This window comes from Priestia aryabhattai B8W22 (assembly GCF_000956595.1).
GTDB classification, from domain to species: domain Bacteria; phylum Bacillota; class Bacilli; order Bacillales; family Bacillaceae_H; genus Priestia; species Priestia aryabhattai.
This window is the reverse complement of record NZ_JYOO01000012.1, coordinates 1-57,671: the sequence shown is the minus strand read 5'-3', so window position 1 is coordinate 57,671 and position 57,671 is coordinate 1. Positions and strand designations below refer to the sequence as shown.

The window sequence follows — 57,671 nt, the reverse complement described above, 5'->3', positions numbered from 1 at the left end:
TTTGGTACAACGGCCAAAGCAGCATAAATAGAACTCCCCCTTATATAAGGGGGAGTTTTTTAGTGCATAGGTTCTACTATAGTTCCATCATAAGCAGATTGGTAAATAGCTCGTATGTCTTTTTCATGAAGAGGCAAAGGACTGCGAGCGAGAATTCGTTTTTGCTGGACACCATCTTCTGTCAACTTTTGAAGGGCATTTTCTGGAATTTCAAATCCGCGAAGAGTCTGAGGAATTCCGACGTCTTTGACAAGTGACTGCAGTTGTTTTACACACTGATAAGAAGCTTTCTCTTCTGATAAAGAAGTAGCGTTTCCGCCTAGTGCTTCAAAAATATCCCGCATCTTTGTCACGCAGCTGCTGCGGATATAGCCCATAACGTATGGAAGCAGTATGGCATTTGATTCACCGTGAGAAATGTGAAACTGTCCGCCTAACGGATATGCAAGTGCATGAACCCCAGCAACACCGGCGTTAAAAAAAGCAAGACCTGCTAAATAGCTTCCGTAGCTCATCTGAGTTCGCGCTTCTTTATCTTTGCCATCTTCTACAGCTGCTCTTAAAGAAGAGCTGATCATGCGTATAGCCTTTAGGGCTAAGGCGTCCGTTGCTGGATTTGCATTCACCGATACATAAGCCTCAACGGCATGAGTTAATGCATCAATCCCTGTAGCCGCCGTTACTTTAGAAGGAACGCTCAGCGTAAGCTCGGGATCTACAATCGCGGCGTCCGCAAGCAAATGATCATGGGTCACAACGTCTTTGCTGCTTTCAAGAGATAATACAGAAATATTCGTTACTTCTGAGCCTGTGCCGGAAGTAGTGGGAATTAAAATTTTTGGAAGTCCTTTTTCCGTAATTTGTTTCGTGCCAGTTAAGTTTAAGTATTCTTCTACAGCTCCGTCATGAACGGCTAAAACGGCCGTAAGTTTTGCTAAATCTAATGCGCTCCCCCCGCCAACTCCAATGACTAAATCAAATTTTCGGCTTTTTGCGTAAGATACGAGTTTTTCACCAAGCGCTAAAGGCGGCTCTGGTGCCGTATCTGCATATACATCTACTTCGTATCCATTTTGGATAAGAGGAGCACTCACTTTATCTACAAGTCCAATGTCTTTTAACACGGGATCTGTGACGATTAAAATATGAGCAGGGTGATATTTTTTTACTTCCGGAAGCAGTTGTTGAAGTGATCCCCATCCTGTGTAACTGAGAGGGGTGAAAACTAGTTTTGACACAGTCATTCTTTCGTCCTCCTGTAGGTACTGTTTTGGTGGCGATTTCAAAGATGTGGTTTTGCTTCTACGTATATTATAATGAAGTATCGTAAATTTTTCATTGAATGCAAATTAGCTGTCACGAAAAAAATGAGCTTTACTTGATAGAGGCAAAGGATGGGGAATGTTGAGATACGTAACAAAAGAATTAGCTCAGAAAATTGTGTGTAGAACAATGGAGATTATTGATTGCAACATTAACGTAATGAACGAAAAAGGAGTCATTATTGGTTCGGGTGACAAAAATCGAATGGATCAAATCCACGAAGGAGCGTTGATGGTATTAAAAAACGGCAGTTCCTACGAAATTAATCAGCAGCAGGCTGACTCGCTGCGCGGAGCCAAACCAGGCGTGAATTTGCCTATTTTCTTTAACGGAGAAATTGTTGGGGTTGTGGGATTAACAGGACTGCCAGAGCAGATTCGTAATTACGGAAAGCTCGTGCGTATGGCTGCTGAAATGATTTTTCAAGAAATGATTTTAATAGAGGAAATTCAGTGGGATGAACGATTAAAAGAAGAGGTGGTTCATCAGCTTCTTCAACAAGAAGAGCCGCTTGATTCCTTATTTTTTGAACGAGCGAATCGGTTTAATATTAACCTATACCTTCCAAGAATGGCACTAATTATTAAAGCTGAAAATCGCCATGAAGTTATGAAGGTTGTAAAGAAATACAAAGCTAATAATGATCTATACGCTATGCTTCCAGACGGAGTGGTTCTATTAAAATCTATAGAAGCCGGCAGCGCTAGCAGCTATGCTGAACAGCTGGAAAAGCAGCTTCGTGCGTCTGATTGCCTTTATAAGTTATCTGCAGGATCTGTTCAAGCTGATTTTAAAGGCCTTCATATATCGTATCAGCAGGCGAAAGATACGCTTTCGGTTGGTTCAAAGCTTCATCCAGAAGCTGATTTCTACTGCTATTCGGATTATCAAATTCCCGTACTGTTACGTCAACGCGCCGGTTTTCAAGAAAATCATGATCTGTTGCAATACTATGAAAAGCTTAAGGAATATGATAAGAAAAAAGAGCTTATCGAAACGTTAACGATCTACATAGAAGAAAATGGCGAAGGAAGCACGGCAGCTAAAAAGCTTTTTATTCATCGAAATACGCTAAGCTACCGTTTAGATAAAATTCAAGATATCACGGGAAAAGATCCAAGGAAAGTAAAAGACCTTCTTGAACTATATGTAGCAATGCTGCTATCTAAAATTTCATAATTGTGCACGTGCATAAAAGATCTTGCGATAGTAAGGTCTTTTTTTGTTGAAATGACTAATGAAAGAATTAAAGGTAGCGCTTACAATTAGCATTGGGGATAGAAGAAACAAGAAAGGGGATGCTTTATGGACGTTCAAGTAAGCGCATTAGGCGCGATTTGTGCATTAGTAATTGCCATTATATTAATTCTAAAGAAAGTGGCTCCTGCATACGGAATGATAGCCGGAGCTTTAATAGGAGGACTGATTGGCGGAGTTAATATTGCTGATACCGTTACTTTAATGATTGAAGGAGCGCAAGGCATCATTCCCGCAGTGCTGCGGATTCTTGCAGCTGGGGTATTAGCCGGCGTATTAATAGAATCAGGTGCTGCAGCGGTTATAGCAGAAACCATTGTGAAAAAACTCGGGGAAACAAAAGCACTTTTAGCTCTAGCGCTAGCCACACTTATTCTAACCACAGTAGGCGTGTTTGTTGATGTGGCTGTGATCACAGCAGCCCCTATTGCTTTAGCGATTGCTAAACGTACGGGTATGTCAAAGCCAGCTATTTTATTAGCGATGATTGGAGGAGGAAAGGCAGGAAATTTAATGTCTCCTAATCCTAACGCCATTGCTGCTTCAGATGCATTTAATATTCCGCTTACATCCGTGATGGCTGCAGGAATTATTCCTGCTATATTTGGCGTAACGGCTACTTATATAGTAGCCAAACGATTAGTGAAAAAAGGAACAATGGTTCAAATTGAAGAAATAGATACAGTGGATGCAAGCAGCTTGCCGCTGTTTTTAACGGCCATCATAGCACCAATTGTTACCATCGTGCTACTGGCGCTGCGCCCGCTTTTTGATCTTAATATTGATCCGATGGTTGCTCTTCCTGCAGGAGGGATTGTTGGTGCCATTGTGATGAAAAAAGGAAAACAGCTTAATACATATGCTATTTCTGGATTAGGGAAAATGTCAGGTGTAGCCATTATGCTTCTCGGAACTGGGACACTAGCAGGAATTATTGCTAACTCTCAGCTAAAAGACGTGATTATTCAAGGCTTGTCTGCCATTGGATTGCCAGCTTATGTTTTAGCTCCGGTTTCAGGTATTTTTATGTCAGCGGCAACCGCTTCGACAACGGCAGGAACAGCAGTCGCAAGCCAAGTTTTTGGCTCGACGATTTTAGAGCTGGGCGTTTCTGCTTTAGCCGGTGCTGCTATGGTTCATGCCGGAGCGACCGTACTTGATCACCTCCCGCACGGAAGCTTTTTCCACGCAACGGGCGGAAGTGTAAACATGAAAATAAAAGAACGCTTAAAATTAATCCCTTACGAATCGCTTATTGGACTCATTATGGCAATTGTATCCACGCTTATATTTGGTGTATTAAAGCTATACGGGTAAAAACAAAAAGGAGTGTTTCTATGAAAATTGTGATTGCACCTGATTCATTTAAAGAAAGCTTAACGGCTTTGCGCGTTTGTGAAGCGGTTGAAAAAGGAATAAAAACTCATTTTCCTAACGCGGAGATTAGTAAAGTACCTATGGCAGACGGTGGAGAAGGAACTGTTCAGTCGCTTGTAGACGCAACGGATGGAGAGGTTATACAAGCGCGAGTAACTGGACCGTTAGGGAAAGAGGTGAAAGCTTTTTATGGAATTCTTGGAGACGGCAAAACGGCTGTTATTGAAATGGCAGCCGCTTCAGGCCTTCATCATGTCCCTGTCGATAAACGCAATCCGCTTGTCACAACAACGCGAGGAACCGGCGAGCTCATTCTTAAAGCGTTAGATCACAAAGTGAAGCATATCATTATTGGCATCGGAGGAAGTGCTACAAACGATGGAGGAGCCGGTATGGCAAAAGCTTTAGGCGCAAAGCTTCTTGATGCTAAAGGAGCAGAAATAAAAGAAGGAGGGGGCAGCTTAGGTCAGTTAACTTCTATTGATCTTACAAACTTGGATTCTCGGCTTGCTGAAATCAAAGTAGAAGTTGCGTGCGACGTAGACAATCCGTTAACGGGTGAAACCGGAGCATCCGCTGTGTTTGGTCCTCAAAAAGGTGCGACTCCTGATATGGTTAAACAGCTTGACCGTAATTTAGCTCATTACGCAGCGATTGTTGGAAAAGAAATGGGTATTCATATTCAAAGTGTTCCTGGTGCCGGAGCGGCAGGAGGACTAGGAGGCGGCCTGCTGGCATTTTTATCTGCGGAGTTAAAGCCAGGTGTAGACATTGTCATTAAAGCAACTCAGCTAGAAAGCTATATTAAAAATGCCGATCTTGTCATTACCGGTGAAGGAAGAATAGATGGTCAAACCATTTACGGAAAAACACCCATTGGCGTAGCCAAAACAGCAAAAAAGCATAGCGTTCCGGTGATAGCGATAGCAGGGAGCATTGGAGTGGGAAGCGAAGCTGTGTATGAACACGGTATTTCGGCTTTATTCAGCGTCGTGCCGGGGGCAGTGACTCTGTCAGAAGCGCTAGAAAAAGCTGATGAAAATATTGAACGAACGGCTAAAAACGTAGCGTCAGTTGTACGTTTAGCCATAAAATAAAAGTACAGTTTTTATTATTTTCTTTTTAGTGAATGTTAAAAGGTCTCTTCTGATGAAAGAGGCCTTTTGTGCGTTTAATGCTGAAGTAAGCTGCTATCATTCTTTTAAATTTTATATAGGAAATAGAACTAAACGTTTTCTGAAGCGTCATAGTAAGTAAGCAGTTACAAAGATTCGCTAGCATTCTCGTCGGCTTACTAACTGCTACTTACGGAAAGGAGAGGTAAACGTGCAAAAAAAGTTTAGGTTCTTGAGAATTCTACGAAATGTGATAGTAGCTATATTGGGGATATGCATTATTTGGGTTGTAACGAATCAAGTTATAACGGCAGTAGAAAAGAAAAAGTACCCTCCTATTGGTCAATTAGTAGAGGTTAATGGCAGAGATATTCATGTATATACAAAAGGTAGAGGGGAAAATACAATTGTACTACTAACAGGTCTGGGAACGACTGCACCTGCACTGGATTTTGAACCCTTAGTAAATGAACTGTCGAAGGATAATAAAGTTGTGGTAGTAGAACCATTTGGATACGGATGGAGTGACATTACGAATAAAAAGCGCACAGTAGAAAATAATGTAAGTGAAATGAGAGAAGCTTTGCAAAAATCAAATATAAAGGGTCCGTATATATTAATGCCGCACTCGGTTTCTGGCGTTTACAGCATGTATTACGTTAACAAATATCCAAGTGAAGTAAAAGCAATTATTGGAATAGACCCTACGTTGCCAAAAGCGCTGGATTATTTTAAAGAAGAAGCGCCCAATATACCAAGTTTAATGAGTGTTTTAGCGCCAAGTGGGATTGCTCGCTTAGCCCTGCTTACTAGTCCTAATCAGTATCTACCGCTAGCCGAAGAAGGAACGTATACAACAAAAAATTTAAAAATGACAAAAGCAATCTCCAGCTGGAAAGGCTACAACAAAAACGTCATTGATGAAGCAAAAGAGCTGAACAACAATATAAATAAAACTCTCGATATGTCGTTTCCTTCAAAGATTCCCGTAATGATTTTTACTAGAAAAATAGATAAAGAAGCAAAAGAAGGAAAATCGAATATTACGTTTTATCAAAACCAATTAAGTCACGTATCGTCGCAAAAACTAGTTGTTTTACAAGGACATCACTATTTACATTGGACGAAGTACAGAGAAATGAGCGAATATGTAAATGATTTTATAGATACATCTATTAATTCAAGTATAAAAAAATAAAGTGTATCCAAGAAAAGGAGTCCGAACATGGGATCTCCTTTTTCTAGTACAGCGAAGAACGATAACTAATTTATTCGTTCTATGTCTATAAATGTTATAATCAACCAATAACTGGAATGTTTTGTGTGTAAATGAATTTCAAGAAAGTTGATAGGAAAAGGAGTAACATGATGAAAAGTCAAGTTCGTTTACTAAGGGATAAAGAATTAGAAGAAGCAGCAATTATCTATACAAATGTTTTTAGTGGGTCACCGTGGAATGAGCCTTGGAGTATAAACACTGCTTACGCTCGTTTATACGATATCAGTAAAACTCCAGGTTACATAGGGATAGGTTACTTTCACAGTGAAAATAATAAACTCATAGGATTTATAGTAGGAAATGAAGAACAGTGGGCGAACTATAAGACGTTTTATGTAAATGAAATTTGTGTGTTAAGCAACACTCAGCAAACTGGCATAGGAACGAGTCTTTTATCTTTCCTTAACGAGTTACTTATACAAAAAGAAGTGAAAGAAGTCTACGTTTCTACTGAAAGAGGCCAAGGCAAACCAGAACGTTTTTTTGAAAAAAACGGTTTTGTCACTCATGAATCTCGTATACTGATGGCGGTAAATGTAGATTGAATATAAGTGAATGGGTGTAGGGTATCCGTTTTGTTGTTCCAGGAGGAACGGTTTATAAAGCAGGAGGAAATAATTTATGATTTTTTCGCTACTAGTTTTAGTCGCTATTTTAACGGTGAGTATTCCGCTGATGATTATTATTGTTAAAACAGTTTGGCACCGAAAGCTTCCTCGTAATTACTATACGCCGTTTGACTATCTTGCTGCACAAACAGAAGAAGAGTTTCATGAAGAGCAAAACGAACGAGAACTAGAAGAAAAAGAAGGAGATGTTGCAAACAGAAAGAGCTAAAGGTCGTTTTCAACTCCTTCTGTTTACAGCCCACCCCTCCACAATTTCCGTAAATTCACCTAGGTGTTCTTCAAATATCCGTTTTCGATGTCCGTTTGCTCCAGATGGATGAGGAAAGCCAAATAAATACGTATGCCGAGAAAACGAAGGTTCACCCGAAAGTTTTCTTAAAACATTTTCAACTGCTTTTCCTAGCGGAACGATTAAGCACGGATTCTTTATTTTGTTCAATTCCTGTGGGAACACTTCAAAAGCATAGTGCGAAAGAAGCGCTGAGCGTTCAATTGGGGGCTGATGACCCGTATAGTTTTTTCCTTTGTAAAATACGGGATATTTCAGTACGGACGTTGTATGCAGCATATCTCGCTGTGAAGCAAATAAATCAGCGGCACTGTCCATACCGATCGCTTTTTGAACGCCGCATCGATTTAACATGTCTATTAAATTTACTCTCATCGTTCCGCTAAAGCTAGCGGCTTTTTTTGTTTCGTACAGTACTTGTTCAAGCGGATGATGATGGGACAGGCTGGAAACGCATTGTTTAAAAGCGGTTTTCATTTGAAACCAGCCTGGTGTGATGCCGGCAATAATAATATGAGCGTCCGGATTTATGTAATCGTTATGGGGCGAGTAGTACATGCTTAGTTCATGTTCTTGTCCGATTAAAAAGTCTTTTTGCAACAGCTGTTCTTTCGTGAAATTCATATTATGCAATTGTTGAAGGGCAGGCAGACATTGTTGAAAATAAGAATGTTGGCTAATCATAGGCTCTCTCTTTCCTTATCAGTATTTCTCCTTTTATTTTCCCCAACAAACCGTTTTATATCAAATATGAACAAATTATTACGAAAATTAATGTTTACTAAAAGTTTACTTAAGTTTTAGTGCGGTGTGATAAAGACAAAGTAGTAATAGCGGCTTTTTTGTCATTTTAACGGTGGGACTAACAAAAGAAATGAAGAATTTTGGGGAATATTTTAGTAAATTTACTGAAATTTTAAAATTATTTATTGAAAGCGTTTTATTAATGTGCTATTCTTCCAATATAAGAGATAAATATTTAGTAAAAATAGAAGATTATAATAGAGAGGTAAAAAGATGGCAACTTTAAAAGATATAGCGGCGTACGCTAATGTTTCCAGTTCAACCGTATCCAGAGTACTAAATAATGATCATACGCTTTCTGTATCTGAGGTTACTCGTGAGCGCATTCTTCATGCAGCCAAGGAGCTGCAATATACGCCTGTGAAGATACGAAAAGGAACGGCAAACGGAAAAGACATAGAAGCTCCAAGGATAGGTATTATTTTTGCTCAATCCCTTGAAGAAGAGCTAGTAGACCCTTTTTTCTCTTCTATTCGCCATGGAATAGAGAGTGAATGCGCAGAAAAAGAAATTTTTACAGTAAAGTCATTTAGACTAAAAGGTATGAAGCAAGAAGAGCTGCTGCAGGATCTTGATGGAGTAATTGTAGTGGGAAGAGTTAGTCCAGAAACGGTTCAAGAAGTGAGCAATCATTTAGATACTATTGTTTTTATCAATCACAAAGCGGATGAGGATTTGTACGATTCGGTCAGGATTGATTTTGAGAAAGCTACTAAACATGCATTAAATCATTTATTTGACCTCGGTTATAAAAGAATTGGCTATATCGGAGGGACAGAAAGAGAACATTATATCAATGGAAGTTCTATTATTGAAGATCAGCGTCAAACGGTTTTTGAACGCGTTATGCATGAAAAAGGCCTGCTCGATTCTGAGAAAGTTTATGTCGGCGAATATTCAATGAATGAAGGATATGAGCTGATGGGACAAGCGATTAAGCAAGGAAATCTTCCTGAGGCATTTTTTATCGCAAGTGATGCAATGGCGATAGGAGCAATGCGTGCCTTGCAGCAATCAAATATAAAGGTTCCTGAAGACGTAGCGATTGTAAGCTTTGATGATGTGGATGTCGCAGCATTTGCGAGCACGCCGCTCACCACGGTTAAAGTATATACCGAAGAAATGGGAAGGCAGGCTGTTAAAATGCTAGTAGATCGGCTAAGCGGCAGGTCTATTCCTTTAAAAGTCATGATGCCGACTAAATTAATTTACCGTGAAAGCTGTGGAGCTTTACTCAAGAAGCAGTAACCTAAAAGCTATAACTCGAAAGGGGGTGATAAAAAAGCAGAATTCATACATAAAGAGTGGTAAGGGGGAAGAAAAATAGAAAAAATCATAAAAAAAGCAGGCTAAAAAGCCCTAGAAACTACATACTTATTGGCAGATAAGTATGTAAATGAAAAAGCTTTTTCATCTCTAGGACTCTTTGAACCTTTGTAAAAGTATAGGATTAAATTATAAGTGACTTTATTTCGTTGTGCAATGAATTTGTCTATGATTAAAATACTGAATATTCAGTTATTTATAACTTAATAGAGTATGAGGAGGAAAGAAGATAAATGAAAAAGCTTACGTATCTTTTCGTTCTATTACTAGTCTTTTCTGTTGTGGCAGCGGGCTGCGGAAATAAAGAAGCGGCAACAGGCGGAAATGGGAAAACAACGTTAACGCTTTTTTCTACGATGAGTAATAAAGGCGAGAGAAAAGCGCTTCAAAACGCAATTGCAGAGTTTGAAAAACAAAATCCAGATATTAAAATTGATGCGAATTTTCCGGGTAACGGCTATGAAGATATGCTTCGTGTGAAAATGGGTGCAAATGATATGCCGGATTTATTTGATACGCACGGCTGGTCTCAGCTTCGCTACGGGGAGTATGTAGCAGATTTAAAAGATATGGATTGGGTTCAGCATTTGGATCCGGCGCTAAATCAAATTTTAAAAGATAAAAGCGGCAAAGTGTATGCGTATCCTTTAAATCAAGCAAAAGACGGAATTAGCTATAATGCGACGCTGTTAGAAAAATACGGAATAAAGCCTCCTAATACAATGGATGAATTTATAACAGCATTAGAAACAGTAAAAAAGAAGAGCAAAGGAGAAGTAGCGCCTCTATGGATCCCAGGAGGGGAAAATGGCAATATTGCTCAAGTGTTTGATCAGCTGGCTACACCTCAGCTTATTACAGCAAAAAATAAGAACTACGCTAAGCAGTTGGAAAAAGGGACATTCAATTGGTCAAACTACACGCCGCTAGCAGAAACAATGGCAGAAATGAAGAAAAAAGGGCTGCTGAATGAAGATGTATTAACCGCAAAAGTATCTCAAGCAACGGAATTAATGGCTCAAAATAAAATTGCTTTCACATTTGTGGGCGGATCTCTTGGACCGGATGCAACAGAATTAAATCCTGAAGTAAAAGTAGGAACGGTACCGGTGCCTGCTATTCATAAAGGGGGCACGCAAAGCTGGATTGGCGGAGAGCGCTTTACCCTTGCTGCGTGGAAGGATTCTAAGCACCTTAAAGAAGCGAAAAAATTTATTGAATTTGTGTCACAGCCGGAAGTTGCCAAAAAGATTGCCGAAGGAACGTCTTCAGCATCGGCTCTGACAAACAATAAAACCCAAAACTACTACTCTGAATACTACGATAAGTATAGCGATATTAAAGTTGAGCCATACTTCGACCGGAAGTATTTACCGAGCGGCATGTGGGCAGTGATGTCTTCTACAGGTCAAGAATTGCTAGCGGGAAGTTTAACGCCAAAGCAATTATCAAAAGAGATGGAAAAAGAGTACAAGCGTCTCAGTAAACAATAAAATAGTGTGCAAAAGTTCCTTGTTCGCTAAGAAGCAGGGAGATAGGTTTCTGCTTCTTTTCAACACAAGCTGAAATAGGAGTGAACACGATGAATGAATTAGTCAGGAAAGAGCCGGTTTCTGTAGTAAGAGATACGGAAAAACGAAAGAAAAAATTAAAAACAGAGTCCTCTTTATGGTGGATGTACCTTCCCGGCTTAGTAATTATCACCGTTTTTATTATCTATCCTTTTATTAACGGAATTAGACTTTCCTTTACTAATTGGAATGGATTTTCACAAACGTACGATTGGATTGGGCTCCAGCAGTATAAACGTTTGCTTGCAGATCCAACGACCTGGCTTGTGATAAAAAATACGCTGCTCTACGGAATAGGCAGTACAATTTTCCAAAACATTATTGGCTTGTTATACGCTTTGCTTCTGAATCAAAGCATTAAAATGAAAGCTGTAACAAGAACAATTGTCTATCTTCCAGTTATTATCAGCCCAATTATTATGGGGTATATCTGGTACTTCTTTTTTGCCTACCAAGGAGGCGCTTTAAATGACCTTCTTGTATTTTTAGGCTTTGAGAAAATTAATGCTTTGGGAACTCCAGAGCTTAACTCTTGGATTATCGTGTTCGTCAATACGTATCAATTCGTTGGAATTGCGATGATTATTTATTTAGCGGGGCTGCAAAGTATTTCAAAAGATTATTACGAGGCAGCGCAGCTTGACGGAGCATCGGCTCTTCAGCAGTTTAAAAACATCACGCTTCCACTGCTTATGCCTTCGATTACAATTAACGTCGTTTTAAATATTATCGGAGGTTTAAAATTGTTTGACGTCATTGTTGCGCTGACAGGAGGAGGGCCTGGAGATGCATCGCAGTCGATGTCTACTTTTATGTATGACTTATATTTTAGAAGACAAGACGCCGGCTATGCAGCAACTCAAGGTGTGTGCATGGCGCTCATTATTTTAGTCATTAGCTTATCAGCACTTGTGTACTTTAAACGAAAGGAGACAGAAGCGTGATGGACTATACAAATAAACGGAAAAAACGATTTTTTACCTTTCTAGCTCTTTGTATAACTCTCGTTCATATTGTCCCTTTTTATATTCTAGTTACGACTTCTTTAAAAGCAACCGGGGATTTTAGTTCCAAATGGGTATTTCCAAAAAGCATACACCTTGAAAATTTCACAGCGGCTTGGGAGCAAGCGAATTTAGGCAGTTCTTTTATGAATACGTTTATCATTACGTTCGTTTCGGCGGTTCTGCTTATTGTTTTAGGATCAATGGCTGCGTATCCTCTAGCGCGCCGCCAGACGAAACTAAATAAGTACGTCTATTTTATCTTTATCGCCGTGATGGTAATACCGCCTCTAACAGCGTTAGTTCCGCTGTACAAAATGGTTGTGAATATGGGGATGATGAACACGTACCAAATTGCTATTTTAAACAATGTTGCAGCATTTTTGCCGCTAACGATCTTTTTGTATGCGAGCTTCATTCGCTCCACTATTTCTAAAGAGCTCGAGGAAGCAGCAAGAATTGACGGGGCCGGCACGTTAACGATTTTCTTTAAAATCGTATTTCCGCTGCTAAAGCCTGTTACTGCATCCATTTTAATTATTGCCAGCGTCTATATTTGGAACGACTATCAGTTTGCAATTTTCTTCCTTCAAGATAAGGAAATGCATACATTAACCGTTACGTTAGCAAGCTTTTTTGCCGAAAATCAAAATAATCTTAGCTTAGTAGGAGCGGCTGCGATTATTGCGATGCTTCCAATGACCATTTTATTTTTAGTGCTACAAAAATACTTTATTGCAGGGCTTTCATCAGGATCTGTAAAAGGATAAAACCAATACGAGGAAGGAAGATGACGATGTCTAAAATCACATTTATCGGAGCGGGAAGTACAGTTTTTGCAAAAAATATTTTAGGAGACTGCATGTTTGTGCCTGCTTTAGCTGGCTTTGAATTTGCGCTATACGATATAGATGCTGAGCGTTTAAGAGATTCGGAAAATATGCTAAACAATCTAAAAGAAAACTATAAATTGAATATTACGGTTAAAGCCTATTTGAACCGCAGAGAAGCTTTAACAGGAGCAAAGTACGTGATTAACGCCATTCAAGTAGGGGGTTATAAACCGAGCACCGTCATTGATTTTGAAATTCCTAAAAAATACGGCTTGCGTCAGACGATTGGAGATACAGTAGGAATTGGAGGAATCTTCAGATCACTGCGCACGATTCCTGTGCTGTTTGATTTTGCAAAAGATATTGAAGAAGTATGTCCAGATGCGCTGTTTTTAAATTACACCAATCCAATGGCAACACTAACGGGTGCAATGCTGCGCTATACCAATGTAAAGACGGTAGGCCTTTGTCACAGTGTTCAAGTATGTACAAAAGATTTATTTGATTCTCTTGGAATGGATCATGAAGGAATACAAGAGAAAATCGCAGGCATTAACCATATGGCATGGCTGCTAGAAGTAAAAAGAGATGGACAAGACTTATACCCAGAAATAAAGCGTCTGGCAAAAGAAAAACAAAGAACAAAGCATCACGATATGGTGCGTTTTGAGCTAATGGATAAGTTCGGTTATTATATTACCGAATCGTCTGAGCATAACGCAGAGTATCATCCATACTTTATTAAACATAAATATCCAAATCTTGTTGATCAGTTTAACATCCCTCTTGATGAATACCCGCGCCGATGCGAAGAGCAAATTAGCAATTGGGAATCAATGAGAGAAGAAATGGTTAACAACAGCCAGTTAACTCATACACGTTCACATGAGTACGGCTCTAGAATTATTGAAGCAATGGAGACAAACGTGCCGTTTAAATTTGCGGGTAACGTATTAAATACCGGAGGCTTAATTAGTAACCTGCCGACAAAAGCGTGCGTAGAAGTTCCATGTGTTGTAGACCGAAGCGGCATTATGCCGACTTATGTAGGAGACTTACCAGAGCAGCTTGCGGCGTTAAATCGCACGAATATTAATACGCAATTATTAACTATTGAAGCAGCTGTCACTAGAAAAAAAGAGCACATCTACCAAGCTGCGATGCTAGATCCTCATACAAATGCGGAATTATCTATGGATGACATCATTCGTATGTGCGATGATTTAATTGAAGCACACGGCGAGTGGCTGCCTGATTTTACAGGGAAAGTGAACCAATACGTGTAATAAAAGAATCCTCGGCTGAGATCAGCTGAGGATCTTTTGTACGTAGGAAAAGAAGGGAATATCATCCAAATGGATATTGACATTTAAAAATGTTCGTCATACACTGTAAGAAGCAAGTCATTTTATACTAAGAAAGGAAAGGTACCGTAGACAATGGATAAGTAATCCTATTTTTTTAGACATTCTTTTAAAACTTTATTTTAAATGAACATTTGTCTAGATAGGATTAGTCTGTACATTTTTAGGTGCCATTTCTATATGTCTTATATGAAGTGATTTCTCCCTTTTTTTACTCTATAAAAGGGTGCATATTTGCGTATGCCTAATTATGACCTCTAATCCTCTCTAGAAATCCTAGGGAGGTTTTTTTATGTTATTGTTAGAAGCTATAAATATTGAAAAAAGCTATGGAGATCGCCTGCTGTTTCAAGCAGAGAAACTTCAAGTACATCGCGGAGAGCGAATTGGAATTGTGGGAAAAAACGGAGAAGGCAAATCGACGTTGCTTCATATTTTAATGAAAAAAATGAGTCCAGATCAAGGGATTGTGCAAACATATGGCCGTGCCGCACTGATTCCGCAGATTGATGTTCAACCTACATCTGCCGTTTCTCCTGAGATGAAAAGTCAGTGGAGTGTGCCAACTGAAGCGGACTTTCTTAGCGGAGGAGAAGAAACAAGAAAGAAAATTGCAGCTGCTCTTTCATCCGGCGCAGAACTGCTTGCAGCCGATGAGCCAACCAGCCACTTAGATGTAAAAGGCGTAGAGAAATTTGAAGAAGAAATGAAGTCTTTTACAGGCAGTCTGCTGCTGATTTCACATGACCGAGAATTATTAAACCGCCTTTGTACATCTATTTGGGAAGTAGAAGGCGGCAAAATTCACTGTTATGAAGGCAATTATCAAGAATATGTGACGCAAAAAAAACACGCAGTTGAAAGACAGCAGTTTGAATATGAACAGTATGTAAAAGAAAAGCAGCGGCTTGAACTGGCGTCTGAAGAAAAAAGCCAAAAATCAAAGTCGCTTAAAAAAGCGCCGAGCCGCATGGGCAACTCTGAAGCGAGACTTCATAAGCGAGCGGTCGGAAAACAAAAAGCGAAGCTAGACAGAAGCGCAAAAGCGATTGAAACAAGAATTGAAAAGCTGGAGAAAAAAGAAAAGCCAAAAGAAATGGAAGAAATTCATTTTGATTTATCGCAGTTTCACCAAGTGCACAGCAAGCAGGTACTAAGCTTTGACAAAGTCTCAGCATCAGCTGGTAATCATATCTTGTTTCAAAACCTAAAAGGCGGTGTGAAGCCAGGAGCGAAAGTAGCGATTGTCGGCAAAAACGGCGCCGGAAAATCTACGCTGCTGAATATGATTGAGCAGCGAACAGAAGGAATCATGGTTGCGAAGCCTGTAAAACTCGGCTTTTTCCATCAGCGCCTTGAAAATCTAAATCCCGCTAAAAGCATTTTAGAAAACGTTAAAGAAGACAGTCCGTACACCGAGCAGTTTATTCGTACGGTGCTATCGCGCTTACTTTTTAAACGTGAAGACGTGTATAAAAAAGTAGAGATGCTAAGCGGAGGAGAACGAGTCAAAACGGCATTAGCAAAAGTCTTTTTAGGAAATTATAATGTTCTTCTTTTAGATGAACCGACCAACTATCTTGATCTTCATACAAAAGAAGCGCTTCAAGAAGTGTTAAAAGCTTATCCAGGGACGATTTTATTTGTGACGCACGACCGCTATTTTGTTAAAAAGCTTGCGACGCATGTTTTGACGTTAAAACAGTCTAAAGCGGAGCTCGCGGCGATTGAAGATACGGGTAAAAGCAAAAAAGCGTCACAGCAGCAAAATGAAGCGGAGAAACTTGCGCTTCAATTACAATTAACAAAAGTGATTAGCGAGCTTTCTATCACGCCAGAAGGAAAAGAAAAGCAGCTGCTTGAAAAAAGATATGAAGAGCTGTTAGAAGAAAGAAAACGATTAAATAGAAAGGAAGGGTAATATCACTTCGCCTAACAATGAATACAATGATGTTACTGAACATCAAAAGCGTATTGAAGGAAAAATAACGGATATGAATGTAAAAGGAACGCCCAAAAGAATAAAATAGATTGGCTATGGAATCATTATTTTCTTTGTGCTTCTTATTTTAACGATGATCACCGGCGTATTTATCAATTAAAACAAAAAAACAGCCGCTTCAATGTTGAAGCGGCTGTTTTTTTATTTTGTCCTACTTTTGTAACAATGGCATCTCCGTTTTTTCCAACGCGTACAGTAGCAAAACGAGCTTCGCTTTCCACTTTGCTGCCGGTTCCTTCTGGAATAAAGTAATGTTCAATGCCGTACTGAATTCCCCAGTCGTGATAGCTGCCCGTAATGACAACGTCTTTCTTTTTAGAAGTATACGGCTTATTCCAGTCATCATCCGCTTGGTAGATTTTTGTGTATTCATACACACCTTGTTTGTTAGGGCGAAGAACGAGCTTCACTTTTTCACCGTCTTTTACATGAGGTAAGGTAACGTGCGCAATGTCGTAATTCAGCTCAACGTAATCGCCTTGCAGCAGCGAGCGTGGATCGATCGGCTGTAAAGCGAGCTTAATTTCTTTTCCGTTTTGAAGAAGCACTTCGTTTTTAGTGAAAATGCCGCCCAGCATAATAAGCTGAACAAGAATGATGATCCATACAGCGGTTCGGCTGCGGTCAAGAAACGACGGCTGGGGCTGATCAGGCGTTGACAGGTCCCATTTCCTGCTTAAGAAAAGAAAGATCAGACCTAAAATAACGAGCACAAGTGATTTATTAAATAAATCCCACACAAAGTCGTAATATTTCATCGCTAAAAAAACAAACCAGAAAATCATGCCAACAATAAAATCATATTTTGGCTCTTTTCGTACCGTCACAAATAAAAAGACGGTCGAAATTACAAAAAACACCGTGCAGTAAATAATATTTAAAAAAGAAGGTTCGCTTAATTCAGTCAGCGACAGTAAAAAGATAAAAGCAAGAAGCAGTGCTGCTTTTTTAAACGCGTGGTGTACGTTTATCGCGTACACAGCGGCATTTAATAGAAACAAAGCGAGCAGCACATAATCTATTTTGATAGTGTCATAGTAAGCAGTCGGAACCTTTATTAACAGGAGCCCTTGCACTAGCACAAAAAGCAACAGGCGAACGGGCGTATGCTTCGTGAATACTAAAAGCGCTACAAGTGCGATGACGTAGATAAAAAACGGAATGTCGTTCACAAAAAAAGAAGCGCCGCCGCTAATTAATACGCCCATCATTAAAAGCGTATATTTTACCGTTGGAATATCTGCTTTAATTAAATAACATGCCACAATCAGCAAAACGCCAATCACAAGCATTCCGTTTGTTGGGTACGTTCCTGTAATAAGTGTGACAAGTCCTCCTAAAGAGCTGCTGCCGATTACCGATGCAATGGCCGTAATCCCAATCACCGCTATACGTTTGATCACGCGGAGCGAGGTTTTTTGTGCTGAAGTGTTGGCAGTGAGCCATTTGACAAACCACACGCTTGCACCAATAAACAAAATCACGAACCCTAAAGCTAAAAACAGCGACCATTCAGCGTAGTGTTTAAAAATAAAAGAGAAAAACTGTTCAATAACAAATAAAGCAAATGCCACAATGGAAATCCCTAAAAATGACCTTTGCGGCTCCACTTTTGAAAAATAAAAAAAGGAGCTTAGTAAAAACAGCAAATAAAAAATAATAAGACCAATCCGTAAGCTAGAGCTGCCTGTGAAATCCGGCAGGGAAACAGTTAAAAAAATGTAGTGAAACAAACAAAACGCCGCATACATGATCACAGGAGACGAGCGTTGTTTCTTTTTTATGATCCAAAAGATGAGTAAGTTCACAAACGCCATTCCTGCGTAAAGTAAAAGCGTCTCGTGTTCGCCTCGCTGTGAGACTGCGCCTGTTGGTGAAATAAAAAAAGCCATGGTGAATTGAAATAAAACAAACGATAACACATAAAACGGCTGATACTTTGTAAAAAAGCTAAACAAAATAACTGGCACAAGCCAAATTAAAAACAGCCAGTACGATTCAGCGTGCGTGTTGTAAATTTGAGAAAGAAGCGCGATGCTTAATCCAAATGAAAGAGCGCCGGCCAAAAGCGTCCAGTGACTTAAAAACGCCTGCTGAGGAAGCAGCTTTCGCACCGAAAATGCACTTCCGTAAAACAGCAGCATCAGCCCCACACTCAGCGCAATTTTAGTGTAGCGGTCAAAGCCTTGCCAGTTCGATGCGAAAAAATATAAAATGCCGGACAAAACAAGAGCCAATCCCAGTAAATAACCGAGTCTTACGAGCTTTTCTCTCATACTCAACCTCCTCTTTATATTATGTATATACTAGCGCATGTTTAAATATTTGGAAATAGAAAGAATGAATGCGTTTTAACAAAAAAATTGTGTAAAAAGGCCTTTTAGTGGCATGGAAATAACAAGTGAAGTAGTCCAAAAATCTTGATAAATTGTCAATGGTAAGATAGTTTTGGTTATTTTATCCTGAAGATTGGGTATTGAACTAAAAACCTACATTATTCCCAAAAAATATAAGAAAACATGCCGATGTGCTCTCTTTCTTTATTTGATATGCTATAAAAGGGAATTACTGTTAGAAGAATCAAGAGATAGATATAAAGGAAGTGTCATCATATGAATGAGATGTTTGTTGCTCATCTGTATACCCAAGTGAAGCAGACACATGAAGATATCCAGCAGCTTACCGCTAGTAAAAACACGTTAACGGAAGTCAAAGGAGAGCTTGAACGTGCAAAGGAAAAGGTAAAAGAACCAGAGCTCACTTCCGCCACTTGGTCAGGCAGCCTTGCTGTTGGGTTTGAAGACATTCGTACGGCTATGTTAGATGAATACGATGATTTGCTGACCCGTCAGCTGACGGATGCCCTTACGACAATTGATGCAAAAATTACGGCGCTTCAATCGGATATACAAGGGATGGAACGCGCCATTAAAATGCAAGAAGACGAAGCAAAAGATAAGGTGTGATGCAATATGGCAGACGAAATTAAAGTAATAGATGGTGAAATTAATAGAACGCTTAGTGATCTAAGCGCTGCTGCGCAGCAGTTTCAGCCGCTTTTTCCGTTTCACGTAGGAAGCGGACAAGATCTAGCGGTGCTCGATGAATTAAACCAGCTGAACCAGCAGCTGCAAACGTTAATTGTGGACTACAAGCAAACGCTCCTCGATGATTTGAACGCCACCAAAAAATCCGTGCAGTCCATAAAAGAAGCAGATGAAAAAGCTGCAAACGCCGCTAAATAATGTTCATATTTTATATAAAGCTATCAAAAACAACCTTTCAAACACCATGAATTTAGCATTCAAATAAAATAAAAAGGTTTTATTTAGAGGATGATGCAAGCCTTGTAAAGAGGAGCATCCGCTTAGGTTTAGAAAAATGACGGGCGGTTGTTCGTTAACCGTTTGTTGTTTTTCTACATCGATACAGCTAGGAGGTTACAGATTATTGAAAACACTTGATGTCGATGCTTTTCACGAAAATATTCAAGCTATCTTAGACTCTATTAAAAGTCAAAAAGAACAAATTCAGAGCCTGATTTCACAGGTTCAGGCATTTTCAAGCTTAGATGATGCGTTTAAAGGAAAAGGAGGAGAAGCGATTCGGTCTTTTTACGAAACGGGACATGCTTCTTTTTTAACGCTGTATCATTCATTACTCACTTCCTATGAAGCTCGACTAACTCAAATCATACATGCCCTGCGCTCATTCGAACCGAGCGAAGAAGGCTACATCACGCAGCCCTTTCTGCAAGACACTATTCCTGCGCATTTAAATCAAACAAGAAATACAACCGTTTCGCTTGTCGATCAAGCGAATGCAGCGATTCAAAAAATCAGTCACCTTGCTTCTGTTTCAGCGCTTAACGATCAAGGTTTTTTAACAGAAGTAGAACAAGCAAAACACAAAGCGGACAAAACGATGAACGATTTAGTCCGTTTTGACGAACAGCAAACGCAAAGCCTTTCAGCCATTCAAGATCAGCTGACGTCTTTAAACTCGCTGCTTTCTAAAGTGAAAGCTGGGTTTCAAAATGGTTCCATTCAGCCGGGCAATGTAAGTGAGCTGAGTGCGTTGGCGAAAAAAGCGATGACCCATTCAGGAGGCGTCTCGGTTCTTGAAAAAGGCATTCAAACAACCTTGACAAGAAAAGAAAAACAAGAGAAAGTGATAAAGGAAGTAGGCCTTGAAAAACTGATTCAGCTTCAGGCGATGACGCCTGCTGAACAGTTAAAAGAAATTCACAAGCTTGAAAAAAACTCGCCTTACATAAGAGAAGTGCTAACGCAAATTCAGCAGGATACAGCACCTGCTAACATGAAAAAACTAGCGGAACTGTCACCTGCAGAGAAAGCAGTGGAACTTGAAAAAAGTCCATACCTGCAGGCGCTCAACGATTCTTCAACTGTGGGCATGCTAGCGTCTCAACAGATTCTTCAAAACGCTACGGGCGTTGAGGGAATGCTTATGCAGTCGGTGATGAGTCAGGGTCAGGTTAGAGATGTGACACCTGAAAAAACTGCTGAATCCTTTGACTTTACAGAAATCTGCGAGAACCCTGCGGCTAAAAAAGAAGAAACCGGTATAAAAGCTGTAGTCAAGGACGTAGGAGAAGGTGCTGTCACCTTAGCAAAAGGCACAGTTACGGGTACTAAAGGCGTAGCACAAGACGTTTGGGCCGGTATGGGGGAGAGAGCAGATAAACGGTACAACTCCTTGTATGACTTTGGAAACTATATAACGATGGGCGGATTTGATGGAGCTGTTTCCTTCAAAGAGGAGTTGAATGAACGAGGGGAAAAATCGTTTGATTCACCGTATGACTTTGTCAATCACGCAACGATGGGACTCTTAGATGTAGGGCAGCAGGCACTTAATCCGGACAAACCTCTTTCAAAAGAGCACTGGGAAAACAGCATGTTTCTGTTTGCGAGCGTCATTGGAGGAGCGAAACCCGCAGGAGCGGTAAAATCCGTTCCAAAAATAACAAACGTTCCGCGTGTACCTGCCCATAAAGCGACCAAAACATTAAGCGATATGCGAAATGTCGTCAGCCCAAAAGCAGCAAGCAATTGGTCGAAGAAGGTGTATGAACCGTTTCAAAAGCAGATCAAACCTTTACTAGATGCGGAGATGCCGACTTTACGTCCTCAACCTCAACTGGTAGGGATAGGAGAGACGTTACCTCGACAGACCTTGGGTGAAGAGTTACATGGGTTAACGACGTATAAGATGGAGAATGTTTCAAAAGGTCAGTCGAAAGCGTTGGAGAAAGTGGAAAATCCTGATAGTAAAGCGAATGTTGAAGGGGTTTATGATCAGGAAGCTGTTGCTAAGGGTACGGGAAAAGTGTATCCAACCAGACAAATAGATTCAGTTGCGGAAGCACATATAATTGATAGAGTGAAAGAGCTAAGAGGGAATTTATCAAGTAAATATAAAAAAGCTGGTAATTTTGCCCTTGCAGAGGTGGATGTTAATAGTTTAAACAAAAAGGAGTTTTATGCTTCAAGTAAAATAGATGAATTTAAAGGGAATTTAGAAGAAAAAGTTCCTGAAATTTCATTAAAACCAAATGAGCCAATTTTTGAGGCATCTCTAGCACCTGGTAAGGATGGAAAACCTTATATGCGAGATTCTGACACAGAGTATAAGATTTTGAATGAAATTGCTTTAAAACTGGGTAATGATGTAAATGCTACTGGTGAAATTAAGTTATTCACAGAACTAGATACGTGTGATAGTTGTAGCAAAGTAATAGCTGAATTTGCTGATAAATATAAGAATATTAAATTGGAAGTTATTCACAATAACGGTGAAAGACTTAAACCATAAAAGAGGAGTGACATCATGGAAGACTGGGAATATAATGAAATATTTGAGGCGATTAACGAAGACTATGATGATTATTTAAAATTAAATAGGGGACATGAATATGCAATAGCAAGAACTATTAATGAATATATAAATCTTGGAAAGGTAGAAGACTTTATTGTAGATACTGCTGTAGGTGAAATATTGTTATCCAAAAATAAGGTCTTTATTGGATATGCTGAAGGGATAACAAAGAGATTAAGTGTGTTTAAAGATTTAGATGTTACAAATGAACTAACACATGAAGAAATAGTAGACTTGACTAATAGGATAGAGAAAGTACTAGATGGTCTTAGTAAGGTTGAGATAGATTATAACCCTTATTCCGAGTAGTTATTTGCGAAATTGAACAAGAATATTTTTAAATTATAAATTAATGATGTAATTAACTAAAAAGCACTTGATTTCCTTTTAGGGAACCAGGTGCTTTCTATGTGATATTTTATGCTTTGGACAACACGAATGATGATATGCTGAAATTCAGAGCCCATGAAAGTAGTACCATCATGAAGTACAATGTGCAATGATAGAATAGAAAACAAAATACGAGCTTAGGCGAGATGACATTATACTGGGCGGTGAATATAAACACACGGAATGGATACTAAATTAACGAACTCGTACAACCCCGTAAGCTTTAAGGTAATGATTGTCACGACACATAAAGAGTGTCATATTGTTACTACAAAACTTACAAGTTTATGCTACTTAAAAACATATGAACTTAAAGCACTTGATTGTCGATTAAAGGCAACAAGTGCTTTTTATTGTAAAATAAAACTATATATTGGACTTAAAATGTTAATTTAACCGATTAAGCTGAAAAAGTAGTTCAGACAGTAGAAGTGGTGAAGACGTGTTTCAAAAGGCCAGTCGAAAACGTTGGAGAAAGTGGAAAAGCTTGATGGTAAGGGTACGGGAAATGTCAAGCAAGGAGATAAAAGCTCTCTAGCGCCAGGTGGTGGATTAGCTGTACATGAGTTAAAAGGTGAGCATTTAATAGAGAGGCATGTTAGGAAAACTGATGAACAACTTTTAGAAAGATTGAAAACTAATCCTAAAATTACTGGTTCTTCAACTTTTAAGAATAGAATGACAGCAGAAAAAGTTGCTAAAGGTTCAGCGAGACCTTGCTGCACTTTCTCATTCTAAAGCAAAATTAGAAAAAGAGTTGAAAAAGTATCCGTATCTATATGCGAATTATAAAAAGTCTGAAATTGCAAGAAGTGTATATGAAACGGAAGCCAAAAAGCAACAACAAGATGGTCTAGCAGCTGTTTCTTTTGTAGCGGATATGGTGCCTGTGGTTTCCAATGTAAAAGGTGGATAGGAAGCAAGTGTAGGATCCGATCCTAGTACTGGGAATGAACTATCTAGTTTTGACCGTTCTGTTTCTGGAGCAGGAATTGTCTTTGGCGGCTTTGCGAGAGTGCCAGGGAAAGTGGTGAAATACGGAAGCGAAGGAGCAGAATACGTACTTCGCGTAAACAAAGCAGAAAAGACCGTAACAAAGCATAAGGTTAAAGATGTTTCCAAGGGCGAGTCAAAAGCTGTGGAGAAGGTCGAAGGGAAAGGTAAAGAACAAGATAGAAGTATTGAGAATAAGGGTACGGCTAAAAATGCTGTTAAGGCTAATAAATTTAATTTTGTTGAAAAGGCAAAAAATCACCTAATAAATGTCGAAAATGTTAATACTAAAAAAGGTATTGTTGGTGGTCACAATATAGATGAATTTAATAAAGCGTTGAAAAGTCAAGGTTTCAATCCGGATGATTTAATTGTGTCTAAAAAATCACATCAATCGATTGAAGGAATTTATGAAGTAGAGTATAAAATACCTAGAAAAGATATGGCTGGTAATGTTGCAGACCCAGTATCATATAAAAATATCAAGGAACCTAAAACAGTTTATGACCCATTTAAGATTAGTGACGACAAAATTTATCGATTGGGACAGGAAGCAATGCAGAACGGAAAAGTAAATGGGAGACTTGTCGAAGGAACTGCTTCAAATGGTTTAAAATTTAGAGGGTATTTAAATGAGGCTGGTGAAATAACAAACTTTTTCCCTATTGTTGATTAACTAAAAATACGATGTTATTGGAGGACGAAAAATGAGTGGAGAATATCAAGTAAATGAAAGTAAAGAAGATATTGATAAATTAATGTTAACATATTTTAATTTTATAAATGGAAAATATCTAGAAAAAGCATTAAAAAGCTTTGCCGAAAGAGAAGGTTATGGACAGGAGATAGTATTTGCCTTTTTTCAGTCTGATTTAGATGAATATGACATGGCACAATTACCTAGACCTTTAGATGAAAAACATGTTTTGATAGAGCTAGGTTACCCAGCTGTTGAAATTGAACAAATAGCTTTTTTAGATTTTAAAACATTCTATGATTATTTGGATAAAAATGTAAATAAAGAAGTAGAGAATAAACCAGAGAAAACTGAGCTGATAGGTTTATTGGCAGAAGTGAAACGCAGTTTATGTGTATAATTTTTAATAATTAACTAAAAAAGGCACTCCATTATTTTAATGGGTAACTAAGTCACATAGCTTTATGACCTCCCTATAAAGTTTCAAATTACTGACAAAAATCTAGCTGTGTTGTATAAACTGGTACCGATTTCAAGGACATCAAACAAAGTCTTTATGTAACTAAGAGATAATCTCTATATTGAATGAGGATATTAGTAGATATATAGATATTGAAAAGTCATCATGTTCGTACAAAGCCTACTTCTGAGCATAATATTAGCTGTGACTTTAAAAAGGATATAGTGTAAGCTAAGAATATACGAGGATTTTGAGTAGGAATAGAGTAAGTTTATAACCTTGATTGGCTAAATGCCTTTCGAGGTTTTTTACTTTAAATTATATCGAATCAGCTGATATTTGAGTGAGACGAAGCAGTGCAAGGTGCAAAATTAAAATGGAGATGTTCACAATGTTTGAGGAAAAAGTTAGAGCAGTCTTAGGTGCACGAGTATTACTAGATGATAATGATCTAAGAATCGAGCAAAAATGGGCAGAGCTAATTGTTTCACGGACGAATTTGATAATTTAGGCAAGGTAGAAGATTTTATGGTGGATACATACTGCTATTGGAGAAATTGCAATTACCCATGAGCAAGTTTTCGTTGGGCGCATTAGAGGTATAACAGGGAGGTTAGGGAAATTTGACCTAAAAGAAGCGCAAGACGAGCTAACATTAGACGAAATAAAAGATTTATTGACGCGAATGAATAAAGTAATAGTAGGACTACAAAATGTAGAGATAGTAAAATTTTAAATTATCAAATAGATTTTGAGCGTTTAAAAGTAGAAGTGAAAGTGATGACAGAAAAAGAAAAACAAGTAAACATTCTGTTTAAAGATTTTTTGCTTTTCATTTTGAAAACCAGCTGCCTAACAGCATACTTTTAGATATAGCTGAAGGAGATGTTAATTCGTTTGCTTTAGATAATAAAACATTGTTAGATCAATCAAAAGATTATTGTTGGCCAATGGACTATGAGCATATTGAGGAACTGATTAATTATATTGAAGGAAATAATGACCATTACTACAAACTATAAGCTTCATACGGATTAAATGGATGGGTTCTTGCTAACAAGGTACTAATTGAATAATAATTCATCATGCGCAAAAGGAGTATTGTCTAGTGATAAACAAAAAACAGGGGAAGGTTTGCGACTAATTCATGAGTTTACAATTTATAACCACGGCTTAAATAGAAGACATATTGATTTTACAGAACTAAAGCAGTTGATTAATGAAATAATCAAAACGGATGATTTTGCGGAATTAGTCATTACACCTATATACCAAAATAGTAAAATTAATCTCGGTTTAATACGGGATTTGAGTTATTAGGTAACACATAGAGAACTAAAGACATTAAAAGAGCATTCTTTTGGATTGTGCTTATTTTAAATAGAGATTTATATACAAAGACAATTAGAGCTTGAATGCTATTAGCAATATATGAGTCTTGAATCAATGGTAAGCGGAAAATGGATATAACTTGAAACATAAGTAAGGTAAAATTAAATTGTTACTAAAAAATTGTCATAGGAGAAAGCTTAAATGGATAAAGAAGAATTATCAAATTTTATAAATGAACATAAGGAATTGGACGACTTTACAGGTGTAGTAGAGGAAGGTCAAATCAAATTTGTCCAAAATGAGTTAGGGGTAGAATTGCCGGAAAGTTATAAGTGGTTTTTAACTAATTATGGATCGGGTGGGCTATTTGGTGTAGACATTTCAGGAGTGGCCAAGGCAAATAAAGCACCCGTTATTGCCCATACACAGAGATATAGAAATTTAGGGATGCAAAAAAATTTAGTAGTTATTGAGGATATTGGGGAATATGCTTACTGTTTAGATACAAGTAATATAGAGAATGATGAGTGTCCAGTAATAGCGTGGAATAGAATAGGAGGACTGGATGGCTATAATACAGCAAAGAACTTTTATGAGTTTTTATCCCAAAGGTTATTGGATGCAAAAGAAGCATGGGAAGAAGATTTTTAACGAGAGAAATAACAGTGATAAGCTAGGATTCAATTAATGAACAAGTAGGAGAGGAAAAGTTTGATAACTTTTATGAGTACCTCTACTATCGAATAGATGAAATGTTAGATTAGCACAAAAATAAGTACGCTAGAAGTTGAGACATAACGAAACTACTCCAATCTCAAGACGAACAATCGATATAAACGGTAACAACCTACTCTGCCTTTTTCGCAGGAGTTTTCGCCTTGCTATTCAATTAATAATCTAGATGGAATGTCTTTAGCTGAGAATCTAAAAATGAACTTGGAGTGTAATAAAATGAATTTAAATGCTTTTGGTCAAGCAACAGAAGAATCAATAGGCAAATTAGAAGAAATTTTGGGATTTTTACTTCCCGAAGATTATAAAAAATTTTTAGGTGAATATAACGGAGGAACTTCGAAAGTAAGATATAGTAAATTTTTTGTTGAAGAATTAAATCAGGAAATTCCTTTAGATGTTTTGTATGGGATAGGTGTAACAAGAACGTTTGATTTAATTGAATGTTATGAAGAGTTTGAAGAAGATATCCTGCCGTGTAGTTTGGTAATAGGAGATGATCCTGGTTCGGGATTTATTGTACTTATTACTGATACGGAAAGGCACGGTGTGTATTACTGGGACCACTCTCTTTCATTCCCCCAATCTCGTGAAGAAGAAAATACATACAAAGTAGCTCATAATTTTAAGGATTTTTTAAACGAATTAATTCATCCGTGATAATAGGGCGTGAAGAAACAGAACTAACATATGCTGAACGATTAGAAAAAGTCTTGAGTGAAGGTAATGTTATTGGCAATGAAAGATGCTATGAGCAACTATTTTAAGGTAAGAAGAGAATATTTTGAAAAAGGTTTGGATTTCCTATTTAAAACATCCTACAACGAAAATGTTCAATCAATAATTTATCAAGGGGAAATGGATGAAGACGAAGAAATTTTATGGAACCCTGTTCAAAAAAATAATCATAGCGATATAAAACCACTTGAAGAAAGGTTTCATATTAAATTTCATTCTTCAATTGACTGCTATTTTAATTCCTACTGGTTTGCGGAGTTAGATGGTTTTATGGATGGGCATTACATTACGTTAGAGGCTGTATTACCGAATATTGAATTGGATACGTTTGAAAGGAATTTAAAGGGATATAAAAGAAATCACGATAAGCTTGATAAGGTTCCTATAGGTATAGAAGGCAATGGTTTGGTAGTTGTGATCCATAACATCAGCGGCAAAATCGAATTAGAAGATTTTGAACGAGGTTGTTTTAAAGAAATTGCAAACTCCTTAGAAGATTTAATTTCTAGCCTGCGTTTACAAAGATAACAAAAGTATGTACAAAAAAGAATTAAATCATCATCTACAGAAAGGGAAGGAATGGAATGAAGATCGAATTATTAAAAGTAGTGGACCAAGAGTTGGAAATGTACCCTGAAGCTTTTGGCGGTGCTGTTACTAGTGAGGAAGTGACACAAGCTGAAGCGAAGCTAAAAGTGAAACTTCCAGAGGACTTTAAAAAATTTCTTTTGAGGTATGGTTCGGGGGCAATTGGTGAAGCGGTTGTTTTAGGGTTAAGAGAGGCAGAATTTGTGTCTACACCGTCATTTGTAGATAAATCTCTACAGTTCAGAAATATGTTGCCTCTAGGATACGAGCATTTTGTTGTGATTGGAGTAGACAGTGCGGGAAATCCAGTAGGATTTCAATATCCTAATAAAGAAATCATCATAGTTGATTTTGACTTTGGCGGAAAAAAAGTTATAGCCGGAAGCTTTGAAGAATATCTAGAAAAATCGATTCGTGAAGAATTAAATATCCATTTCTGATTGGAGTTATGGAATAGTCCCTATTTATAAGGAGGAATTAGATGAGAAAAGATTTAGAGTGGGAATATGCTGATCGAGAAGTATCAGAAAATGAGGTTGAAGAAAGTGGAAGGCAATTAGGATTCCACTTACCTAAAGATTATATTGATTGTGTAAAAATAAATGGAGGTGCTAGCGTATTACCAGAAGAATTTAATGTAGGCAACGTAGAGCTTTGTTTTGGTAGTTTATTTAGCTTTGATAAGAAAAGCAGTGAGTACATTGTTCAAAAATATGAACTATATAGACCTATGCTTCCGAAAAAGGTTTTTCCTATTGCGAATGATCCCGCTCGAAATTTAATTTGTTTAGATTAAAAAAATAATATAGATAACCCGATTGTGGTATTTTGGGAACACGAAAATGTCCCTGAAAAAGAAGTGTTAATGGAAGAGAAAGGTTTAATTGAAGAACAAGTGGAAGAACGTGCAAGGAGCAATGTATTTTACATCGCAGATACGTTTACGGATTTCTTAAGTGAATTATATGATTAAAAAGCCTTTTGTAAGTGCACGTTGATTTGCTAAAGTCTCTAAGGGGTATTTTTGTGCAAATGCTTCATCAAAAAAATGCTCGAGCATATAAAAATATGTCACTCGTCAAAATTTGGAGAGTTTTCTTTTAAATATTCAAATATAGTTTATGTAAAAGTCAACATACATGTTAGGTTTTATAACATAAATTTCTGAATAATCATTTACTTATTCACTTATTTCATGGTATGTTATATGACATAGATATTGTAACTTGCAATATCTGTTGAGAATTAGCTGTTATAATATATACTTATTTTTCTAAATATGCATCTGGACGAGCGGGTGCTCTATACATATATGAATACATCTACGTATAACTAGTCAAAAAGAATGAAGGCATTTCTAATTATAGTGCTGTTTGTTCTTTCGAATGAGTATAGTTATAGTAGGTGAAATTTTCAAGAAAGTTATTTTGATTTTTAGCTTTAATTTTTAGAATAGTTTGTTATTTTATTAATCAATGCTTTGCCACTTAGAAGTAGGTATAAAAGTTTACTAATAAAAGAAAGTGCAGACGAAATTTAATAAGTTTTTTGGAATTTGTGGGCGGTTTTCTCACTTTTTTATCATTTTTGAATAGTTTATAATCATCAGACAATTATACTGTGATATAGTTATAAGTGAGACAGAAAAAGGTGTGTTCTTAGGTCGCACCTGAATTTTTTTACTACGTAAGCAGGAGCGCCTACATCTTTTTACAAATATAGGGGATGAGGAAGGTTATAATGAGCAACGTACAGAAAAAAACAGACGTTATCTTAATTGGTGCCGGAGTCATGAGCGCAACTTTGGGATCATTACTCAAAGAATTAGCACCTGAATGGGACATTAAAGTATTTGAAAAACTCGCAGACGCAGGGGAAGAAAGCTCGAACGAATGGAATAATGCAGGGACGGGCCATTCTGCGCTGTGCGAACTAAACTATACATCAGAAAAAGCTGATGGATCTATAGATATAACGAAAGCGATCCGAATTAACGAGCAGTTTCAGCTGTCAAGACAGTTTTGGTCTTATCTGGTAAGCAGCAAGTTGATTCGCAATCCGCAAGATTTTATCATGCCAATTCCGCATATGAGTTTGGTACAAGGGGAAAAAAATGTATCGTTTCTGAAAAAGCGTTTTGAAGCGCTGTCAAACAATCCGTTGTTTCAAGGAATGGAGTATTCCGACAGTCCTGACAAACTAAAAGAATGGATTCCGTTAATCATGAAGGGGCGCACGTCAAATGAACCGATTGCCGCAACTAAAATTGATTCGGGGACAGACGTAAACTTTGGTGCTTTAACACGCATGTTGTTTGACCACCTGAAGAATAAAGGGGTTCACGTTCATTACAAACGAAGTGTAAAAGATATTAAACGTAAAAGTGACGGTATGTGGGAAGTAAAAGTCGCAGATGTAGACAGCGGCAAAGTTGAGTACCACACGGCAAAGTTCATCTTTATCGGTGGTGGAGGCGGAAGCTTGCCTTTACTTCAAAAAACAGGTATTCCTGAATCCAAGCATATTGGAGGCTTCCCGGTAAGCGGATTATTTATGGTATGCAATAACCCTGAAGTGATTGCGCAGCACCACGGGAAAGTATACGGAAAAGCCAAAGTCGGAGCTCCGCCAATGTCAGTTCCGCACCTTGATACACGCTATATTGACAACAAAAAGACGCTGTTGTTTGGCCCGTTTGCCGGCTTTTCACCGAAGTTCTTAAAAGCAGGTTCAAACCTGGACTTAATCAGTTCTGTAAAGCCGAATAATATTTTAACCATGCTAGCAGCAGGCGTCAAAGAAATGGCGTTAACAAAATATTTAATTCAGCAGGTGCTGTTATCAAATGAAAAACGTGTGGAAGAACTGCGTGAGTTTATCCCGAACGCGAAAAGCGAAGACTGGGATATCGTTGTAGCAGGCCAGCGTGTTCAGGTAATCAAAGACACGGAAGCCGGAGGAAAAGGAACGCTTCAGTTTGGTACAGAAGTTGTAAGTGCCGCTGATGGTTCTGTTGCTGCACTTCTTGGCGCTTCTCCTGGTGCGTCAACGGCGGTTCACGTTATGCTAGAAGTATTGGAAAAATGCTTCCCAGAAAACATGAACAAGTGGGAGCCAAAAATAAAAGAAATGATTCCTTCTTATGGCATGTCGTTAGTTGATCATCCAGACTTCTTTAACGAAATTCATGCGTCTACTTCACAGACGCTTGGTTTAATTAAAAAAGAGTCTGTTTACAGCTAAAGATTTTACGCCGCAACAAACAGTACATGTGTATGTGAAGAAATCTACAGGCGTGCACAAACACCACCTTTTCTTGAGGTGGTGTTTTAATGGTCTTTATATGTAGAGTTTGATTTAAGAGCGGTATTGATTGCTTCCAGGCTGAAGTTTCAAATGCTTCCACGCCGCAATTGCATCATCGCGGCTTTTTCCTTTGTTTTTCGAATCGTTAAAAAAATCGCGAATAAAGCGGTTGTACTCAAACTGAGGCGCAATTTCTTTTTGATAAGAAGGCTGCTTTTTTCGTTTTTCTTCTTCATGCCACGCTTTTACCACATCTCGATAGGTTTTCCCTACATTTTCTTTAAAGTAGTTTTGAATATAAGTGGAAAAATGAAACGTAGGATGAATGGCTTCTTTAAAAAAAGCCCGTACTTCTTGACTGCAGCGGTGATTTTCCCCAATGACGGTATCTAATGTTAGCGGCGATTTCGTTTTAGAGGACGAGCGTCTTTTAGAAGGTGCTCCTGAGTGTTGAGTGTCACCGGTTGTTAAAAACACTTCAATTCTTTTTGAAAGTTCCATTTTAGATCCAGACGGGCTCATGTTGTTTTCTCGGCAAAATTGCTGCAGCTCGGTTTTGAGCCAGTAAAAATCGGTAAAGTCTTTGATGGGTAAATCTTTTGTAAGTTCAGGTCTCATCGTTTTTACCTCCATATATTTACTGTAGAACATTTGTTCTTGTTGGTCAATTGTTTTTAGAGAAGTACGAAGGAATGTCTTTTATGTTTCTTCCTACATAGTGAGAAGAAATAGGCTGTTTATTCACCTCTCTTGCCCAAATAGAAAGCTGGCCGATGTGATGGATTTCATGAATGATGATGTGATGCAAAATGTCGGCTTCCGTGTAAGAAGTAGAATCCCAAGGGACTGTTACGTACCTTTTGTTGGAAAAATTCAAATGACTTAGAAAGTCGGCAATTTCGGGTCTATGTGCGGAAGAGAGTGCTTGAAGCTTTTCGAGCGTATCGTGTTCTTCAAAAGAAAGAACGATATCTGGTTTACCTTGGATGGCGCGTATCCAGCTGTCTTCCACATCAATAATATGAAACAGAGTTTGTAAAATGCTGCCCGTTCCTCCAGTCCGCTTCTTCAACAGTTCTTCTCTAGAAAGTTGATAACACCAGCTAAACCATTCATCTCTCACTTGCCAATTATATTCAAAAAAATGAATCATCTACCACACCTCACATGTTTTTTTACCTCTTACTAAATTAGATTAAGGCTTGTAAATTCCTTTGTAAAAAGAAGAAAAAACGTCTAGGCAAGAGATCTCTTGCAAATTCTAAAATCAAACAATTACAATAATAGAAAGGAGCTGATCACATGACGCTACATAAAAAAGTACTTTCTACAATTCTAGGAGGAGCTGTCGGAGACGCTTTAGGCGTTCCAGTTGAGTTTAAAAAACGCGATACATTTCGGATCACAACTATGACAGGCTACGGTACATACAACCAGCCTAAAGGAACGTGGTCAGATGATACGTCTTTAACGATGTGCTTGATTGATAATCTACTAGAAAAACAAGATGAATATGATTTGATGCAAAAGTTTAAGAACTATTGGTCGGATGGCTACTGGACGCCGTACGAAGAAATGTTTGATATAGGCATCGCCACAAGCGAAGCGATTCACCGCTATAAAAGCGGGCTTCCTAAAGAAGAGTGGGGAGGAAGCGCTGAATACGACAACGGAAACGGAGCGCTTATGCGTATTGCTCCGCTTGCGTTTACACTATGTGATGAACCTAGCTTTACAAAAAGAAAAGAAGAAATAGAAAGAATTGCTCACGTCACGCACCGCCATGTGCGCTCTACGCTTGGCTGCATTATATACGTGGAGCTGCTTATTTGTCTTCTTGACGGCAACGAGCCTTTTGAAGCATATGAAAAAGCGGTAAACCTTTGTCAAAAGCAGTTAACAGGTACGGAGTATGAAGCAGAGTTTTCTGCGTATGAACGAGTGTTAAACCTAAGCTTGCCGCACGCAGCAAGAAAGGAAATTTGTTCAACCGGATACGTCGTCAGCTCGCTAGAAGCATCTCTTTGGTCTTTTCTGCAAAGTGATGACTACAAAGAATCTGTACTTACTGCTGTGAATTTAGGAGAAGACACGGACACAATAGGCTTTATTACGGGTACTATGGCAGGAGTATATTATGAGCTGGAGGGCATTCCTGAAGAGTGGGTTTGTCAGCTTGCTAAAAAAGAAGAGTTAGAGAAGGCTTGTAAGAAGTTTGCGGATATATGTTAATGGATAATAAAAATTACTCAAAAGTTCGGAGGAGGTAAAGTGAAGTTTTGTATGGATTTTGGCGATACCAATTTTATTGGAGTGGCAAACGCAAAAGAGTACCAATCATTTGTCGATGAGGATTGGGAGCTAGACCAGCTTCTGAACCACTTCGGCAGTGAAATGAAAAAGAGAAATATCCTAGTATGTCAAATGACAGAAGAAGGAATTGAACACTCTTGGAACGTAGAGGTGAAGATTGGAACAGAGTGGGATATAGATACATACTTTAGGAAAGCAACAGGTTATATAAATGTAACCAATCATCAGCTTTATCTCGTAGATTATGACTGTCTTACGATGGCCGCCCAGTTTGAAGATCAGTTAGTGCCTGATGAAAACTGTTCTAAGTATAGAATTGATATTAAAAACGGTATGTACAAGGTCGAGCTTATTCAATTTTATAATGTTGACCAAGATGAGTATACAGGAAATGACCAAACGGATCTTTTATTGAACTTTATTAAGATGGAGCATGTTGAAGAAACAGTTGATCAGGTATTTTGGTGTACGTATTAAGTAGTAAACGTACCGTAGGCTATTAACTTAGAGGCGTAGTGTGCCGTTCTAAGGCATCCTATCTTATTTATATATTCACTGAAACCCTCTGGCTTTGCGTCAGAGGGTTTTTATGGTCAAAATCATTTATAATATACTTTTACATAACATACAAACTTCACGTTAAAGAAAGGTGATCACAGTGCCAAATGCATGGGATGCAGAACAGATCGTATCAGCACTGCTTGCCAAAACGCTAATCGAGACGCAGTTTCCAGAACTTGCGCCCGCTAAAGTTTCACTGCTTGGCTACGGCTTTGACAATACGGTTTATCAAGTAAACGACCGCTTTGTGTTTCGGTTTCCAAGAAGAGAACTCGCAGTAGGACTATTAAAAACAGAAAATCAGCTTTTACCAAGTCTTGCTTCTCAATTGCCTCTGTCGATTGCCGAACCCATTTTTTTCGGTAAGCCGAATGGAGGCTATCCTTGGCCTTTTACGGGCTATCACTACGTGCAAGGAACTCCGCCTGCAAGATTAACAGAAGAGGAACGTACGCAATCTGCTTCTGTACTAGCAAGGTTTCTTCGTACGCTGCATCACTATCCTCATTTAAAAGCCCAAGAGCTTGGCGTGCCGTTTGATGAGTTGAACCGACTTGATATGATGAAGCGAAAGCCGTCGTTAGAAAAGTATGTCAAGCAAATGAAAGAGCGTAGTCTTTATTCAAAACAAGAGATTCTTGAAGACTATGTAAATGACATACAAGAAATTCACTATCAAGAAAAACATGTACTAGTTCACGGAGATCTTCATATTAAAAACATGATTGTTGATCAAAACAATATGGTTTCAGGCATTATTGACTGGGGAGATGTTCATATTGGTCATTCGGCAGTTGACCTGGCGATTGCCTACAGCTTTTTACCTCCTAAAGGAAGAGCACGTTTTTTTAAAGAATACGGAGAAGTAGATGAAGAAACGCACAGACTGGCAAAATGGAAAGCCGTATTTACAACCGTAGTGTTTGTGGCACACAGCTACGATCAAGGAGACAAACAAACGTTAGAAGCGGCTCTAGAAAGCTTAAACCTGATTTTTCAAGAGTAATAAAACTGTAATAGAATTTCTGTTCAATTCCTGTATAGTTAAGAAAGGATAAAAATAAAAACAACAGGTGAAGCAAACGATGAATACAAGCCATTGGAATGAATCAGCAGCACATTTACTAGAAAGGTGGATACAGCTATATAAAGAAAAAACATTTCTTATTGGAGAAACGGAATCTTTAAACATGCTAAAAGAAGAAGTAGACGGGATGGATAAAGAAAAATTTCTCTCCATAGTAGAACGTCAGCTGCAGAAAGTGTATGACGAACTAGAAAAAGAACGTACAGAGTCTAACATAAGTCACATTGAATATACGATGTTGACGTTTCTTTCGAGCGGTTATCCAGAGTACATAAAAAAGCGTCAAAGCAATATGAAACAGCTCCAACAGTTAACAAGCATACATAGAAGTGTTACAGAGCTTTTCGGAAAAGAACTCATTTCTGAAGCGGATATGGTAGCGTTTAGAAACGACTTTTTTCAACTAACAGAAAAACACGCTAACACGTCATCATTAAAAAGAATCAAGGAAAGCTGGAATACGTATTTGTCGGCGTTCGTTGACTTTCAAAAAAAGCATGAACATGTAAAACAAGCGATAGCCACAGTACTCGGAGAAGACAAGAGCTTGAAGCAAGAATGGCATCAGCTAAGCAAAAACAAATTGGTGATCAAACAAAAAGCGACCGCCTTTCGCACAAAGCAGCATGAGCTAAATGAAAATATTCGAAAAGCTAAGAATTTACAAAAACAGTTACTCGAACTGCACTGGCCTGATGTTCGCAGCCAGTTTGAGGGACTACAAGAAAAAATGAGTAAGAGTCTTTCTAATGTATTAAAAGAAACGGAATGCAGTATAGAAGTTATTAGCCAAAACGATGCAAATGAACACGCCAAGTTAAAGCAATCACTTAGTGATCTACACACAGTTCATCAAGTTGATATTCATCAAACGTGGTTAGCGGCTTTTATTAAAAAATCACGACGATTTTTTAACGAACTGAGTGAAGATATAAAGGATAATAGGTGTCAGGAACTGTGGAATCGAATTTACGGCATGTATAAAGGAATAGCAGTAAACGAGTTTATTGTTACATACGAAGAATTTTTAGCACTTCAGCCGCTTAACAGTATAAAGAGCACGGAGATGCTAAAGCCATTAGCTCGGTTAAAGGTAGATATAGAACCTGTTACGCTGCCATCCTACGCAGACTTTCCCGTGCTCAAAAAGCAGCAATCATCAAGACGAACTTTTTCTATTTTAATAGGAGGCGCTATTGTTATGGTCTTATTGCTGACGATTGTATATATGAATCGTGATAATCAAACAGTAGAAACAAGCTCAAACATAAAAGCTACGGCCAGCACGCAGTCGTTAAAAAATGAACAGCCTAAGCCAGATGCTGTAAGCAAAACAGAGCTTGAAAACTTTTTTATCTCCTATAAAGCCGCTTACTTTTCAAGTTTAAACAGCGGGGACTTTAGTTCGATGGCGCCTTATATTGACTCGGGTCAGCCAGTTTATAAACAGCTAAAAAGCTATATCATATCACTCGCCGGAAAAAACGTATCGTTTGCTAACGATCAGTTTCTCGTGAAAAAGACAGAATCACATGACGACGGAACCTACGACATTTATACAAGCGAAGTATACACGTTCACTGATTCATATGACGCGAGCACGCAGTTTAAAAAAGAACGAATTTACCATGTGAAAACTGCTGGCAAAGACAAACTTCAAATTACTAAAATTGATACGTTAACAGATGAGCAGAAGCCGGTGGAAGAGTGAATGGTTTCTAAGAGATTATGAATAACCGCTAGTTCCTTTGGAGCTAGCGGTTGTTGTGGTTGGAGTGGGTTTTTCCTTTTTTTGTAGAGCGGTAGGAACTATTTGTGAGTCTTTCATTGATTATGTTCATGCTTCTTACAGTAGAAGTATGGTAGTATCGAACATGTATAAAATATAGGTCGTAACATAAGTAAAAGGAGGTGCTATGATGAAAAAACGCACAAAAATAGTTAGTGCAGTCATTGCTGGAGCTACTATTTTAATAGGAGGTATATGGATGGTAAATGAAACCCGTTATCCAAACGTCCCCGCTTTTAATGATCACTTTACACGAGAATTTTTAGAAAAAGATAAAAAAGTAGATGATGGATTTTATGAGTTTAAATCGAAGACAGGGCAGTATACGATGTGGTTTCCAGAGGAGTATCAGTTAATTCATGAAAATAAAGAAGACTATGCTATCAACGGTCAGTTTTATGAGCGATGGGTAGCTTCTTCCGAAAATTTCTTTAATAATAAAAATGAAATTTCATACATGAACGTAGAACTGGCAGAGAAGGTAAAAGAAAATGAGGAGGTAAATGTAGAGAGTCTGTTCAAAAAGAACCTACACGTGAATCAACCAAAAAAGATAGAAACAGCGCATATCAGTATATATTACGATTCAGCATATACATATTTTAAAGGAACTGAAGAAAAAGTTGTAAAGAACAATATTAAGTATGTTCCAAATACATACGTAGCATATATAGCAGATAAAAATACGAATAAAGTAATCGAACTTTATTACAAATACACTGGAGATCAGTTAACAGATAAACAAGGGGAAAAACAAGACAAGTTGATTGTGAAAATGCTGAAAAGTGTAAAGTTTTAATAGGGGAAACGAGCAAGAATAAAAAAGCACGATTATAATAACGAACGAATTGTCATGATCAGCTAAAATATAAGGGTTTATCTGAAAGAGGAATTTGTGTTGATAAAACAACAAATTCCGTATTTCAATACTCTTCTTAAAAAATATTAACATTTCCAGTTTTTTTCAATGAAATGAAACGCCGGTCGTAAATTTGTTTTATTAGCAATTGAAATAAGAGCGGGCACCACAGAAGGGTCGGTTTTAGAGAAATTAGGAATCCGCGGATTTAACCGGAAAAACTGATCGCCTAAAAGCTCAGAGCTAACCATTGATTCATAGTAGCTCGATCCACCAGAGATAATCTGAAGAAACGGCAGCAGTGGTTCATTAGGAGACCGGTCTAAAAGTACTCCCCAATTTGGCGGAAGGTCTTCCATATCTTCAGGTCGTATGTTATCGGCACTCACCATTCCCCATCCCTTTGTATCTCTCCTTAATTGGGTTGGTTGCTCACCTGTTCCAATGGATAATACGGCAATTTGATCTAACGGCTGCTTTGCTTTTCCCACTGCAAACGCGATACTAGCTGTACTGGTATTAGTTGCTACTGTATAACCATCTACGTAGTTTTGATAAGCTCTTTGCGTTGCAGGGGCAGCGCTGCTCCTAAGTATTACGTCACTCGCTTTTTCATTAAGATAAGGAGAACCTGGAAAGTTATGAAATAACACAGGATTCCAACGATTCAGCTCCGGTGAAAATAAGTGAAAGGATGGCACAACAATTCGTTTCTTTAAGTCTCTAAGGCGAAGGTCTCGGGGGAAAAACGTTCGTATGGCTTTAATAAAACCAGAATAGGGTAGTTGTTGGTTAAAAACAGGTCCGCCCGGTCGGGAAGCGCTGAACGCCGGTAAGATGTGATCTTTGAAAAACTGAAACGTCTCTTCTGGTGATCTTCCGCTTGCTAACGCAAGAGCAGTAAATGAACCAATTGAATTTCCTGAAAAAACATTGGTTTCACTAATTAACTTGGGGTTTTGATAAGCCAATCTATTCAAAAGTTGTAAACTTAAAGCACCTAAAGTACCGCCTCCATCAAAGGTCATAATCCGATATGTTGTCAAAGGTGATTTCTCCTTTCGAATTTCATGAGAGGTATCATTCTGTATATGTTTATTTTATGTGTTGTAGAGGTATGAATGTCTCTTTTGAGGATTCTTCAGGATTCAAGTTATGTAGGTAAGCATACGAGGAAAGGCTTCATTAAGTATATAAAAATATAACGAGAATAAGGATACATTTGATTAGCAGTGAGGGCATTTATTATGCACATAATTCGTTTATAATGGGTGATGAGAAAGTTATAAAGCACAAGCTTCAAAAAGGCTTGAAGGAAAATGTGTTAATCTTAAATAAAGATAATATAGGGTTAAAAAGTAATAATTTAATAGTTAATATGCTTATTATGGTACTGCAAAGAAGCAGGCTCATCTACAAAGCGAAAGTTACTACATTAAAAAAATTAGTATTCTGTCCAGAACCCCTCCAGTAAGTTTTCTACTCTCTGTTTCTTCCCTTTAAAGTGTGTGTCTTTTTTGAAGAAAATTCATAGGATATAGCATCTTATCTGTATGATGTGAGAAAGGGGTTATATCGTGGAGGAAACAAAGCTTACTGGACGAATCGTTACACCTGATGATGTGGAATATGATCAGGCTAGAACAAATAATAATTTAGGTGTGCCTAAATTTCCGAGAATAATTGTATTTTGTCAGAATACAAACGATGTAGTAAATGCATTGAAATGGGTAAAGGAAAATCATGTCCCATTTCGAATAAGAAGCGGTAGGCATAGCTATGAAAATTTTTCACTAGTAAACGGTGGATTAGTGATTGATGTTAGTGAAATGGATAGAATCACGTTCAACTCTAAAGACATGACAGCGAAAATAGAAGCAGGAGCTAATCTAGGGAAAGTATATAATGAATTATGGAAAAAAGGAACGACTATCCCTGCAGGAACGGAAAGCAGTGTTGGTCTTGTAGGCCTTGTGCTTGGCGGAGGGATTGGGATGTTATCAAGGTTGTTTGGGCTTACCTGTGATAATTTGCTTGAAGTTGAAATGGCCATAGTAAATGAACAGAGAGAAGTTGAACTCATTAAGGCAAATAAAAATCACAACAGTGATCTTTTTTGGGCTTGTTGTGGCGGCGGGGGCGGAAACTTTGGTATTGTTACGTCCCTTACATTCAAGGTGCAGCCTATCTCAAAGGTGTCAATCTTCTCAATTACATGGGAGTGGGAAGATTTTGAAGCTGCTTTTGATGCATGGCAGCACTGGGCCACCAATACTAATAAGCGCTTAACTTCGGAGATTGAGTTAAAATCGAAAGAAGCAAATCAGATTATCGCTCAAGGTGAGTTCGTTGGTTCATCATTCAAGTTAAAGGAACTTCTGCAGCCTTTAATAGATGTTGGGTGTCCTAAAAAAGTAGTAATAAAGGAAGTTTCATATATTGAAGCTGTACGATTTTTTGACGATCCGAGCGGAAACCAACCCGCCCCTCGAAAAAGGTCAGGCTCTTTTCTTAATAAACCTTTTCCAAAAGAGGCCATTTTAACAATGAAGCATTTTTTAGAAAATGCTCCGAATGAAAAATCTAGTATTTGGCACCAGTCTCTTGGAGGAGCAGTAGAGGAAGTTGGCTCTAATGAAACGGCCTTCTATTATAGAGATGCTGTTATCGCACAGGAGTACCTTGCTACATGGAGCCATCCTTCAGAAGAGAGAGCAAACATTCGCTGGATTGAAGAATTAAGAAATGCTTTATCGAGATATACAACTGGAGATTATGTGAGCTGGCCGGACCGGTTCATCAGAGATTGGCCAACAGCTTATTATGGAGAGAATTTTATAAAGCTTCGAGAAGTGAAACGAGCATATGATCCGTGCAATCTATTTCATTTCCCTCAAAGCATCCCGCCGTTTATTAACTGGTTTTAAAGAGTGTCTTTCAAGTCGGAGAGCCAAATAATACCCACCTTAAATGAGGTGGTTTTTTGTGTACATTGCCTTTTTCTAAGAGCGTGAAAAAGGCAGCAAACAGTGGTAAGCAGTTATTTTATCAATAGACGACTGCATTATAAGAAAAAACATATATAAATTTCATAAACATTGACATTCCCTTCCAAACCGCATACAATAGCTACTAATAAAAGCACACAAATTCGTTGAAGAGAATCAGTACGCTGCAAGTTTGTTCCACAGAGAGCTGGTGATAGCTGAAAGCCAGTGTTCAAGCCGCAGGGGAATATCCTCTCTGAGAAGTCAAACTGAACTATAAGTAAGTTTGAACGGTAGTCTACCGTTAAAAAGAACGCGTATGATTGTACGTTGCTGAGTGCTATTGATGAACGGATCAATAGAAGCCAGGGTGGTACCGCGGTTAAAACCCGTCCCTAGTCATAGGGACGGGTTTCTTTGTGTGCTTTTAACTTTAAAAGGAGTGGTATCACATGAAAGAAGTGAATGTAAGGGAGTCTTCGCAAGAGCGCGAACAGCGTATCCAGCAGCAGTGGCAAAAGGGAAATGTGTTTCACCAGTCGGTTCAAAAACGAGAAGGGCATCCTTCGTTTGTATTTTATGAAGGGCCTCCTACAGCAAACGGTCTTCCTCACGTAGGGCACGCGCTTGGCCGTACCATTAAAGACGTTGTGGCTCGTTATAAGACGATGACAGGGCATCAAGTGATCCGAAAAGCAGGCTGGGATACGCACGGACTTCCGGTTGAGCTCGGTGTTGAAAAGCAGCTCGGAATTTCAGGAAAGCATGATATTGAAAAATACGGCGTAGAAGCTTTTATTAACAAGTGTAAGGAAAGTGTGTTTGTGTATGAAAAGCAGTGGCGCACGTTCACGGAGCAGCTTGGCTATTGGGTTGATATGGAAGACCCTTACATCACCTTGGAGAATTCATACATTGAAAGTGTATGGAACGTGCTTGGCACGATTCATGATAAAGGACTTCTTTATAAAGGCCACCGCGTATCACCTTACTGCCCGAGCTGTCAAACGTCGCTGAGTTCGCATGAAGTGGCGCAAGGGTATAAAGATGTAAAAGATTTAACGGTAACGGTCAAATTTAAAGTGAAAAACCGCGATAATGAGTATTTTTTGGGCTGGACGACAACGCCTTGGACGCTTCCATCAAACGTGGCGCTTGCGGTGCATGAAGAGATGAGCTACGTTCGCGCCGAGCAAGGCGACAGCGTGTATATAGTGGCAGAAGCACTCGCAGACAAAGTGTTAAAAGGAGAATATAGCGTTTTATCTCATCATAAAGGAAATGAGTTAAAAGGAATGTCGTATGAGCCGCCGTTTGATTTTGTGAACGTTGAAAAAGGTCATGAAGTCGTGACGGCTGATTATGTAACGGACCAAAGCGGAACGGGCGTTGTTCATTTAGCACCTGCTTACGGTGAAGATGATTACAGAGTTGTAAAAGAAAACGGCTTTTCATTTGTGAACGTAGTGGATGAAAAAGGGCAGTACACATCTGAAGTGCCGCCGTTTCAAGGGCGTTTTGTAAAAGACTGCGACGTTGATATCGTTCGCTACTTAGCAAATCAAGACGTGCTGTATCATAAAGAAAAGCATGAGCATAGCTATCCGTTTTGCTGGAGATGTGACTCGCCGCTTCTTTATTACGCAAATGAAAGCTGGTTTATCCAAACGACGGCGTCAAAAGAACAATTTTTGAAAAATAATGAAAGCGTGAAGTGGTACCCGGATCATATCAAGCACGGTCGCTTTGGCAACTTTTTGGAAAATATGGTGGACTGGAACATCAGCAGAAAGCGCTACTGGGGAACGCCGCTGAACGTATGGGAATGCGGGGAATGTGCGCATCAAGTAGCTCCGAAAAGTATCAAAGAGCTTCAAAATCATGCGTCTCATTCCGTTGATGACAGCATTGAACTTCATAAGCCTTATGTAGATGACGTGCAGCTGACGTGTCCGGTCTGCAGCGGAGAAATGAAGCGAACGCCGGAAGTGATCGACGTTTGGTTTGACAGCGGGTCGATGCCGTTTGCGCAGTATCACTATCCGTTTGAAAATAATGAACTGTTCCAAAAACAGTTTCCAGCAGACGTTATCGCAGAAGGAATTGATCAAACGCGCGGCTGGTTTTACAGCTTGATGGCAGTTTCAACGCTCTTTACAGGAAAAGCACCGTATAAGCGCGTTTTGTCTCTTGGTCACGTCTTAGATGAAAACGGTCAAAAGATGTCTAAAAGTAAAGGAAATGCGCTAGACCCTGTTGATCTTATTCATACATTTGGTGCGGATGCGCTTAGATGGGCGCTTTTAGCAGACAGTGCACCTTGGAATCCGAAGAAATTTTCAGAGCGGGTCGTGCAAGAAGCGAAATCAAAAGTTATTGATACGCTTGTGAACGTGTACGGCTTTTACGTTCTGTACGCTAAGCTTGACGGCTATAACCCTGAGCAAACGTATGAATTGAAAAAAACAAAATTGGATGAATGGATTCTTTCACGTTTGCACAGCACGGTTAAGCGAGCAACAGCACATCTTGAAGATTACGGATTTACAAGTGCCGCTCGTGAAATCGCGGCATTTATTGAAGAGCTAAGCAACTGGTATGTACGACGTTCTCGCGATCGCTTTTGGTCAGAAGGGATGCACGGAGAAAAAGCAGCGGCTTACGATACGCTTCATGAAGTGTTAGTGATGCTTAGTCAGCTGTTGGCACCGTTTACGCCGTTTGTTGCGGATGATGTTCATGAAAATCTAACAGGGAAAAGCGTTCATTTAGCAGACTATCCTGCATGTGATCAAACGAAAGTGAACGAAAAGCTGGAAAAAGAAATGGCAGCGGTGCTTCAAGTAGTGGAACTAGGCCGAAGCATCCGAAATACGCATTCGTTAAAAGTAAAGCAGCCTTTGCAGAGTCTTTCACTTGTGGTAACGGAAGAAGATGTAGAGTGGGAAGCGTACCATGATGTCATCAAAGATGAGCTTAATGTAAAGAACTTTAACGTGGAGCAAGACGACGACAAACTTGTTTCTTATGTATTAAAACTTGATTTTAAACAGGCGGGACCGAAGTTTGGAAAACAAGTAAATGAGGTCAATCAAGCATTAAAGAACCTTTCAGAAGAGCAAGGAAAAGAGTTTGTTGAACAAGGCAAGCTGAGTGTTACGCTTGCTTCAGGAGAAAACTTAACGCTTGAAACGGCAGACGTACTTGTTGAAAAAGTGCCAAAAGAAGGTTTTGCAGTTGCATCAAACGGCATGTATACTGCGGTGTTGGATACGGCGTTAACCGAAGAACTCGTGCAGGAAGGAGTCGCTCGTGAAGTAATTCGAGCGGTTCAAGACTATCGTAAAAAGCTGGATTTACCCGTGAATTTACGTATTGATTTGGAGCTTAGCGGAGACGAAGAAGTGAAGGAAGCCGTTGCGAAGTTTGAAACGCTGCTTCAAGAAAATCTTCTGCTGCACAGTCTCAGTGTGAAAGAAGCCATCAAAAACGGAGAGACGGTAAAAGTCGGAACAAAGCAAGTTACGCTTCGCGTTTTAAATCAGAGCTGATAAAAAGCACTTACCTCATAGCAGGTAAGTGCTTTTTTACCTTTAATCAAACTGTCCGAGAACATTTTTAAGACTCGGCCAAACGATTTCAAAAGGAGCCGCTAGTACATACTCTTTTCCGTTTTCATCTTTAAAGTGTTGAACAAAACGATATTTTCCTACTTTGTAGTTAGGAGTTGCGATATCTTGTTTGAATGATTTCCCTGGCTTTAGCGTGACAGTTTTATCAGGAAACTCCAATCCGTTTAGCACAACTTTGTACCACTTGCCGTCTTTTAAGTGATCCGCCGTATTTTCATAAGGAATTGTTAAGGTATGCGTCGAATTGTTTTGGATAACAAAAAAGCCAAACTGCGTTTTATCGTATTTTTCGCTTACAGCAGATAGCGTAATGACACCTCCGTCAGTGTTAATGGAAGAAGGAATGTTTTTTTCTTGTTTGGCTCCAAGTTCCATTTTTTGACCGTTATAATCGATATAGCCAAAAATACAAAACAAGATAATAAAAATGCCTAGTATTAGTATAAGTGTTCGTACTATTTTCAAAAGCTTTGCACCACCTTTTTCACTCTTCCATTATACGGAAAACTTCTTGTTTGAAATAGTATGAATTTACATTTTCTATATCACTTTTTTGAAAGGAATGATTGAAATGAGACAAATTATAGCCATGGGCGGCGGAGGTTTTTCGATGGAGCCGGATAACTTGCTGCTGGATCAATACATACTTTCACAAGCTCGTACAGATGTGCCGAAAATCTGTTTTATCCCTACAGCCAGCGGAGATGCGGATAATTATATAGAAAGGTTTTATGAAGCGTTTGAGAAGTTGATATGCACACCGTCTCATTTATCGCTGTTTTCTCAAAACTTTATGAATTTAAAAGCATATGTGATGCAGCACGACATTTTGTATGTAGGCGGCGGTAATACAAGGAATATGCTTTCTTTATGGAAAGAGTGGGGACTTGATACAATTTTAAAGGAAGCTTATAAAAAAGGAATAATTTTAGCAGGAATAAGCGCAGGTTCGATTTGCTGGTTTGAAGAAGGCGTCACTGATTCAATGAACAACAACCTGTCTAAAATCGACTGTTTAGGGTTTTTAACCGGCAGCAACTGTCCTCACTACGACGGAGAAAGCAATCGAAGACCTTCGTATCATGAGTTAATGGCAAGCGGAGAAATGAAAGAAGGCTATGCTGTAGATGATGGAGTCGCGCTGCATTTTAAAGATGAGAAGCTATCGGCATCAGTTAGCTCAAGACCAACAGCAAAAGCGTATGCTGTTAATCGAAAAGCGAGTAAAGTCATTGAGCATGAACTCCTGGTGACGTATTTAGGTGATGACAAGCAATAAATGGCCGCTTCCCATGTTTCTCTGTATAAAATGGAGATTATTCGTACATATATAAGCAGAGACTCTATATAGGAGGTTACTTCAGTGAGTTATGAACGATACTGGGGAAACATACATGAACAAAGCGATAAGCTGCAGAAGTTATTATCGTCGTATTGGCATCAGTATTCAGATTTTGGAAACTGGCAGTTTTGGGTGGTACTCGCTTCACTCGTTCTTCCTCTTGTGTTGTTGTATTTTACCGTAGACCGGACGAGGATCTTTGAGGTGTTTTTCTTCGGTTACACAGTGCATATGCTTTGGGCATATATTGATATTGCACTTGGGAGAAGCGGTCATTTAACGCACACGTTTTTCTTAACGCCGCTGCTTCCCAACGCAACGAATATTACCGCTTCTATTTTGCCAGTAGGCTTTCTGCTGCTTTATCAATATTGTACAAATCATCAAAAGAATTTTTATCTGTATACGATTCTGCTGAGCGCTGTTTTTTCGTTTGGACTGGCGCCTCTTGAACATCATTTTAAATTTATTGATTCAAGAAAAGGAATGAGTTTGTTTTATATTTTTCTTATTGATATAGGAATAACGCTAGTGGCGTACTGGGTTACAAGGCTGCTTGTAAAAGCAAAAGCCGCAGCCTATCGTAAAGCGGAAAAAGAAAGCTGAAAAAATGTTTCAAAATGAGTAGTTAAGGGTATACATACACTTAAGACAAATCGAGGTGAAAAAATTGTATTACTATCGCATTTCAGAAGGACAAGACGAAATGTACTCTGAGACAATTGTTGTCCATGAAGAACAGTTTGATCAAGGTACATTCGAAGAAATGGTAAAAGAAGCGATGATCGATAAGCCCGGCAAAATCGACCAGGTGGACATTGTGAAATATTTAATTGGACATTATCATTTCCAAGTTGCATATATTGAAGCAGCCTTTCATAGCACGTATATAGAAGAACAATAATGTTATGTATTCGTTAAGAAACCCCGTTGCATTGGCAGCGGGGTTTCTTGTCTCTACCAAGATCGATAGTGATAAGGGTTTTGAGGTTGATAATAAGAATTCTGAGACGGAGGATACGTATAAGGAGGAGTCTGGTGGTGAACGGGGCCTCCTTGTTTTTTCTTTTTATAGTGTTCTTTTTCTCCGCATTCGTCTGTTGGTCCAATTACGATGGTTTGATTTTTTAACGGAGCCAGCGTTTTCTTTAGCTGCTCTGGATCTAAGCAGTACGTGTGAGCAAGCACTTCAATAGGCGTCTTATTTAAAATATCAGATCCAAAAATGTATTCCGGATACGGAGCGTCAAAAATAGCGAGTAAATGTGTATTGTCTTCAGACGCAATCTCCCAGTGCCACCAGCCTTGAGGGATATTGGCTACTTGACCGGGAGTAATCGGAATATTTGTGACTTCGTTGTTAAACGGATTGATTAATGAAACGACGGCTGAGCCTGAAATACAGTAAACAAGCTCAGCGGCATTTTGATGATAGTGCGGTTCGACCACGCGGCTTTTGCTTAAGTAAATATCGAGTAACGATACGTTTCCAAGAGTATTTAGCACATCTCTTCCTAGCCGGTTAATATAGTTTTCATCATTGCGCGTATTGAGTCTGTTTTTGTTCACATCAGAAAAGTATTGTACGTTTGGATTATTGTAATCCATATAGGATGTTGGCATAAACATTCAGCTCCTATTTACAATTTTTAAGGTGATGTATCGTATGTAAGGAAGAAAAAATTGTGACAATAGCCCAGTAAAAAGAGAGGAAACCATCATTTTTTACCAAATTGTACAAACTCTTCTTTGTTTGTTTCATACACTGTAACAGGTTCTTTTTTTACAGAGCCATGATCAATGTCAGACGCATGAGACGGATCATTTTAAGGAAAGTGAGTTGCAGAGCTGTTGCTTGATCAATATGAAAAAATAAAGAGTACGTATGAAAAGCTGGATGAACTTCAGCTGCCGTTTGATAAGCCCATTTTAGTAGGAGTCGAGTGGAACGGAGTGCTGTTTGAGTTTTTGGTGAGATTAAAAAAAGAGTCTTCTCATTTGCTTGTGTTTGGTTCAGGAGGAGGAGCAAGTCAAGAAATGCCGGCAGGACCTCCGTATTTTCAGCGCCATTCGTGGATGAATGAATTTCAAGATTCAATTATTTACTATAACGATCCTACGCTTTATTTAGGAAAGGTGTCGCTTGCGTGGGGACAAGGGACAAGCGATCGTTTTTATTTAAAAGACATTGCGGTTTTAATTGAAAAGTTCATGAAAAAAGCACAGGTGAATTCGTCTAACGTATTGTTTTACGGATCTTCAGGCGGCGGCTTTATGTCAATGTTTTTAGCGGGGTACGTAAAAGGAGCAAAAGCGCTTGTCAATAATCCGCAGACGTGCTTGACCAAGTGGCTAAAAACACCGGTTCAACAGGTGTTTAATTTATCTTATCCTAACCTGACGGAAGAGGAAGTGATCGCCTCATACGGTGAGAGAATCAACGTAGTGAAGTTTTTTCGCCATATTAACTATGTGCCAAAGGTGTATTACTTGCAAAACGGGGCGTTTGAATACGATATGAACAATCACTTGCTGCCGTTTTTAACGGATTTGCAGGACATGCCAGACGACTGTGAAATCAATAATATAAAAGTGGAGCTCTATTATGACCCAAAGCTGAAGCATGCAGCTGTTAGTAAGCAAGAAACGATTGATTATGTGAATATGGCGAAGAAGATATAAGAAAAAAGGCAAGAGTTTATCCTTTAAGGAGCTCTTGCTTTTTTATGTCGAATTTTCTACCTCAATAGATACAAGTAGGAAGTTATGTTGCTTTTTCTTTTGAATATGATAGTGAAGATGAGGTGTAAGGAGGGGAAGTATGGCCGATCAAGATGAGAGAAAAAGATACTTGATGGAAGTTCAGACCTGGCTTGAACAAGTATGTGATCCTGTATTTGAAGAAGCCATTACAGAAGTAGATATAACGTCATATATAACGCGCACGCAAGAAGACGTTCTTGAATATTTAAGTGAAGAAGATGTCAACGAATATACGTTAGAAGAAATCAATAATGCAGTACGGCATATTGATAAAGTTTTAAAAGAGCGGCTTGGAGACGACGGCAGGGAGCGAGAATCGATAGCGCCAGGACAGCACGAGCTGCCGCCGCTTGGCTATAGCTATTCAGCTCTTGAACCGTATATTAACCGGGAAATTATGCGTCTTCATCACAGCAAGCACCATCAAAGCTATGTAGATGGATTAAATAAAGCAGAGCTCATGCTTCAGCAAGCCCGTAACACAAACAATTTTGACCTCATAAAACATTGGGAACGGGAAGCTTCTTTTCATGGCTCCGGTCATTACTTACACACAATCTTTTGGGAGATTATGAGTCCAGAAGGAGGAGGACGACCGAGACGACAGCTGCTGCAACAGCTTCAAAAAGACTTTGGCAGCTATGAGAAGTTTATGATGCACTTTTCTCAAGCCGCTAAAAAAGTAGAAGGTGTTGGCTGGGCCATCTTAGTGTGGTCGCCGCGTTCGCGAAAGCTTGAAGTTCTGCAAGCTGAGCGCCATCAGCTTCTCACGCAGTGGGATACGATTCCGCTGCTCGTATTAGACGTATGGGAACACGCGTATTATTTACAGTACAAAAATGAACGTGATCCGTACGTGGATAATTGGTGGAAAATCATTTACTGGCCGAATGTAGAAAAAAGATTTGAAGCAGCCAGGATGCTTCAGTGGCAGCCGTATTAACAAGTATTGCAGGTATCTTAATTCTAGATAAAAAGGCTATGATAAAAGCATTTTAGTTGAAGAAAGATCCGAACGGTGAATCCAACTCGTTCGGATTTTTTATTGTTATGACGATCGTGTATGTATGCGTTTCTAACTGTTGATTGGAGAGCAAGACGAAGACTCCTGCGGAAATTAACAGCGGTGTAAAAAGTAATTTATATTAAGCTCCTTTAACGCATTCATTTATTTTTAAATAAACTATGTTCTAAATAATTAATATAAAAATAAAATATAAGCCTCTAGAACCAGTGGAATGTTACAAATGAAATAATCCAATATAAATGTGCGTAAAAGCACCTTTATATGCCTAAATATGTATGTTTTTAAAATGTTAAGGTGATTAATTTACTAGTTTAAAAGGAAGAATTTTTATTTTTGCTGTAACTAAACTATCAAACTATTGACATGTTACTGAAATATAACTGTAATATTCATGTGTTATTTTTTATGTATTGGTAGATAAAGGGGAAATCAATTACATGAAAAAGACAATGATTACGTTCAGTTTAGTTCTAATGTCACTGTTCGGAGTGGCAAGTGGTGCATCAGCTGCAACAAATACATATACGGTAAAAAGCGGAGATTCGCTATACAAAATTGCAAAGACATATAAAATATCGGTTAGTCAGCTGAAACAGTGGAATAACTTAAAGTCAGACAGCATTCATCCGAAACAAGTATTAAAAGTATCTCAAGTAAAATCAAGCACGCCTGCTAAAGCAGCGCCTGCGAAGTCTTCAAACGTTGTGAAAGAATTTAAGGTAACAGCAACAGCGTACACAGCGAACTGCAAAGGCTGCAGCGGAAAAACGGCGATTGGAATCGATTTAAAAAAGAATCCAAATCAAAAAGTTATTTCTGTTGATCCAAAAGTGATTAAGCTTGGTTCAAAAGTATACGTAGAAGGTTATGGCACGGCAATCGCAGCTGATACAGGCGGCGCGATTAAAGGAAATAAAATTGATGTTCTTCTTCCTTCTCAAAAAGAAGCGTTAAAATGGGGAAGAAAAACGGTAAAAGTTCAAATCCTAAAATAAGTATTTCTTAAGGAAATGAGAGCCTTCGTTGAAAGGCTCTCATTTTTTTCTTCATTAAAGGGCATGCTACTTTATACATACTGATGGAAAAGTTTTACGAAAATGATCATATTTGTTGACAAATATTTCGGAAACGGATATATTTATCCGGTATATAATTAAGTTCATTAAATATTCGTGACATAAATTAATAGAATGAACACATAAAATATATTCTTAACCTGTTTGTCATCTGAAGATTTACATACAGATAATTTTAAAAGGGAAAGGTCTTGTTAAAATGAATACACAAACACAACAGTCCGATCAAGCCCGAACTCGGTCTATTTTTGGCGTAATGATAATGGGAGCGCTCGTCGCTTTTTTAAATCAAACGCTGATTAACATCGCGCTTCCGCAAATGATGGATCACTTCCATGTAACGGCGGCTACGGGCAACTGGTTAACGACCATCTTTATGTTAGTAAACGGAATCGTTATTCCAATTACAGCGTTTTTAATGAATCGATTTACGACAAGGCAGCTGTATATTACAGCAATGGGGCTGTTTACAGTAGGAACACTGCTTTGCGGTATCGCACCGACATTTTCCGTTATTTTAGTGGGACGCGTCGTGCAAGCAGCAGGAGCGGGAATTTTATTTCCGTTAATTACAAACGTTATTTTTACGTTATTCCCGCCTGACCGCCGCGGCTTTGCGATGGGGATTTTTGGGGTAGCAATGAACTTTGCACCGGCAGTAGGGCCGACGCTTTCTGGCTTAATTGTTGAGCACTACTCATGGCGCGTTTTATTCTTTATGATGTTTCCAATTGCACTTATTAACGTAATTGCGGCAATTATTTTAGTGAAAAACGTCACAGAAACAAGCCGACCAAAGCTAGATGTGCTTGGCGTTATTTTATCAACAATTGGATTTGGCGGCTTGCTGTATGCATTCGCTACGGGCGGTACAAAGGGCTGGACCAGCACTGAAGTATTAGCCATGTTCATTGTAGGCGGTATTTCGATTCTGTTCTTTATTTTCCGCCAGTTAAAAATCGATCAGCCGCTTCTTGAATTTCGTATTTTCCGTTACCGTATGTTCACGCTGACAACAATTATTAACGTAATTGTGACAATGGCAATGTTTTCAGGTATGATTTTAATGCCAATTTATATGCAAAACGTACGCGGCTTTTCACCATTTCTTTCAGGCTTGCTGCTACTTCCTGGGGGAATTGTAATGGGGATTATGTCTCCGATTACAGGACGGCTGTTTGATAAGTTCGGCGCAAGATGGCTTGCTGTTATTGGTTTAGCAATTACCGTTGTGACAACATATGAATTAACAAAGCTTGAAACAACCACAACATTTATGTATGTAATGATTGTCTATACTGTTCGTATGTTTGGGATGTCACTGCTTATGATGCCGATCTTTACAGCTGGATTAAATGAGCTTGCGCTTAGCTTAAATAAATACGGTACCGCGATGGTTAATACGCTTCGAATGGTTGCCGGAGCTGTAGGAATGGCGTTCTTTGTATCCATTATGATGAATCAAGGTGAAAAACACGTGAAAAATATCGTAACGAATCAGCAAATTTTGCCAACAGATAAAGGCAGTATGGCTGAAGCTGTGAATCAAGGTACAGCAATGGGTATTAACGATGCATTTATGATCGCAACGATTTTAAGTGTAATCGCGTTTGTTTTAGCCTTCTTTATTCGCAAAACATCACCAAAAGAAGATACCATTACAAATCGTGTGAAAAAAGCAAGCTAATAAAAAATCCGTGCCTTATATGGTACGGATTTTTTTTATGAGTTAAATTTATCTTTTTTACGGAAACGTCAATTCCACGCATGTGATGGGAACAAAAATGATGAACGGGATCGGAGGTTCAGGGGATTTTGCCCGAAATGCGCGCCTTGGTATTTTTGTAACAAAATCCATTGCTAAAAACGGTGATATTTCAAGCGTAGTGCCGTTTGTTTCACACGTTGATCATACGGGAACACGATGTGGATGTCATTGTAACAGAGCAAGGATATGCGGACTTACGCGGACTCGCTCCAAGAGAACGAGCAAAACGCATTATTGAAAATTGTGCCACCCAATGTATCGCGATCAGCTTATGGCGTATTACGAAGAAGCGCTCACGCGAGGCGGCCAAACACCGCACGTTCTTGAAAAAGCCTTTTCTTTTCATACGTCTTATCAAAAAAATGGAACAATGCGAGAAATTGTAGCGCAAACAAATTAAAAAAACGCTTTGTCTTCTTATGAGACAAAGCGTTTTTTTTGCTGAGTAAGAAACTTGTGTTTGTTATCTCGTTGAATTACGATGAAAGGGAATACATAAAGAAAACGAGGTAACTTATCTATGAAAGCATTAGTATTTGAAAGATTTGGAGGACCTGACGTTCTTCACTATCAAGATATACCGAACCCCTCTATTGGCCCAACAGACGTATTGGTAAGAACAAAAGCAATTGGACTTAACTTTGCGGATGTGTACCGAAGAAAAGGGAACTACCACTTAACCGGTACACCTCCGTATATTTTAGGATATGAAGGAGCAGGTGTGATAGAAGAAGTAGGAGCAGAAGTAAGTCATGTTAACGTAGGAGACCGTATTGCGTTTGCTGACGTTCCTTTTGCAAATGCAGAGCTTGTTGCCGTGCCACAAGATAAAATAATTGCTGTACCTGACGATATTTCGTTTGATGCAGCTGCTTCTGTACTTTTGCAAGGGTTAACGGCTCACTATTTAACACAAGACGGCTACAGCATTCAGCCCGGCGATTATGTGCTTGTTCACGCAGCTGCTGGAGGTGTAGGTCAGCTTTTAGTTCAAATTGCCAAGCTATTAGGCGGACAGGTCATTGGCTTAACGTCATCTTCTGAAAAAGCAAGAGCAGCGGCTCAGGCAGGCGCTGACTATGTTTTTTTATACGAAGATAACTGGGTGGAACAAGTGAAAGAAGTAACGAAGCGAGGAGCAGATGTTGCCTACGAATCTGTAGGGGTTACGCTAGAAAAAAGCTTTGAAGCCGTAAAAACAGGAGGAACCGTGGTGTTTTACGGAATGGCAGGAGGCGATCCGGCTCCAGTCGACCCGCGTATGCTGATGGATACCTCTAAAACGCTTACAGGCGGAGACTTATGGAACGTGCTTGTGTCATATGAAGAACGTAAAGTACGTTCACAGCAGCTGTTTGAGTGGATCAGTAAAGGTCAGCTTGTGCTAACCGATCCCGTGGTGTTTGATTTAAAAGACGGAGCAAAAGCACATGAGCTGCTTGAAAGCCGGAAAAGTACAGGGAAAATTTTGTTAAGACCGTAAAAGAAAAGCCCTTTCGTCAAGGGCTTTTTTCCGTTAGTAAAGGAGAAATCAAGGAGCTGTCTAATATATATAGTAGAGAAGTAGAGTAAAAGAGGTGAAGGTAGATGAAACATGCATTGATTACAGCGGGTCATAAAGGTATCGGTAAGAAGGTAACAGAACAGTTTTTAAAAAAGCAGTATTCCGTTACCGTCCATTTTCGAAGTGATAAAAATAAAGTGCGAGAACTGCAAGAAGAATGGCATCAATATAAAGACAACGTACAGTTTGTAGAAGGAGATATAACAAATAAAGCAGATATTGAACATGTCGTTACGCAGGCCAGGGAGCGGTTTGGACGTATTGACGTTTTAATTAATAATGCAGGTCCGTATGTATTTGAAAGAAAAAATTAATAGAATACGCAGACAGTGAATGGTATGAAATACTGGAAGGGAATTTAAGCTCCGTTTTTCATTTTGTAAAAGCTGTTGTTCCTATTATGAAAAAGCAGCAGTTTGGAAGAATTATTACATACGGTTTTCAAGATGTAGAGCATACCCCTGGATGGATGCACCGCGCGGCTTTTAGTGCCGCTAAGTCAGGGCTGGCTTCTCTGACCAAATCGCTTGCTCTAGAAGTAGCCGAATACGGGATTACGGCCAATATGGTCTGTCCCGGAGATATTGTAGGAGACATGAAAGAAAGTGATATTATAAAAGCAAGATTACTAGAAGACAAGGAAACGCCTGTGGGCCGATCAGGGACAGGAGAAGACATTGCGCGTATTATTGAGTTTCTTTGTGATGAAAACTCAGATATGATTACAGGCAGCATTATATCTGCTTCGGGCGGAGTAGATGTTGTTCATAAAAGTAAAAAAACAAGCCCCTGACGTTGATGCAGGGGCTTGTACGTTACAGCAGCGATTCTCCGCCGTCAATAAACATTTCACTTCCGGTAATATGTTTGGACGCGTCAGAAGCTAAAAAGAAAATTAAGTCTGCTACTTCTTCGGGCTTAGCCGAGCGTTTAGCAAGCGGCTGATTGCCATTTGGATATTCAATTGGAATCGCGACTTCTTTTAATTTGTCTTCTTGACGGAATGTATTGCTTTCAATATTTGTATCAACTGCTCCTGGACAAATGACGTTTACCCGTATTCCGTATGTAGAAAGTTCAAGAGCTGCCATTTTGCCGAAAGCCATTTGGCCAGCCTTTGAGGAACTGTATGCGCTCATGCCGATGTTTGAAAATGTACGGTTGCCGTTAATCGAGCTAGTAATAATAACGCTTCCTCCCTGAGCTTTTAAATAAGGAATAGAATGCTTCACGGTTAAAAAAGTACTTGTTAAATTTGTATCAATCGTTTTTGTCCAATCTTCTGGTGATAGTTCTTCAATAGAAGAAAACGTACCGTTGATGCCTGCGTTAATAGAAACAATATGTAATTGACTCCATAAGCTGCTAATCGTTTCGATACTCTCTTTTATACTTTCAGAGTCAGATACGTCTGTTTTAACGGCTATACACTCTCCGCCGCTTGCCATGATGGTCTCTTTTACTTCTTGTAATTTTTCTTCCTCTAAGTCTAAAAGAGCAACGCGCGCTCCTTGTTCAGCTAATGTGATGGCTGAAGCGCGTCCAATTCCAGATGCCGCTCCCGTCACAAGCGCAACTTTTCCAGTTAATGCAATCATTTGTAACCCCTCCATATAAAAATGTTGTTTCCTTTCTTTAACCTATAAGAAGGAAATAAAAACCTCTTTTAAACTATTTGTGTTTAAATTTGCTAAAAGATGCCAAAAGGAAAAGAGAAAACAGCGGCGAATTATTAATATGACGCCAGAACACGAAAAAGGCTAAGGTCAAATGAGCTTACTTGAGTAGCTAAAGATATACTCTGTCTTTTCAGAAGAATATTTATATAAAATTTTACATCAGAGGGACTTGCAAATCGTTCCTTGAAAGCTTACACTAGTAAAGCACAGAAAAAGGACGGTGTTTTATGAAGAAGAAAGATAATGTGATTCCATTCCCGCAAAGAAGGGAAGCAGCTGCTTATGTTCCCGCTTCTATTAGCTTAGATAAGGATATTGTGGAGTTTTTAGAAATTATGAATTTTGAAGATCGAAATGATTTTTTAAATGAAATGATTGATTCATTTTTTAAATATGTAAAAGGTGAAGAAGACGAAGTAAGATAAAAAGTAACGTAAAGACATCCAAAGAGATGTTTTTTATTTTGTGACCAATTGCTTAAAATGCATGCTTAAGCCTCGTATAGTTATTTATGGTATAGTATACATTAGATACTATCTAGCAGGTGCAAATGCGAGGAGTGATAAGATGAGTGGATTTAAAAAAGACATTCGTGCCGGATTTGAAGAACCACACTCACTAGAACAATTAAAGCATGAAATGGAGCAAAGCCTGTGGAATTTAAGAAAAGATTTGCGAAATGAAAATCGTTCGGAAACGGAAATGGAAATGATTAAAATTTCGCTGCTGTCACTATTTGAGGAGCAGGCCAATAATTTGAGCAAAACGGAGCTCTCTGATTACCTTGCAGACTATCACAAAAGAGTCGAGCAATTATTCGACAGGTATAGCTATAAATAAGACAAGCATCCTTGAGGGGATGCTTGTTTTTATTTGAGCAAAATTCGCTTGTATTCGTTGCGTTTCAGAGGTTTGGATACATATCCGTCAGCTTCTAGCTGATAAATAATGGTGGCAGCTGCATATACGCTAAAGGCATGATCAAGACCAAAGTAGTCTTGCAAAGCGGCGACGCTCACTTCCTCTTGAAAGATTTTACTGCGGTTCGATAAGACAATAGGGTAGACGTTTTTAACGATTTGCTTTGAAATTTCGAGTGTTAACATATTGAATCCCTCCTGTGTGAGTGTACATAACTAAAGGTATTCAGCGCATTGTACATTCATGAAAAAGGGAGCGATTACATTTTTAAAAGATAAAGAAAAGAGGAGTAAATGCCCATAAAATCAGATATTTTATCACTTTGTGGAACTTGTTTGAGAAGCTCAGTATTTTAGTGTATGACAAACATTTTCAAAAGTTCTATGGAATTATTAGGAGCAATTTAACTAAATTCACATATCTTAAAGTATAGCAAATGGAGGTGAAACACATGGGATACTACGGAGGTTACGGATACGGTTGTGGTTATGGCGGCGGTGGCTGCGGCGGCGGTTTCGCTTTAATCATTGTACTTTTCATCTTATTAATCATCATCGGCGCTTCTTGCTTCGGCGGCGGCTGGTGCTAATTATTAAAAAATGAGGACGATGCAACATCCACACTTTATTTCTTCAACTATTTCTTCCACAAAAGGTCTCTTCGGAATGAAGAGACTCTTTTAGTTTACTATTTATAATAACGTGTACAAACTACATGTTAAAAAAATTTATGCGTAGCTCTACATAAAAAAAAGACTCTGACTGAAATCAGAGTCTTTTTACTACTTATGCTTTTTGAACGTTAGCAGCTTGAGGTCCGCGTTGACCTTCTTCAACGTCGAATGTTACAGCTTGACCTTCGTCTAAAGATTTGAATCCTTCGCTTTGGATTGCTGAGAAATGTACGAATACATCGTCGCCGTTTTCGCGCTCGATAAATCCGAAACCTTTTTCTGCATTAAACCATTTTACTGTACCTTTTTCCATGAATGTT

Annotated in this window: 56 protein-coding genes, 5 pseudogenes and 1 other annotated feature (1 of these 62 running past the window's edge); of the genes and pseudogenes, 50 read left to right on the top strand and 11 right to left on the bottom strand. The window is 38.8% G+C overall.

Features of this window, described 5'->3' with window-relative positions; genetic code table 11:
- On the top strand, window positions 1-27 hold the 3' end of the coding sequence (locus N178_RS11350) for a DUF805 domain-containing protein (RefSeq protein WP_045292237.1). 321 nt of this gene lie to the left of the window's left edge; the window shows 27 of its 348 coding nt (coding positions 322-348); the start codon falls outside the window, past its left edge; its stop codon occupies window positions 25-27.
- 32 nt (window positions 28-59) lie between these two features.
- Here N178_RS11350 and N178_RS11345 read toward each other — a convergent pair whose 3' ends face one another.
- Window positions 60-1,244, bottom strand: a complete 1,185-nt coding sequence (locus N178_RS11345; protein ID WP_045292236.1) for an iron-containing alcohol dehydrogenase — start codon at window positions 1,242-1,244, stop codon at window positions 60-62.
- Between the two features lie 157 nt (window positions 1,245-1,401).
- Here N178_RS11345 and N178_RS11340 point away from each other — a divergent pair, with 157 nt between their 5' ends.
- From N178_RS11340 to N178_RS11315, 6 genes are all read left to right on the top strand, one after another.
- A complete protein-coding gene (locus tag N178_RS11340; RefSeq protein WP_052942387.1) occupies window positions 1,402-2,502 on the top strand; it encodes a sugar diacid recognition domain-containing protein in 1,101 nt (366 codons plus the stop codon).
- Between the two features lie 126 nt (window positions 2,503-2,628).
- Window positions 2,629-3,897: a GntP family permease gene (locus tag N178_RS11335; protein ID WP_045292233.1), complete on the top strand. Its 1,269-nt coding sequence runs from the start codon at window positions 2,629-2,631 to the stop codon at window positions 3,895-3,897.
- A gap of 20 nt (window positions 3,898-3,917) precedes the next feature.
- Window positions 3,918-5,054: a glycerate kinase gene (locus N178_RS11330; protein ID WP_045292232.1), complete on the top strand. Its 1,137-nt coding sequence runs from the start codon at window positions 3,918-3,920 to the stop codon at window positions 5,052-5,054.
- 322 nt (window positions 5,055-5,376) lie between these two features.
- The gene (locus N178_RS11325) at window positions 5,377-6,270 is read left to right on the top strand and encodes an alpha/beta fold hydrolase (RefSeq protein WP_045292360.1); all 894 of its coding nucleotides are present in this window, start codon (window positions 5,377-5,379) and stop codon (window positions 6,268-6,270) included.
- A 167-nt stretch (window positions 6,271-6,437) separates the two neighbouring features.
- Window positions 6,438-6,896, top strand: a complete 459-nt coding sequence (locus tag N178_RS11320) for a GNAT family N-acetyltransferase (protein WP_237758448.1) — start codon at window positions 6,438-6,440, stop codon at window positions 6,894-6,896.
- A 76-nt stretch (window positions 6,897-6,972) separates the two neighbouring features.
- Window positions 6,973-7,188, top strand: coding sequence for a DUF3951 domain-containing protein (locus tag N178_RS11315; RefSeq protein WP_045292230.1), 216 nt, complete (start codon window positions 6,973-6,975; stop codon window positions 7,186-7,188).
- 9 nt (window positions 7,189-7,197) lie between these two features.
- Here N178_RS11315 and N178_RS11310 read toward each other — a convergent pair whose 3' ends face one another.
- Entirely contained in the window at window positions 7,198-7,953 is a 756-nt protein-coding gene (locus tag N178_RS11310) for a hypothetical protein (RefSeq protein ID WP_045292229.1), read from the bottom strand.
- A gap of 333 nt (window positions 7,954-8,286) precedes the next feature.
- On the opposite strand from N178_RS11310, the gene N178_RS11305 reads away from it, so the two are divergent.
- The 6 genes from N178_RS11305 to abc-f all read left to right on the top strand — a co-directional run bounded on the left by N178_RS11305 (window position 8,287) and on the right by abc-f (window position 16,092).
- The gene (locus N178_RS11305) at window positions 8,287-9,321 is read left to right on the top strand and encodes a LacI family DNA-binding transcriptional regulator (RefSeq protein ID WP_045292227.1); all 1,035 of its coding nucleotides are present in this window, start codon (window positions 8,287-8,289) and stop codon (window positions 9,319-9,321) included.
- Between the two features lie 311 nt (window positions 9,322-9,632).
- Window positions 9,633-10,892 (top strand): ABC transporter substrate-binding protein, encoded by a 1,260-nt coding sequence (locus N178_RS11300; RefSeq protein ID WP_025751562.1) that lies wholly within the window; start codon window positions 9,633-9,635, stop codon window positions 10,890-10,892.
- A gap of 89 nt (window positions 10,893-10,981) precedes the next feature.
- Entirely contained in the window at window positions 10,982-11,914 is a 933-nt protein-coding gene (locus tag N178_RS11295) for a carbohydrate ABC transporter permease (protein ID WP_016766148.1), read from the top strand.
- Window positions 11,914-12,744 carry a carbohydrate ABC transporter permease gene (locus N178_RS11290; protein WP_045292225.1) on the top strand — a complete coding sequence of 277 codons (831 nt, stop codon included), beginning with the start codon at window positions 11,914-11,916 and terminating at the stop codon, window positions 12,742-12,744. Before N178_RS11295 ends, N178_RS11290 begins: the two co-directional genes overlap by 1 nt.
- A 26-nt stretch (window positions 12,745-12,770) precedes the next feature.
- Window positions 12,771-14,093 (top strand): alpha-glucosidase/alpha-galactosidase, encoded by a 1,323-nt coding sequence (gene melA / locus N178_RS11285; RefSeq protein WP_045292224.1) that lies wholly within the window; start codon window positions 12,771-12,773, stop codon window positions 14,091-14,093.
- 370 nt (window positions 14,094-14,463) lie between these two features.
- Window positions 14,464-16,092 (top strand): ribosomal protection-like ABC-F family protein, encoded by a 1,629-nt coding sequence (gene abc-f / locus N178_RS11280; protein WP_045292222.1) that lies wholly within the window; start codon window positions 14,464-14,466, stop codon window positions 16,090-16,092.
- 173 nt (window positions 16,093-16,265) lie between these two features.
- Here the strand turns inward: abc-f and N178_RS11275 are convergent, their stop codons facing one another.
- Entirely contained in the window at window positions 16,266-18,449 is a 2,184-nt protein-coding gene (locus N178_RS11275) for a GDYXXLXY domain-containing protein (RefSeq protein ID WP_045292220.1), read from the bottom strand.
- 336 nt (window positions 18,450-18,785) lie between these two features.
- Here N178_RS11275 and N178_RS11270 point away from each other — a divergent pair, with 336 nt between their 5' ends.
- The 17 genes and pseudogenes from N178_RS11270 to N178_RS11205 all read left to right on the top strand — a co-directional run bounded on the left by N178_RS11270 (window position 18,786) and on the right by N178_RS11205 (window position 31,247).
- A complete protein-coding gene (locus tag N178_RS11270; RefSeq protein WP_045292219.1) occupies window positions 18,786-19,139 on the top strand; it encodes a YwqH-like family protein in 354 nt (117 codons plus the stop codon).
- A gap of 6 nt (window positions 19,140-19,145) precedes the next feature.
- The gene (locus N178_RS11265; RefSeq protein ID WP_045292218.1) at window positions 19,146-19,418 is read left to right on the top strand and encodes a DUF5344 family protein; all 273 of its coding nucleotides are present in this window, start codon (window positions 19,146-19,148) and stop codon (window positions 19,416-19,418) included.
- 205 nt (window positions 19,419-19,623) lie between these two features.
- Window positions 19,624-22,011 carry a T7SS effector LXG polymorphic toxin gene (locus N178_RS25930; protein ID WP_160297356.1) on the top strand — a complete coding sequence of 796 codons (2,388 nt, stop codon included), beginning with the start codon at window positions 19,624-19,626 and terminating at the stop codon, window positions 22,009-22,011.
- A 15-nt stretch (window positions 22,012-22,026) separates the two neighbouring features.
- Complete coding sequence (locus N178_RS11255) at window positions 22,027-22,383, top strand: Imm3 family immunity protein (protein ID WP_025751570.1); 357 nt, start codon at window positions 22,027-22,029, stop codon at window positions 22,381-22,383.
- Window positions 22,384-22,647: 264 nt separating this feature from the next.
- Window positions 22,648-22,860, top strand: coding sequence for a hypothetical protein (locus tag N178_RS27535; RefSeq protein ID WP_080890172.1), 213 nt, complete (start codon window positions 22,648-22,650; stop codon window positions 22,858-22,860).
- 81 nt (window positions 22,861-22,941) lie between these two features.
- The gene (locus tag N178_RS25920) at window positions 22,942-23,202 is read left to right on the top strand and encodes an RNase A-like domain-containing protein (protein ID WP_237758447.1); all 261 of its coding nucleotides are present in this window, start codon (window positions 22,942-22,944) and stop codon (window positions 23,200-23,202) included.
- Entirely contained in the window at window positions 23,159-23,380 is a 222-nt protein-coding gene (locus tag N178_RS11250; protein ID WP_045292217.1) for a hypothetical protein, read from the top strand. Before N178_RS25920 ends, N178_RS11250 begins: the two co-directional genes overlap by 44 nt.
- A gap of 12 nt (window positions 23,381-23,392) precedes the next feature.
- Window positions 23,393-23,485 (top strand): annotated as a pseudogene (locus N178_RS27805) (pre-toxin TG domain-containing protein); the annotation flags it as partial.
- Window positions 23,480-24,133: an EndoU domain-containing protein gene (locus N178_RS11245; protein WP_152640845.1), complete on the top strand. Its 654-nt coding sequence runs from the start codon at window positions 23,480-23,482 to the stop codon at window positions 24,131-24,133. The pseudogene N178_RS27805 and the gene N178_RS11245, both read left to right, overlap by 6 nt.
- A gap of 31 nt (window positions 24,134-24,164) precedes the next feature.
- On the top strand, window positions 24,165-24,554 hold the full coding sequence (locus tag N178_RS11240; RefSeq protein ID WP_045292216.1) for a hypothetical protein: 390 nt from the start codon (window positions 24,165-24,167) through the stop codon (window positions 24,552-24,554).
- A gap of 552 nt (window positions 24,555-25,106) precedes the next feature.
- Window positions 25,107-25,350: pseudogene (locus tag N178_RS25915) on the top strand (Imm3 family immunity protein); the annotation flags it as partial.
- Window positions 25,351-26,147: 797 nt separating this feature from the next.
- The gene (locus N178_RS11230; protein ID WP_045292214.1) at window positions 26,148-26,597 is read left to right on the top strand and encodes an SMI1/KNR4 family protein; all 450 of its coding nucleotides are present in this window, start codon (window positions 26,148-26,150) and stop codon (window positions 26,595-26,597) included.
- A 300-nt stretch (window positions 26,598-26,897) separates the two neighbouring features.
- A complete protein-coding gene (locus tag N178_RS11225) occupies window positions 26,898-27,338 on the top strand; it encodes an SMI1/KNR4 family protein (protein ID WP_045292213.1) in 441 nt (146 codons plus the stop codon).
- Window positions 27,339-27,428: 90 nt separating this feature from the next.
- Entirely contained in the window at window positions 27,429-27,944 is a 516-nt protein-coding gene (locus N178_RS11220; protein WP_193377153.1) for a SecY-interacting protein Syd, read from the top strand.
- Between the two features lie 56 nt (window positions 27,945-28,000).
- On the top strand, window positions 28,001-28,444 hold the full coding sequence (locus tag N178_RS11215; RefSeq protein WP_045292212.1) for an SMI1/KNR4 family protein: 444 nt from the start codon (window positions 28,001-28,003) through the stop codon (window positions 28,442-28,444).
- Window positions 28,445-28,485: 41 nt separating this feature from the next.
- Window positions 28,486-28,977 (top strand): annotated as a pseudogene (locus tag N178_RS11210) (SMI1/KNR4 family protein).
- Window positions 28,978-29,744: 767 nt separating this feature from the next.
- Window positions 29,745-31,247 carry a malate:quinone oxidoreductase gene (locus N178_RS11205; RefSeq protein WP_045292211.1) on the top strand — a complete coding sequence of 501 codons (1,503 nt, stop codon included), beginning with the start codon at window positions 29,745-29,747 and terminating at the stop codon, window positions 31,245-31,247.
- A gap of 114 nt (window positions 31,248-31,361) precedes the next feature.
- Here N178_RS11205 and N178_RS11200 read toward each other — a convergent pair whose 3' ends face one another.
- Window positions 31,362-31,928 carry a DUF6434 domain-containing protein gene (locus N178_RS11200; RefSeq protein ID WP_045292210.1) on the bottom strand — a complete coding sequence of 189 codons (567 nt, stop codon included), beginning with the start codon at window positions 31,926-31,928 and terminating at the stop codon, window positions 31,362-31,364.
- A gap of 46 nt (window positions 31,929-31,974) precedes the next feature.
- A complete protein-coding gene (locus tag N178_RS11195) occupies window positions 31,975-32,463 on the bottom strand; it encodes a DinB family protein (RefSeq protein WP_014459715.1) in 489 nt (162 codons plus the stop codon).
- 149 nt (window positions 32,464-32,612) lie between these two features.
- Between N178_RS11195 and N178_RS11190 the strand changes: the two genes are divergently transcribed.
- From N178_RS11190 to N178_RS11170, 5 genes are all read left to right on the top strand, one after another.
- Complete coding sequence (locus tag N178_RS11190) at window positions 32,613-33,542, top strand: ADP-ribosylglycohydrolase family protein (RefSeq protein ID WP_045292209.1); 930 nt, start codon at window positions 32,613-32,615, stop codon at window positions 33,540-33,542.
- A 51-nt stretch (window positions 33,543-33,593) separates the two neighbouring features.
- The gene (locus tag N178_RS11185; protein ID WP_193377152.1) at window positions 33,594-34,100 is read left to right on the top strand and encodes a hypothetical protein; all 507 of its coding nucleotides are present in this window, start codon (window positions 33,594-33,596) and stop codon (window positions 34,098-34,100) included.
- Between the two features lie 181 nt (window positions 34,101-34,281).
- Window positions 34,282-35,190: a phosphotransferase gene (locus tag N178_RS11180; protein ID WP_045292207.1), complete on the top strand. Its 909-nt coding sequence runs from the start codon at window positions 34,282-34,284 to the stop codon at window positions 35,188-35,190.
- 79 nt (window positions 35,191-35,269) lie between these two features.
- Entirely contained in the window at window positions 35,270-36,982 is a 1,713-nt protein-coding gene (locus tag N178_RS11175) for a TcaA NTF2-like domain-containing protein (protein WP_045292206.1), read from the top strand.
- Between the two features lie 205 nt (window positions 36,983-37,187).
- Window positions 37,188-37,859: a hypothetical protein gene (locus tag N178_RS11170; RefSeq protein WP_337588880.1), complete on the top strand. Its 672-nt coding sequence runs from the start codon at window positions 37,188-37,190 to the stop codon at window positions 37,857-37,859.
- 146 nt (window positions 37,860-38,005) lie between these two features.
- Here the strand turns inward: N178_RS11170 and N178_RS11165 are convergent, their stop codons facing one another.
- Entirely contained in the window at window positions 38,006-38,965 is a 960-nt protein-coding gene (locus tag N178_RS11165; protein ID WP_152640844.1) for a patatin-like phospholipase family protein, read from the bottom strand.
- 531 nt (window positions 38,966-39,496) lie between these two features.
- Here N178_RS11165 and N178_RS11155 point away from each other — a divergent pair.
- Window positions 39,497-40,846: an FAD-binding oxidoreductase gene (locus tag N178_RS11155; protein ID WP_045292200.1), complete on the top strand. Its 1,350-nt coding sequence runs from the start codon at window positions 39,497-39,499 to the stop codon at window positions 40,844-40,846.
- 218 nt (window positions 40,847-41,064) lie between these two features.
- Window positions 41,065-41,306, top strand: a binding site (T-box leader).
- Window positions 41,307-41,358: 52 nt separating this feature from the next.
- A complete protein-coding gene (gene ileS, locus N178_RS11150; RefSeq protein WP_045292199.1) occupies window positions 41,359-44,457 on the top strand; it encodes an isoleucine--tRNA ligase in 3,099 nt (1,032 codons plus the stop codon).
- 42 nt (window positions 44,458-44,499) lie between these two features.
- Here the strand turns inward: ileS and N178_RS11145 are convergent, their stop codons facing one another.
- Window positions 44,500-45,003: an immunoglobulin-like domain-containing protein gene (locus N178_RS11145; RefSeq protein ID WP_045292198.1), complete on the bottom strand. Its 504-nt coding sequence runs from the start codon at window positions 45,001-45,003 to the stop codon at window positions 44,500-44,502.
- Window positions 45,004-45,109: 106 nt separating this feature from the next.
- Between N178_RS11145 and N178_RS11140 the strand changes: the two genes are divergently transcribed.
- The 3 genes from N178_RS11140 (at window position 45,110) to N178_RS11130 (ending at window position 46,784) form a co-directional block, all read left to right on the top strand.
- Window positions 45,110-45,817, top strand: a complete 708-nt coding sequence (locus N178_RS11140; RefSeq protein WP_045292197.1) for a Type 1 glutamine amidotransferase-like domain-containing protein — start codon at window positions 45,110-45,112, stop codon at window positions 45,815-45,817.
- Window positions 45,818-45,901: 84 nt separating this feature from the next.
- Entirely contained in the window at window positions 45,902-46,486 is a 585-nt protein-coding gene (locus N178_RS11135) for a hypothetical protein (RefSeq protein ID WP_045292195.1), read from the top strand.
- A 64-nt stretch (window positions 46,487-46,550) separates the two neighbouring features.
- The gene (locus tag N178_RS11130) at window positions 46,551-46,784 is read left to right on the top strand and encodes a hypothetical protein (protein ID WP_045292194.1); all 234 of its coding nucleotides are present in this window, start codon (window positions 46,551-46,553) and stop codon (window positions 46,782-46,784) included.
- Between the two features lie 53 nt (window positions 46,785-46,837).
- On the opposite strand, the gene N178_RS11125 is transcribed toward N178_RS11130, so the two are convergent.
- Window positions 46,838-47,503 (bottom strand): cupin domain-containing protein, encoded by a 666-nt coding sequence (locus N178_RS11125; RefSeq protein WP_045292192.1) that lies wholly within the window; start codon window positions 47,501-47,503, stop codon window positions 46,838-46,840.
- A gap of 228 nt (window positions 47,504-47,731) precedes the next feature.
- Here N178_RS11125 and N178_RS11120 point away from each other — a divergent pair, with 228 nt between their 5' ends.
- The 7 genes and pseudogenes from N178_RS11120 to N178_RS11095 all read left to right on the top strand — a co-directional run bounded on the left by N178_RS11120 (window position 47,732) and on the right by N178_RS11095 (window position 54,871).
- The gene (locus tag N178_RS11120; protein WP_045292190.1) at window positions 47,732-48,562 is read left to right on the top strand and encodes a hypothetical protein; all 831 of its coding nucleotides are present in this window, start codon (window positions 47,732-47,734) and stop codon (window positions 48,560-48,562) included.
- A 139-nt stretch (window positions 48,563-48,701) separates the two neighbouring features.
- Window positions 48,702-49,586, top strand: coding sequence for a superoxide dismutase (locus N178_RS11115; protein WP_045292188.1), 885 nt, complete (start codon window positions 48,702-48,704; stop codon window positions 49,584-49,586).
- A 521-nt stretch (window positions 49,587-50,107) separates the two neighbouring features.
- Entirely contained in the window at window positions 50,108-50,665 is a 558-nt protein-coding gene (locus N178_RS11110) for a 3D domain-containing protein (RefSeq protein ID WP_045292183.1), read from the top strand.
- Between the two features lie 280 nt (window positions 50,666-50,945).
- Window positions 50,946-52,433: a DHA2 family efflux MFS transporter permease subunit gene (locus N178_RS11105; protein WP_028413037.1), complete on the top strand. Its 1,488-nt coding sequence runs from the start codon at window positions 50,946-50,948 to the stop codon at window positions 52,431-52,433.
- A gap of 58 nt (window positions 52,434-52,491) precedes the next feature.
- Window positions 52,492-52,914: pseudogene (locus N178_RS25905) on the top strand (acetyl-CoA hydrolase/transferase C-terminal domain-containing protein); the annotation flags it as partial.
- Window positions 52,915-53,034: 120 nt separating this feature from the next.
- Window positions 53,035-53,997, top strand: coding sequence for a quinone oxidoreductase family protein (locus tag N178_RS11100; protein ID WP_045292181.1), 963 nt, complete (start codon window positions 53,035-53,037; stop codon window positions 53,995-53,997).
- Between the two features lie 104 nt (window positions 53,998-54,101).
- Window positions 54,102-54,871, top strand: a pseudogene (locus tag N178_RS11095) (SDR family oxidoreductase).
- A gap of 22 nt (window positions 54,872-54,893) precedes the next feature.
- Here N178_RS11095 and N178_RS11090 read toward each other — a convergent pair.
- The gene (locus N178_RS11090; protein WP_045292179.1) at window positions 54,894-55,676 is read right to left on the bottom strand and encodes an SDR family oxidoreductase; all 783 of its coding nucleotides are present in this window, start codon (window positions 55,674-55,676) and stop codon (window positions 54,894-54,896) included.
- Between the two features lie 308 nt (window positions 55,677-55,984).
- Here N178_RS11090 and N178_RS11085 point away from each other — a divergent pair, with 308 nt between their 5' ends.
- Window positions 55,985-56,182: a hypothetical protein gene (locus tag N178_RS11085; protein WP_014459743.1), complete on the top strand. Its 198-nt coding sequence runs from the start codon at window positions 55,985-55,987 to the stop codon at window positions 56,180-56,182.
- A gap of 142 nt (window positions 56,183-56,324) precedes the next feature.
- The gene (locus N178_RS11080; protein WP_045292176.1) at window positions 56,325-56,597 is read left to right on the top strand and encodes a hypothetical protein; all 273 of its coding nucleotides are present in this window, start codon (window positions 56,325-56,327) and stop codon (window positions 56,595-56,597) included.
- A gap of 29 nt (window positions 56,598-56,626) precedes the next feature.
- Here the strand turns inward: N178_RS11080 and N178_RS11075 are convergent, their stop codons facing one another.
- The gene (locus N178_RS11075) at window positions 56,627-56,863 is read right to left on the bottom strand and encodes a hypothetical protein (protein WP_013057410.1); all 237 of its coding nucleotides are present in this window, start codon (window positions 56,861-56,863) and stop codon (window positions 56,627-56,629) included.
- Between the two features lie 266 nt (window positions 56,864-57,129).
- Here N178_RS11075 and yjcZ point away from each other — a divergent pair, with 266 nt between their 5' ends.
- Complete coding sequence (yjcZ, locus tag N178_RS11070) at window positions 57,130-57,267, top strand: sporulation protein YjcZ (RefSeq protein WP_013057409.1); 138 nt, start codon at window positions 57,130-57,132, stop codon at window positions 57,265-57,267.
- Between the two features lie 196 nt (window positions 57,268-57,463).
- On the opposite strand, the gene N178_RS11065 is transcribed toward yjcZ, so the two are convergent.
- The gene (locus tag N178_RS11065; RefSeq protein WP_013057408.1) at window positions 57,464-57,664 is read right to left on the bottom strand and encodes a cold-shock protein; all 201 of its coding nucleotides are present in this window, start codon (window positions 57,662-57,664) and stop codon (window positions 57,464-57,466) included.
- Window positions 57,665-57,671 lie beyond the last annotated feature (7 nt).

What these genes read in the sequence shown, in the direction of transcription:
- N178_RS11255 (WP_025751570.1), top strand. Translation starts at nt 22,027, where the DNA reads ATGGAAGACTGGGAATATAATGAAATATTTGAGGCGATTAACGAAGAC.
- N178_RS11335 (WP_045292233.1), top strand. Translation starts at nt 2,629, where the DNA reads ATGGACGTTCAAGTAAGCGCATTAGGCGCGATTTGTGCATTAGTAATT.
- N178_RS11270 (WP_045292219.1), top strand. Translation starts at nt 18,786, where the DNA reads ATGAATGAGATGTTTGTTGCTCATCTGTATACCCAAGTGAAGCAGACA.
- N178_RS11105 (WP_028413037.1), top strand. Translation starts at nt 50,946, where the DNA reads ATGAATACACAAACACAACAGTCCGATCAAGCCCGAACTCGGTCTATT.
- N178_RS11115 (WP_045292188.1), top strand. Translation starts at nt 48,702, where the DNA reads ATGGCCGATCAAGATGAGAGAAAAAGATACTTGATGGAAGTTCAGACC.
- N178_RS11340 (WP_052942387.1), top strand. Translation starts at nt 1,402, where the DNA reads ATGTTGAGATACGTAACAAAAGAATTAGCTCAGAAAATTGTGTGTAGA.
- N178_RS11300 (WP_025751562.1), top strand. Translation starts at nt 9,633, where the DNA reads ATGAAAAAGCTTACGTATCTTTTCGTTCTATTACTAGTCTTTTCTGTT.
- N178_RS11305 (WP_045292227.1), top strand. Translation starts at nt 8,287, where the DNA reads ATGGCAACTTTAAAAGATATAGCGGCGTACGCTAATGTTTCCAGTTCA.
- N178_RS11220 (WP_193377153.1), top strand. Translation starts at nt 27,429, where the DNA reads ATGAGCAACTATTTTAAGGTAAGAAGAGAATATTTTGAAAAAGGTTTG.
- N178_RS11190 (WP_045292209.1), top strand. Translation starts at nt 32,613, where the DNA reads ATGACGCTACATAAAAAAGTACTTTCTACAATTCTAGGAGGAGCTGTC.
- N178_RS11345 (WP_045292236.1), bottom strand. Translation starts at nt 1,244, where the DNA reads ATGACTGTGTCAAAACTAGTTTTCACCCCTCTCAGTTACACAGGATGG.
- N178_RS11175 (WP_045292206.1), top strand. Translation starts at nt 35,270, where the DNA reads ATGAATACAAGCCATTGGAATGAATCAGCAGCACATTTACTAGAAAGG.
- N178_RS11290 (WP_045292225.1), top strand. Translation starts at nt 11,914, where the DNA reads ATGGACTATACAAATAAACGGAAAAAACGATTTTTTACCTTTCTAGCT.
- N178_RS11215 (WP_045292212.1), top strand. Translation starts at nt 28,001, where the DNA reads ATGAAGATCGAATTATTAAAAGTAGTGGACCAAGAGTTGGAAATGTAC.
- N178_RS11075 (WP_013057410.1), bottom strand. Translation starts at nt 56,863, where the DNA reads ATGTTAACACTCGAAATTTCAAAGCAAATCGTTAAAAACGTCTACCCT.
- N178_RS11240 (WP_045292216.1), top strand. Translation starts at nt 24,165, where the DNA reads ATGAGTGGAGAATATCAAGTAAATGAAAGTAAAGAAGATATTGATAAA.
- N178_RS11080 (WP_045292176.1), top strand. Translation starts at nt 56,325, where the DNA reads ATGAGTGGATTTAAAAAAGACATTCGTGCCGGATTTGAAGAACCACAC.
- N178_RS11265 (WP_045292218.1), top strand. Translation starts at nt 19,146, where the DNA reads ATGGCAGACGAAATTAAAGTAATAGATGGTGAAATTAATAGAACGCTT.
- N178_RS27535 (WP_080890172.1), top strand. Translation starts at nt 22,648, where the DNA reads ATGGATACTAAATTAACGAACTCGTACAACCCCGTAAGCTTTAAGGTA.
- melA (WP_045292224.1), top strand. Translation starts at nt 12,771, where the DNA reads ATGTCTAAAATCACATTTATCGGAGCGGGAAGTACAGTTTTTGCAAAA.
- N178_RS11225 (WP_045292213.1), top strand. Translation starts at nt 26,898, where the DNA reads ATGAATTTAAATGCTTTTGGTCAAGCAACAGAAGAATCAATAGGCAAA.
- N178_RS11085 (WP_014459743.1), top strand. Translation starts at nt 55,985, where the DNA reads ATGAAGAAGAAAGATAATGTGATTCCATTCCCGCAAAGAAGGGAAGCA.
- N178_RS11310 (WP_045292229.1), bottom strand. Translation starts at nt 7,953, where the DNA reads ATGATTAGCCAACATTCTTATTTTCAACAATGTCTGCCTGCCCTTCAA.
- N178_RS11170 (WP_337588880.1), top strand. Translation starts at nt 37,188, where the DNA reads ATGATGAAAAAACGCACAAAAATAGTTAGTGCAGTCATTGCTGGAGCT.
- N178_RS11315 (WP_045292230.1), top strand. Translation starts at nt 6,973, where the DNA reads ATGATTTTTTCGCTACTAGTTTTAGTCGCTATTTTAACGGTGAGTATT.
- N178_RS11100 (WP_045292181.1), top strand. Translation starts at nt 53,035, where the DNA reads ATGAAAGCATTAGTATTTGAAAGATTTGGAGGACCTGACGTTCTTCAC.
- N178_RS11140 (WP_045292197.1), top strand. Translation starts at nt 45,110, where the DNA reads ATGAGACAAATTATAGCCATGGGCGGCGGAGGTTTTTCGATGGAGCCG.
- N178_RS11125 (WP_045292192.1), bottom strand. Translation starts at nt 47,503, where the DNA reads ATGCCAACATCCTATATGGATTACAATAATCCAAACGTACAATACTTT.
- N178_RS11110 (WP_045292183.1), top strand. Translation starts at nt 50,108, where the DNA reads ATGAAAAAGACAATGATTACGTTCAGTTTAGTTCTAATGTCACTGTTC.
- N178_RS11200 (WP_045292210.1), bottom strand. Translation starts at nt 31,928, where the DNA reads ATGAGACCTGAACTTACAAAAGATTTACCCATCAAAGACTTTACCGAT.
- N178_RS11230 (WP_045292214.1), top strand. Translation starts at nt 26,148, where the DNA reads ATGGATAAAGAAGAATTATCAAATTTTATAAATGAACATAAGGAATTG.
- abc-f (WP_045292222.1), top strand. Translation starts at nt 14,464, where the DNA reads ATGTTATTGTTAGAAGCTATAAATATTGAAAAAAGCTATGGAGATCGC.
- N178_RS11275 (WP_045292220.1), bottom strand. Translation starts at nt 18,449, where the DNA reads ATGAGAGAAAAGCTCGTAAGACTCGGTTATTTACTGGGATTGGCTCTT.
- N178_RS11295 (WP_016766148.1), top strand. Translation starts at nt 10,982, where the DNA reads ATGAATGAATTAGTCAGGAAAGAGCCGGTTTCTGTAGTAAGAGATACG.
- N178_RS11065 (WP_013057408.1), bottom strand. Translation starts at nt 57,664, where the DNA reads ATGGAAAAAGGTACAGTAAAATGGTTTAATGCAGAAAAAGGTTTCGGA.
- N178_RS11320 (WP_237758448.1), top strand. Translation starts at nt 6,438, where the DNA reads ATGATGAAAAGTCAAGTTCGTTTACTAAGGGATAAAGAATTAGAAGAA.
- ileS (WP_045292199.1), top strand. Translation starts at nt 41,359, where the DNA reads ATGAAAGAAGTGAATGTAAGGGAGTCTTCGCAAGAGCGCGAACAGCGT.
- N178_RS11330 (WP_045292232.1), top strand. Translation starts at nt 3,918, where the DNA reads ATGAAAATTGTGATTGCACCTGATTCATTTAAAGAAAGCTTAACGGCT.
- N178_RS11090 (WP_045292179.1), bottom strand. Translation starts at nt 55,676, where the DNA reads ATGATTGCATTAACTGGAAAAGTTGCGCTTGTGACGGGAGCGGCATCT.
- yjcZ (WP_013057409.1), top strand. Translation starts at nt 57,130, where the DNA reads ATGGGATACTACGGAGGTTACGGATACGGTTGTGGTTATGGCGGCGGT.
- N178_RS11205 (WP_045292211.1), top strand. Translation starts at nt 29,745, where the DNA reads ATGAGCAACGTACAGAAAAAAACAGACGTTATCTTAATTGGTGCCGGA.
- N178_RS11195 (WP_014459715.1), bottom strand. Translation starts at nt 32,463, where the DNA reads ATGATTCATTTTTTTGAATATAATTGGCAAGTGAGAGATGAATGGTTT.
- N178_RS11185 (WP_193377152.1), top strand. Translation starts at nt 33,594, where the DNA reads ATGGATTTTGGCGATACCAATTTTATTGGAGTGGCAAACGCAAAAGAG.